Consider the following 57,362-nt stretch of genomic DNA (forward strand, 5'->3'; position numbering starts at 1 on the left):
CTTCCTGGCGGTGCGCGGGGGGCTTGGGGTTCGGGGGGGCGCGGGGGTGGGGGGGGTGGCGGGCGGGGCGGGTAGCCCGCCGCCGCTGTCCGGTGCGGCGCTGGAGCCGGGCGTCGTGCCGCCGGGTGCGGGGGCCGCAAAATGACACGCGGGGCGACGGGCGCCCGCCATGCGCGCGGCGTCGTGTCCCTCGAGTTCGTGCTGATGCTGCCGTTCCTGCTGATGGTGCTGATCGGCATCATCGACACGAGCCTGATCCTGTGCGACAAGGCCGTCATCACGAACGCGAGCCGCGAGGCGGCGCGCGCCGGCGTCATGCTGCGCGTGCCGATGCTGACCACGACGCAGATCGCCGGCATCGCGCAGAACGCGATGCAGAACAGCCTGATCACCGGCGGCACCGCGACGACACCGGCGGTGACCGTGACGCAGGCGAACGGCACGACGTCGGGCACCGCGCTGACGGTGACGGTGACCTACACGTATTCGGGGCTCGTGCTGGGCTCCGCGTTCAGTGCGCTCACCGGCCCGGTGACGGTCTCGGCGACGTCGGTGATGCTCTATGAATGACGTGACCGCCACGCCACCAGTCGACGCCGAACGGCAGCGCGGTTCGGTCGCGTTGTTCTTCCTGCTGTTCCTGATTCCGCTGCTGTCGTTCGGCGCGCTGGCGATCGACATCGCGTGGGTAGTCACGGTGAACAACCAGTTGCAGAACGCGGCCGATGCGGCCGCGCTCGCCGGCGCCGATGCGATGATGTCGCCGAGCGGCGGCGTGCTGAACTGGTCGCAGGCCGCGCCGGCGGCGAATGGCGTGATCGCGCAGAACTCGGCGGCCGGCGCGGCGTTGTCGACCGGCACGGTGACCACCGGATACTGGAACGTGACGCGCAATCCCGCCTCCATGCAGCCGACGACCATCACGCCGGGCCAGTACGACGTGCCGGCGGTGCAGGTCACCGTGTCGCGCGCGCCCGGTGTGAACGGCGGCTCGATTCCGCTGCTGCTCGGCGGGCTGCTGGGCATTCCGGGCGCGTCCGACAGCGCGACCGCCGTGGCGGTGCTGGCGGCGCCGGGCGGGGTGGCGGCAGGCGGGCTGTTTCCGATCGCGATCGACCAGTGCGTGTACAACCTGTACTGGAACGCAGCGACCAACCAGCCGCTGATCAATCCGCTGACGGGCCAGCCGTACGAATTCTCGATCACGAACGGCCAGATCTACGGCCTGCTGTGCATGGGCGGGCAGTGGACGTCGTTCCAGTCGACCGCGACCGACACGACGACGATGGGCGGCCTGATGGTGACCGGCAACCCGACGACGCTCAACATCGGCGACAGCATCAACCTCGCGACCGGTGTGAAGGCGACGCTCTACACGTCGGTGCCGGTCGGCACGACGGTAGTGCTGCCGGTCGTCACGCAGACCGCGACCAGCACCACCGTGCCGATCGTCGCGTTCGCGCCGTTCCATATCGACGTGTCGCTGGGCGGCACCTACAAGTACGTGCAGGGCCACTTCGTCGCCGGCGTGAAGATGACGGGCGTCGCAACCGGCGTCGGGCCGTATTACGGCATATACGTGCCGCCGCGGCTCGCGTTCTGAGCCCCCGGGCCGGCGCGGCGCAGCAGCACGAGGAGCGCGAACAGCGTCACGACCGGGCCGATCTGCGGCCCTTGCAGCCACGGGTTCAGGTATTCGACGGCCGGCAGCAGCCACATGAGCGCGATCGCGGTCTGCTCGCCGCGCAGCCAGCCGTCCTGCCAGCCGATCGCCAGCAGGCACGCGATCGCGATGCCGAGCCAGGCGAGCTCGTAGTGCCACACGTACGGGTTCGCCGCGAGCGTGGCGACCGCCAGCACCGCCGCGCGCAAGCGGACGTCGCGTGACCGCGTCCACACGATGCAGGCGGCGGAGATCGCCAGCGCCGCGAGGCACGCTTGCGCGGCATACGCGGCGCCAGGCGGCAGGCCCGCGAGGCGGAGCGCGGCGAACGGCGTCGGCGACGCGAGCCAGAACACGATGCCTTGCTCGAGGAGGAGCGTGCGCGCGAGCGCCGTGCCGGCGACGAACAGGCGCAGCGACTCGACGCCGCAGATCAGGACGCTCGACGCGGCGAACGCGGTGGTGGCGAGCGCGGCCCACGCGATCGTGCGCCAGGCGCGCGTGGCGACCAGCACGAACGGGAACAGCAGCGCCATCTGCGGTTTTGCCGACAGCAGGCCGATGCAGAGGCCCGCCAACATCGGCCGACGGTCGGCCCAGCAGACGGCCAGCGCCGCGCACGACGCGGTGAGGAACGTGTTCTGCCCGAACAGCCCGGTGACGAACACGCACGGGGCGGCGAGCAGTGCGAACGCGCCGATGCGCCGCAAGCCGGGGATCGCGCCGAGCCCCGATACGCGTGATGCGGCGAATCCGAACACGACCACCCCGAACGCGACGAACAGCGGATAGCCGACTGCGTACGGCAGCAGCGCCAGCGGCGTCACGAGCAGCAGGTTGGTGGGCGGGTACAGCCACGCGACGAGGTCTTCGCGGCGGAACTGCGGGAACAGGTCGGCCGCCAGCCGGGAGAAGGTCGGCAGATCGTACGCTTGCCACGGTGAGCCATGCAGCATCACGTACGACGCCGACCAGAACACCGCGTAGTCGGGGCCCGGGCGCGACGGCGCGGTGGCGGGCGCATGACGGACGACGGCTATCCAGATCGCGACGAACAATGCATAGCACGCGAGCGCGACCGCGCTGTACGCAACGACGCGCCGGGGTGTCAGCCATGCGCGGACGGGAGGGGCCGCCGATCGTATCGATTGCCGGATGAGATCCATGCGTCGTGCGCGCGGTTACTTGACGGACGCTTTCCGCGCGGCGCCGTGGCCGGCTGCTGCGGGCGGAGCCGTCCGCCTGCGGGCTGCATGCGTGCGCTTGAGCGGAAACTGCAGCAGCTTCGACGCCGGATGCGCGGCGGCGTCCCGCTGCGCGCGATAGCGTCGCCGCACGAGATAGACCGGGCGCTGCTTGGATTCGTGATAGATGCGGCCGAGATATTCGCCGATCACGCCGATGCCGATCAGCTGTATGCCGCCGACGAACAGCATCACGGAGATGAGCGACGCATAGCCGTGCACGGGGTTGCCGAACAGCAGCGTGCGCATGACGATGAAGGCGCCGTAGACGAAGGACAGCACGGCGAACGCGAGGCCGATGTAGGTCCACACGCGCAGCGGCACGGTGCTGAAGCTGGTGATGCCTTCGAGCGCGAAGTTCCAGCGGCGCCATCCGGAGAATTTGGAGCGGCCGCCGCTGCGCGGCGCGCGCATGTATTCGATGATCTCGATGCGATAGCCGACCCACGCGAACAGGCCTTTCATGAAGCGCCGCCGCTCGGGCAGCGCGCGCAGCGCGTCGACGACCTGGCGATCCATCAGGCGGAAATCGCCGACGTTCTCGGGCATCTCGACTTCGGAGAGATGGTTGTGCACGCGGTAGTAGAGCGCGGCGGCCACGCGCTGCATCAGCGGGTCGCACCTGCGGTCGGTGCGCTTCGCGGCGACGACCTCGGCGCCGGCGAGCCAGCGTTCGACCATTGCGGGGATCAGCGCGGGCGGGTCCTGCAGGTCGGCGTCGATCAGGATCACGGCGGCGCCGGCGGCTTCGTCGATGCCGGCGGTGAGCGCGGCTTCCTTGCCGAAGCGACGGGTGAGATCGACGATGCGCACGCGCGGGTCGCCGGCGGCGACGTCGATCAGCCTGCCGAGTGTGTCGTCGCGGCTGCCGTCGTTGATGCAGACGATCTCGAAACGGACCGACTCGACCGATTCGAGGATCGGCAGCGTCGTGGCAAAGAACGCGTCGATGGCTTCTTCCTCGTCGTGGAGCGGCACGACGAGCGAGACCAGTGGCTTTCTGGCATGCGCGGACATACGTCCCCCGAGAGATCCGGCCTGCGCTGCGCCGTATGGATCCGGTCGTCGTCCGCGGCGGGCCGGACGACTGGCGTTCTGAACATTGTAGGCAGGAATCGGGGATTCGTAACACGAATTGATGCCGGCGCGGCGATGAGCGCACGGCCGCGAGGTTGACCGGCCGGATGTTCGGGGCGGTGGCGTTGTGTCCGCGCGAGCGCGACCCGGTGTGCGATTTCCAGGCGCGGCCACCGGCATGGGCAGGGGGCCGCTGCGACGCGCGACGATCGGCTCAGAGGGCGCGAACGACCGCGGCGCGCGGGCCGCGGCGTGCAAGCCGGGCGCGCCGCAGCAGCACGAGCAACGCGATCGTCGTCACGAGCGGCCCGATCTGCGGCAGATGCAGCCACGGATTCAGGAACTCGTACAACGGCAGTGCCCACAGGACGGCCACGAGACTTTGCTCGCCGCGCAGCCAGCCGTCCTGCGAGCCGAGGGCGATCATGCAGGCGATCGGGATGCACAGCCAGGATAGTTCGTAATGCCAGATATAGGGATTCACGGCAAGCGTGGCGATGACCAGCATGGCGCCGCGCAGCCGCGCGTCCCGGTGGCGGCGCCAGACGACGCACGCGGCCGCGATCGCGATCGCGGCGATGGCGGCTTGCCCGGCATAGGCGAGCGTCAGCGGCAGGCCGGCGAGACGAAACGCCGCGAACGGCGTCGGCGACGCAAACCAGAACGGAACGCCATGCTCGATGATCAGTGAACGCAGCGCGCCGGTGTTCTGCGTGAAGAGATGGAGCGATTCGATGCCGCCCGTCGCGATGCCCAGCGCGGTGAAGGCCGTTGCGAAGGCCGCGGCCCACGCAAATGCGCGCCACGCGCGCGCGGCAATCAGCACGAACGGGAACAGCAACGCGAGTTGCGGCTTGACCGACAGGAGTCCGATGAAGAAGCCGGCCAGCATCGGCCGCCGGTCGACGAAATGCACGGCGAGCGCCGCGCACGCCGCGGTCAGCATCGCATTCTGCCCGTACGTCGCGGTGACGAGCACGCCCGGGCACGCGACCAGCGCAAGCCAGCCGACGCGTTTCGCGCCGGGCGTCGCCGCAAGCCCCGACACGCGCCAGGCCGCTACCCCGAGCAGCACGATGCCGAGCGCGACGAACAGCGGATAGCCGATTGCATGGGGCAGCAGCGCGAAGGGTGCGACCACCAGCAGATACGTGGGCGGATACAGCCACGGCAGGAACGCATAGTGGGCCGCGGTCGGGAACAGGTCGACGAGCACCCGCGAGAACGCGGGGACGTCGTAGATCTGCCATGGCGAACCGTGGCGCATCAGATGGGACGCGGACCAGAACACCATGAACCCCGAGCCCGGGCGGAACACGCCCGGGTCGGTCGAGAGGAAGCCGATCCGGACCAGGACCGTCATGAACAGCACGCCGACCGTCAGCATGACCGTGCTGTACAGCGCGATGCGTCCGGACGTCAGCCAGACGCGGACAGGGCATTCGTCGGCTGGTATCGATGAGCTGGAAATATCCATGGGTTGCTACTTGACCGACAGATTGCGCGCGACCGCCGCGCTCGCGACGGCCGGCTGCCGTCGCCGGGCCGCGGCGACGCGCCGGACCGGAAACTGCAGCAGCTTCGCGGCGGCGGGCTGTGCGGCGTGCCGCGCCGGGTGCTGGCCCACCAGCGCGTCGGCGCGGTAGCGTCGCCGCACGAGATAGACCGGGCGCTGCTTGGACTCGTGATAGATGCGGCCGAGGTATTCGCCGATCACGCCGATGCCGATCAGCTGGATGCCGCCGACGAACAGCATCACGGAGATGAGCGACGCGTAGCCGTGCACGGGGTTGCCGAACAGCAGCGTGCGCATGACGATGAAGGCGCCGTAGACGAAGGACAGCACGGCGAACGCGAGGCCGATGTAGGTCCACACGCGCAGCGGCACGGTGCTGAAGCTGGTGATGCCTTCGAGCGCGAAGTTCCAGCGGCGCCATCCGGAGAATTTGGAGCGGCCGCCGCTGCGCGGCGCGCGCATGTATTCGATGATCTCGATGCGATAGCCGACCCACGCGAACAGGCCTTTCATGAAGCGCCGCCGCTCGGGCAGCGCGCGCAGCGCGTCGACGACCTGGCGATCCATCAGGCGGAAATCGCCGACGTTCTCGGGCATCTCGACTTCGGAGAGATGGTTGTGCACGCGGTAGTAGAGCGCGGCGGCCACGCGCTGCATCAGCGGGTCGCACCTGCGGTCGGTGCGCTTCGCGGCGACGACCTCGGCGCCGGCGAGCCAGCGTTCGACCATTGCGGGGATCAGCGCGGGCGGGTCCTGCAGGTCGGCGTCGATCAGGATCACGGCGGCGCCGGCGGCTTCGTCGATGCCGGCGGTGAGCGCGGCTTCCTTGCCGAAGCGGCGGGTGAGATCGACGATGCGCACGCGCGGGTCGCCGGCGGCGACGTCGATCAGCCTGCCGAGCGTGTCGTCGCGGCTGCCGTCGTTCACGCAAACGATTTCGAAGCGCGTGGTGCCGATGGATTCGAGGATGGGAAGGGTGGTCGCGAAGAATGCTTCGATCGCTTCCGCCTCGTCGTGAAAGGGTACGACGAGCGATACCAGTGGTTTTCGGGTGTGCCTGGACATATGTCCCCCCGTGAAATCCGGTCTGCGCCGCATTGTCTGGTCCGGTTGTCGCCGACCTTGCGGAAACGGGTCCGGATCGGCGCAATTCTTGTGTGTCTTCTGTTTGTAATGTTCTCGTCCGTTCGCCGCGAACCTCGGCGGCAAGCGGGACAGATCATTGTACGCACGAATGACGTGGCGGTGACGGCGTGCGCGGGTTTGCTCGGGGCAGGGATTTCAGCGATAGGGCAGCGCGCGGCGTCGCCATCGGAGACCGCAACGCACGCACGCGCAACGGTTAGCATGTCGATTCCACGACGACGGTGATGGAGAGGGGCATGCAAGTCCAGGATCTGACAGGTGCGCCGCTGGATTACTGGGTCGCGGTCGCGGAAGGGCACGACGCCCCGCGCGCCGATGCTTCCGGATGTACGTCGATTCGCCCGGCGGGCGGTGTGCCGGCGCCCTTCGCGCCGTCGACGTCGTGGACGGACGGCGGCCCGATCGTCGAGCGCTTGCCGTTTGCCGCGTTCGAGCGCGACGGCGGGTGCGGCGCGTGGCGGGCGGTGCTGCACCGGGCCGTGCCGGCCGCGGGCGAGCGCTGCACGTTCAACCAGTCCGGCCCGACGTTGCTGGTCGCCGCGATGCGCACGCTCGTCGCGTCGACGTTCGGTGACGACGTGCCCGACCTCGATTTGGCGCGGCCACGCTGATCGCAGCCATGCGTGTCATCGTTCAGGCCGATACGTTGCGGATCGCGATCGATGCGACATCGACGCGCCGCGGCAGGATCGCGTCGGCCGCCGCGCGGTCGGCGACACGCTGCAGCACGTCGATGTCCGCGCCGCTGAGGCTGCGCTGCGCGAGCGCGGCCCGGCGCGCGATGTCGGTGGCCGCGTCGGGCGGCAGGCGCGTGAGCGACGCATAGACGCTCGCATAGTCGGCCGGATGCGCGAGCGCCCATTGGCCCGCGCGGGCGAGCCGCTCCAGCACGTCGGCGAGCGCCCCGCGCTTCGCGCGATCGTCGAGGGTTTCGATCGGCGACGTCAGGAATGCCAGCCCGGAATTGATGCCGCTGCCGTCGCGGACGATGCGCGCGCCGCGCCGAATCGCATGCCCGTAGTACGGGTCGAACGTCGCCCAGATGCCGATCCGCTTTGCCTCGAACGCGGCGAACGCATCGACGGGCAGCACGAAGCGCACGTCGACATCACGCGGCGCGAGGCCGTGTTCGCGCAGCGCGCCGTACAACTGGTACTGCGAGATGCTGCCGCGCGCGGACGACACGACGACGGTTTGCCCTTTCAGGTCGGCGACGGTGCGGACCGGCGAATCGGGCTGCACGACGATGCCGAGCGACGCCGGCGAGCCGACGCGCGTCGCGACGATCCGCAACGACGGGTCGCCGAGTGCGGCCGTCAGCACGGGCAGGTCGCCGGCCGGCGCGAGATCGATCGCGCCTGCGCGCTGCGCCTCGAACAGCGGCGCGGCACCCTGGAAGTTGGCCCAGCGGAACCGGTAACGCGTGCCGTCGAGCACGTGCGCGGCTTCCGCGAGCGCGCGCAGGCCGCCGGCCTGGTCGCCCAGCACGAGCGTGACGCCCGACAGGTCGGCGCCGGCCGCATGGGCGGGCCGTGCGATGCCGCCGGCGAGCGGTGCGGCGGCGAGGGCGGCAAGCCGCTGCAGCACGCGGCGGCGCGGCGAGGCGGAGGAGGGATTCATCGGCGGGGTGTCCTCGGTGATCCGCGCGCGGGCGGCGCGGCTGCCGGGCAGGTTACGGAATCGTTTTCCGGCCGACAAACATCGAATCGTGCAATGCATATTCGTGCGGCGACGGCCGGCATGGCAACCATCGCTGCTCGCGGGCTGCAGGCGGGGGCTTACGCGGCGGACGGAACCGTCCGCAGGAACGCGCGTACCGCCGGCGCCTTTTCGAAGCGCCGGTGCGCGAGCGCCAGTTCCGACGTGATCGGCTTGCCGGCGATCGGCCGGTACACGACGCCCGGCAGCGACACGCAGCCGGCGAGCGCATCGGGAATCACCGCGACCCAGCCATTCACGGACACGCACGCGAGCACCGCGAGCAGGCCGCCCGGGCGGGCGGCGATCAGCGGTGCGAAGCGGCCGCGGCGCGCGACTTCGAGCGTGCCGCGCTCCTGTTCGGGTACCGCGAAGCGCGCGTCGGCGAGGTCGGCCGCGCGAATGGCGGCCATCGACGCGTAGCGCGACCCGGCCGGCACGGCCGCGACGAACACGTCGCGCTGCAGCGTGACGACTCGCAGGCCCCCGGGTAGCGGCAGCGGCGGACGCACGTACGCGAGGTCGATCCGGCCGGTGTCGAGCTGGTTCGCGACATCGTCCATCGGCACTTCGCGCAGGTTCAGCTCGATGCGCGGGTGCGCGTCACGAAACGCGCCGACGGTGCGCTGCAGCGTGCCCGAATAAACGGCCGACGACACGTAGCCGATCTCGATCCGGCCGAGTTCGCCGCGCTCGGCCAAGGCGGCGAGTTCGCGGCCGCGCTGCAGATGCTCGACCGCGGCGCGTGCCTCGGCGAGATAGGCCTCGCCGGCCGCGCTCAACGTGACGGCGCGGCGCGACCGGTGAAAGAGGCGCACGCCGAGCACGCGCTCGGCCTCCTGGATCTGCCGCGTGAGCGCGGGCGGCGCCATGTCGAGCGCTTCGGCCGCGCGGGCGAAGTGCAAGTGCTGCGCGACGCTCAGGAACGCGCGTACGTGGCGGAATTCGAGCCGGTCCATGATTGCAATTTTCGTCAATAAAACAGCATCGGCGTGTCAATGACAGGCAATACGGGACAAGCCTAGCATACGGCTCGTCGATCCTGTTCCGGAGTAGCCGATGTCCCAGCCTTCCCCGGCGTCGCGCGCAGGCGCGGCTGCCGCCCCGCGCACGGGCGCCCGCCTGCCCGCCGCCGCGACGCTCGCCGTCGCGTCCGCCACCTGCTCGCTGATCGTGCTCGACACGAACGTCGTGGCCGTGTCGCTGCCGAGCATCGCGCGCAGTTTCCACGCGAGCTTCGCCGATATCGAATGGGTCGTGAGCGCGTACATGACCGCATTCGCCGCATGCCTGCTGCCGGCCGGCGGGCTCGCCGACCGCTTCGGCCGCAAGCGGATGCTCTTCATCGGGCTCGCGCTGTTCTTTCTTGCATCGCTAGGCTGCGGCGTCGCGCCGACTGCCGGCTGGCTGATCGCCGCGCGGGCGGTGAAGGGCGGCGGCGCCGCGCTGCTGCTGACGGCCGCGCTCGCCGTGATCGCGAACCGCTTTCCGGACGGGCGCGAACGGGCGCGCGCATGGGCGATCTGGGGCATGTGCATGGGGATCGCGACGGCCATCGCGCCGCTCGTCGGCGGGGCGATCACGCAATGGATCGGCTGGCGCTGGGTGTTCCTGCTGAACCTGCCCGTCTGCCTGCTGCTCGCGGCCGGTGCGCACGTCGCGATCGACGAGTCGGGCGATCCGCACGCGAAGCGCGTGGACGCGGCCGGCAGCCTGCTGTTCGGCGCGGCGCTCGCGTGCGCGATCGCGGCGCTGATCGGCGCGCCGTTGCACGGATGGCTGTCGGTGGCGACGCTCGGCCGGCTCGCGCTGGCCGCCGCGCTGTTCGCGGCATTCATCGGCGCGGAGCGCTGGCAGGCGCGGCCGATGGTCGATCTCGCGCTGTTTCGCCAGCCGCGCTTCGTCGGCGCCGTACTTGCGATGTTCGGCTATGCGGCGTGCGCGCAGGTGATGATGACGTTCCTGCCGCTGTACCTGCAGAATGCGTTCGGGATGCCGGCGATCGACGCGGGGCTCGGGATGCTGCCGTTCGCGTTCGCGATGATCGCCGGGCCGTCGCTCGGCGCGGCGCTGGCTGCGCGTGTGTCGTCCGGCGGCGTGCTGGCGGGCGGGCTCGCGTTGATCGGGGCGGGCAACCTCGCGACCGCGGCGCTGACGGCCAGCGGCGACTACCGGCTCGTCGCGCTCGGCATGTTCGTGACGGGTTGCGGCGCGGGCATCATGAACGGCGACACGCAGAAGGCAATCATGGCGTGCGTGCCGCCGAACCGCACCGGCATGGCATCGGGCATCAGCACGACGACGCGTTTCTCGGCGATCGTGACGGCCGTCGGCGTGCTCGGCGCGGTGCTGGCGGCGAGCACGCATGCGCGGCTCGACCGGCTGCTGTCCGCCGCGCCCGGCCTGAGCGCATTCGCCGATGCACAGTTCATGTCGAGCCTGCTGGCCGGTGACCTGGCGCGGGCGCTCGAGCGTGTGCCGCCGCCGGCCGCCGGTGCGCTCGCGCAGGCGGCGCCCGTCGCGTTCGCGAGCGGGTTCGCCGATGCGCTGACGGTGAGCGGCGTGCTTGCGTTGGTTGCGGCCGTCGTTGCCTACAAGTTGCTTGCGCAACCAATGCGAGACGGCGCGTGACGCACGGGGCATCTGGCGCGACCCGGCGGAACCATCAAGCTCGCGCGTTCCGGTTTCACGCGGCGTATTCCGGATGTCATCGACGTTCGAGATTCTGCTGCCCGTGTTCGGGCTGATCGAGGCAGGGTTCCTGTGCAGACGGCGCGGGGTGCTTGGGCCGGCATCAGCCCCGGATCTCAACCGATTGATCGGTTGTCGGGCCGTGCGGCGGGTCGACGGAGATTGAAATGCGTATCGGCTGGTTGTCACGCCGATCGATCACGCGCGATCAATGCGACTTCGTCGAGAGGCGATGGATGCGTGCCGCATGGGCGACACGCCGGGGATGCGACGCGTGGCAATGCGTTGCCTGCCTGCGGCGCGTGCGTCGCGCGGGTTCGGGTGTATCGGCCGCGGCCGGCGTGCTGTTCCGCGCGTCCACGTCCACGTCCACGACCGCACCGGCCGCCAGTGCCGCAACCGCCGCAACGGCCGGCTGCATCGCGTCGGCATCAAGCCACGCACGCGTCGCTTCCGCGATCAGCCCGCGCAACCAGCGCACGCCCTCGACGCACTCGCCCGATTCGTTCCAGGTCATCCGGTACACGATGTCCGGCGGTTCGGCCGGCAGCGCGACGGCGGCGAGCGGCAGCAGCTTCGCGTAGTGCCGCGCGAGCCGGTACGTGGTGGTCAGCAGCATGTCGGTGCGCACGAGCGCGTGCGCGGCGAGTTCGAAATGCGGCAGCGTGACGACGATGCGCCGCTGCAGGCCCACGCGTTCGAGCTGCCTGTCGATCGCGCCGGACGCCTCGAGCCATGACGGTGTCGGGCACAGCTGCGGCGCTTCGGCAAACTCGGCCGCCGTCATCGTGCCGCGCCGCGCGAGCGGATGCGTCGCGCGCATCAGGCACACGACGCGATCGTCGAACAGGTCGTCCTGCCGGAACCGCGACGAGCGTGCGGGACGATTGTCGATCACGACGTCGAGTTCGCCGTCGGCCAGTGCGCGCTCGTCGTCGAAGCCGTCGCCGAGCGGGTGAAACACGAGTTGCGCGTCCGGCGCGCGTTCGCGGAACAGCGCGACGAGCTTCGGCACGAACAGCACGTTCAGGTAGTCGGGGCAGCCGATCCGGTAGGTGCGCACCGACGTGCGCGCGTCGAACCTCGGCTGCTGGATGCGGATGAAGTCGATCACGCGCAGCGCGTTGCGCAGCGGTTCGATCAGCCGCGTGCCGAACTCGGTCGGCACCATTCCGTAGCGGCTGCGCACCAGCAGCGGATCACCGAGCAGCGTGCGCAGGCGCTTGAGCGCGGCGCTGGTGGCCGGCTGCGACATGTTCAGGCGCACGGCTGCACGCGACACCGTGCGCTCGGTCAGCAGCACGAGCAGGATGCGCATCAGCCGCGCATCGAGCACGTCGAGCGCGACCGCGGCGTCAGGCGCATCGCCGGGCAGGGCGTTCTGGTCTAGTGGGGCCCGCATGCCGATCCGCCTCCCGGCGACCCGATGCCCGAGTGCGACGCAGCAGCGGGCCGGCGCCGCGTCATTGCGCGAAGGTGCCAGGCCAGCCGACGATCCGCTTCGGGCGCGGCGGCGCGTACGTGCGGACCTTCGACGTCTTCAGCTTCAGGCGCACCAGCGACTCGGCGAGCGCCACCGCGGCCGATACGCCGTCGACGACCGGCACGCCCGTGCATTCCTCGATCTGCCGGTCGAGGCCGGCCATCCCGCCGCAGCCGAGGCAGATCACTTCCGCGTGATCGTCCTTCACCGCGCGCTGCGCCTGGCCGACGATCGACTCGATCGCGCGGGCCGGGTTCTCCTCGAGCTCGAGCACCGCGAGGCCGCTTGCGCGCACCGACGCGCAGCGCGCGTCGAGCCCGGCGAGCTTCAGCCGATCCTCGATCAGCGGCACCGTGCGGTCGAGCGTCGTGACGACCGAGTAGCGGTGGCCGAGCAGCATCGCGACGCTCGCGGCCGCTTCGGTGATGTCGACGACGGGCACCGTCAGCAGTTCCTGCAGGCCTTCGCGGCCGTGTTCGCCGTAGCCGGCCTGGATCACCGCGTCGTACGGCTCGTCGTAGCGCATCACGCGATCCATCACGGCGATCGCCGCGAGGTAGCTCTCGAAGTTGCCTTCGATCGACTCCGCGCCGAAGCGCGGCGTCAGCCCGACGATCTCCGTGCCGGGCGACGCGGCGGCCTGCGCCTGCGCGGCGATCGCGTCGGTGATCGACTCGGTCGTGTTGACGTTGACTACCAGGATCCTCATTGCGACTCCGTATGCAGGTGTTTCAGTGTTGGGCGCAGGCGACCGCGATGGGTTCGCCCGAACGCTCCTCGTAGTGCCGGTTGCGATCGGCCAGCAGCCAGTACACGCTGCCCGCGATGGCCGCGCCGAGCAGCCACGAGAACGGCGTCATCGCGCTGAAGGCCGGCACGACGGCGAGCGTGATCGAGATCAGCGCGGACGGCACGAGCGCCGCGAGCGCCTTGCGGTTCACGCCGCGCGTGTAGAAATAGGCGCCGGTCGGCGCTTCGGTATAGAGGTCGGGCACGTTCACGCGCTGCTTGCGCACGAGCCAGTAGTCGACCGTGATGATTCCGTACAGCGGGCCGAGCAGCGCGCCGAGGCCGGACAGGAAGTAGACGATCACGATCGGGCTGTTGTACAGGTTCCACGGCAGGATCAGCACGGCGACCGTCGCGCTGATCAGGCCCGCGCGGCGGAACGACAGGCGGTGCGGCGCGAGGCTCGTCAGCACGAACGCCGGCGCGACGAAGTTCGCCATGATGTTCACCGCGACCGTCACGATCAGGAACGCGAGGCAGCCGAGCACGAGGAACAGCTTGTTCGGCACCGTCGCGATGATCTCCGTCGGGCTGTGGATGATGTGGCCGTTCAGCTTGAACTGCGCGCCGGCGAGCACGAAGCTGATCGTCGCGAACACGAGGATGTTGACCGGCAGGCCCCAGAAGTTGCCGACGCGCACCGTCTTCGCGCTCGGCGACGAGCGCGCGAAATCGCAGAAGTTGAGCACCAGCGTGCCGTAGATCGCGAGCCACAGCGACCCTCCCGCGAAGATCTCCGTCCACATCCTGAAGCCGGTCAGCGGCTTGCCGATCGACATCGCGAGATGGCCGCCGGTGCGGCTGAACATCCACGCGGCGAGCGACAGCGTGGTGACGAGGATCACCGGGCCGGCGAGCCCCTCGTACTTGCGCACCATTTCCATCCCGTACGTGAGGATGCCGATCTGCACGAGCCAGATCGCGACGAACGTGACCCAGCCGAGCGTCGACAGCCCGAAGATCGCGTTCTGATCGAATGCGGCGAGGCCCGGCCAGATCGCGGTGAGCAGCACGCGCAGCACGACCGACGCGAGATAGGTCTGGATTCCGAACCATGCGATCGCGATCACCGCGCGGATCATCGCGGGCAGCAGTGCGCCGTAGATGCCGAAGCTCATCCGGCTGATCACCGGGAACGGTACGCCGGTCTTCTGGCCCATGTAGCCGGTGAGGTTCATGAAGCAGTACACGAGCACCGCGCCGATCGCGAGCGATGCGAGCATCTGCCAGCCCGACAGGCCGAGCGCGAACAGCCCGATCGCGAACGAGTAGTTCGCGATGTTGTGCACGTCGTTGGTCCACAGCGCAAAGATGCTGTAGCGGCCCCACGTCCGGCCCTCGGCCTTGGTCGGCGCGAGGTCGGGGTTGTGCAGCCGCGGGCTCAGCGCGGGGTCGCGCGCGGCCGAACCGGTTCGATGCGATGCGTCGTCCGCGCCAGGCACGATGCCCGGGCGGTGGGTGGCTTCCAGTTGCACGCCGTTGTCTCCTTCCATGTGCGGGGCGCGAAACCGGCAACGTGGGAACGCTGCGCCGGCCCGGCCGCCGTGGACGTTATGTCTCGGATTTGTTCGCGAGTATGGAAGGCCGGCAACGCGATGGGAAATTAAATATTCGGTTGGCCGTCATTTGAAAAATGAATGGGAGCGGCCAGCCGCGGTGGCTGGGTAAGGCACGCGAATTGCGCGCCTGCGGGTTCCATCCACATCGACATCAGCGGAGGTGTCATGCAGCGATATTCACTTCGTCATGTATCGCGAGCCGTCTTCGCCGGCATCCTGATTGCGGGCCTGGCGGCAGGTGCGGGCTGCCAGAAGAAGAGCGACAACGGTGGCACAAGCTCGGACTCGAGCGCAACGGGCGGCATGTCGGCTGCCCCGTCCACCGCACCGTCGGGTACGCCGAGCAGCGGGGCGGCCGGCAGCAGCGGCGACAGCGGCGCGAGCATGCCGGGCGCGGCTTCCGCGCCGGGCGGCGCGAGCGGCGGCTGACGCGCGGGGCGGACGTCGCGCCGGCTGCGCGCGGGTGCGCCGTCCGTATGAAGGGTGCCGTGCCGGTCTGGCACGTGCGCCCGGAGACGTGCGTGCCCGGCCGCGCACATGAAAGATTTGCAAGGACCGTTGTAGCGATTCCCGGACCGGCGGCGGCAGCCCTGATGCCGGCGCGCGCGGGCCGGACAAGGAGGTGCAATGCAGAACGCGGAATCGACCCCGACCCCTGAAAAGCAGCGGGAACAGATCGAGAAGAGCCCGGTGAAGACGCCGGCGGCCGGCGACATGCCCGACGCGGCGACCCAGGCGGCGCAGGTCGCGCAGCGTCCGCTGACACCCGAGAAGATCGCCGGGAAAATGCCGACCGGCCTGCCGCCGATCGAGCGCGGCACGCAGGCGCCCGACAGCGACGATCCCGTGCGGCGAGCGGCCGCCCGGATCCCGACGCTCGACAACGCGAACATGGCGATGACCGACAACACGGTCGACGTCGACGGCAAGGGCATGGAAGCTGCCGCGGGCGCGTCGAAGTGGCACGACAACGTGATTTATTCGAACGCATCGCTCGACGAAGCGGTCGAGACGCCCGACGAAGGGCTCGGCGGGATCGAGAGCCGGCCGTCCGGCAACATGCCGCAGATCGCGACGCGGCCGGGCTGGCGCGTACGCCATGTCGGCGATGTCGACGTCGAGCACGGCGACGGCACGCGCGCCGAGCATGTGATCGTCCTGGAGCGGAACAACTGAGCGCGTGACGGCAGGATGCGGCGGGCGGCACGATCGCGCCGCCCGCCGCCATCATCGGCGGTCCTTATTGCGGACCGAGTTCCTGCGCGGACGCATCGGCGTCGTTGCCCTGCGCAACCAGCACGTGGATATCGTTCGGCGTCACGTCGCCGACCCCGCCCGACGGGATCGTCAGCAGCAGCCAGTCGGCGTTGTTGTTGATGGTGACCGGCGCGGTCTTGAGGATCGGCGTCTTGCTGCCGGCCGTCGTGACGATCACCTGGTAGCTGCCGCCGTTCAGGTAGATCGAATCCTGCGTCGTTGCCGGCACCGCGTTCTGGTAAGCCGTGCCCGCGAGCGTCGGGCTTTGCGTCGTGATGTCGGTGCCGGGCGGGACGACGTACACGTCGACGTTCTGCGCGTTCGGCGACGCGTTGAAGCTGCGCACGCGCGCCTTGTCCGACAGCAGGCCCTTGTCGTACGGATCGTCGATCACGGAGATCAGCGACGTCGTGCTCGGCAGTGCGATCGTCGTGTAGTGATGGCCGTTCGCCGCGCTGAACGACTGCGCGGCGATGGTCGACGTCGTGCCGGAGATGTCGTAGCTCGCGTTCTGCGTGCCCGAGTCGACGTCGTGATAGCGCGTCACGCCCTTGTACGCGATGTTGCCCTGGTCGAGCTTCGCGTTCAGGTAGTAGTCGAGGTTGGGCCCGGCCGGCACCGCGTTGATGAAGCGCGCCTGCGGCTTCGAGATGCCGAGTTCGGTCCCGGCGTCGTCGCCGCCGCCGCACGCTGCGAGTACGGAAATGACCGAGCACAGGGCCACTATCGTTCGTATTGATTTCATGTCGTCCTCTCGTTCAGGAAACCTGCTTGCGATGCGGGATCGCCGCGCGAAGGATCGCGCGGTGCGCAGCGCCGGTTGGAAGGAAGATGGCTGTCCGCCGGATGGCGGGCGCGGAGAGGACGCAAGCGATGTGCCTGTGCGGAGAAAAAGCCAGCGAACGGCGACCGCGCGGGGGCGCGAAGCGCGCACGCGCCGGGCTGGCGGCGTGCGCGGGATGACACGGGGAACGTTGGGGCGGGCCGCGCGATCGGCGCGGTTGTAAAAAGGCAGCGTCGCGCGGGCGGCGCGCTGTGTCAGCGGTTCACGAGCCGGGCCGGATACGCGAGCGCGAGTGCGCAGCCGACCAGCATGCACGCGGCGAAGCCGTACAGCCCCGCGCTTTGCGAATGGAACGTATCGCGCAGCCAGCCGATGAAGTACGTACTGCCGAACCCGCCAAGGTTGGCGATCGAGCACGCGAACGCGATCCCGCCGGCGGCGGCCGAGCCCTTCAGGAACGTCGAAGGCAAGGCCCAGACGACCGGCATGGCGGCGGCCGCGCCCGCGTTGATCAGCGAGAACAGCAGGACCGTGCCGAACGTGCCGTGCGACGACGATGCCGCGATCGCCAGCGCGACGGCCGATACCACGAACGGTACGACGATATGCCAGCGGCGTTCGCGCGCGCGGTCGGAACTGGCGCCGCAGTACAGCGTGGCGAGCACGGCCGCGGCATTCGGGATCACCATCAGCCAGCCGATGTGATACGCATCCTTCACGCCCGTGTCGCGCAGGATCGTCGGCAGCCAGAAGCTCACCGCATAGAGGCCGAGCAGCACGCACAGGTCGATCAGGCCGAGCGCCCACACCTTCGGATCGGAGAACGCCTTGCCGAGCGCATGGCTCTTGTTGCCGGACGGATCGGCGTCGAGGTTCGCACGCAATGCATGCTTCTCGTCGGCACTGAGCCACTGCGCGGATTCGATGCTGTTGGGCAACCAGCGCAGCACCGCGAAGCCGAGCAGCACCGACGGCAGCGCTTCGAGCAGGAACAGCCACTGCCAGCCGCCGAGCCCGTGCGTGCCGTCGAACGCGCGCATGATCCACCCGGAGATCGGGCTGCCGATCATGCTCGACAGCGGCAGCCCGACCATGAACAGCGCGACGATGCGCGCGCGGCGTGCATCGGGATACCACTGCGTCAGGTACAGCAGCACGCCGGGCAGGAAGCCGGCCTCGGCCGCGCCGAGCAGGAAGCGCACGATATAGAACTGCATCGGCGTGTGCACGAACATCGTCGCACCCGACAGCAGGCCCCACGTGATCATGATCCGCGCGATCCACAGCTTTGCGCCGACGCGTTGGAGCACCAGGTTGCTCGGGACTTCGAACAGGATGTAGCCGGCGAAGAACAGGCCGGCGCCGAGCCCGTACACGGTATCGCTGAACTTCAGCGCGTCGAGCATCTGGAGTTTCGCGAGCCCGATGTTGATGCGGTCGAGATAGGCCGCGAAGTAGCACAGGCAGAAGAGGGTGATCAGGCGCAGCGTGACCTTGCGATAGAGATTGCCGTGCAGCGCGTCGTCGGGGGAAACGGCGGCGCTCGGGTGTGCGGTAGACATGGGATTGCCCCTGTTCGAATGTGACGGATGAATGGGTGGCCGATCGACGCGAGCGGTCATTCCGCTGCGCACTGGAGTCTGTATATCACGGCAATTAAATAGCGTACACACTAGAAAATACCGGGGCGCACAGGCACGATTCCGGCCGCGTGACGGAAAGCGATTTCGTGAGAAATGCCACGTGTTTAACGAGGTTTTTGATGGATTCGTATGCACGTTGAAAGCGGACGGGGAGACGAAGTCACATGCACAAAATTCGTGCGTATGCGCTTAAAAGTGAAGTGTGTGCACGAAAGTCCGCCGATGTGCGCAAGCACGTGCGCGGCAGCAGGGTCGAACGCGCATGGCTCGCCGTCTCGGCGGCGTTCGCGGCCGGCAATGCTCAGCCGTCGGGCGATCGTCAGGCGCGCTGCGCGCCGGCTGCTGCGAATCCTGATGCACCGCAATGAAGCGGCAACCCGGCTGCGGGCCCGGTCGAATTGAGGGTGTACACTGCTTGCCTTTCCATTACACGTGGCGCGGGCCTGCACTTTCATGGCGTCTTCCAAGGATTCCTACGACTTTCACGACCAGGTCGGGCACCTGCTGCGTCGCGCGTATCAGCGGCACGTGTCGATCTTCCAGGAGGCGATCCCCGATTCGGATCTCACGGCCGCGCAGTTCGTCACGCTGTGTGCGGTCAAGGAGCGCCAGGGGTGCTCGCTGAACGACATCGTCAAGGCGACCGCGATCGACCAGGCGACGATTCGCGGCGTGGTCGACCGGCTGAAGGCGCGCGCGCTGATCGAGGTGCTGCCCGATCCGAACGACGGCCGCAAGCTGATCGTGCGCGCAACCGCGACCGGCCTCGCGTTGATCGACCGCACGGTGCCGTTCGCGCGGCAGGTGACGGAGCGCACGTATGGCGCGCTCAATCCGGGCGAGCGGGTCGCGCTGCAGTTCCTGCTGCGCAAGATGATGGAAGAGGACGGCGACGCGTGATGCGCGCCGCTCGCGGGGAGGGGCAGCCGCTCCGCCCGGTTCCTGCGACGCAGCCCGCGGCTTCTAAGCCGTGCCGGTTGCCACCTGTACGCCACCGCCATCGGCCGTCATCAACCGGCCTGCGTCGCGTAACGCCGCCCGGATCGTCTCCGGCGTAAACGGCGGCGCGTAGAACCGCACACCGGTCGCATCGAACAACGCGTTCGCGACGGCGGCCGGGCCCGGCACCGACGCCGATTCTCCCGCGCCGAGCGGCGGCTCGCCTTGTCTCGGCATCAGCACGACGTCGACATCCGGCACTTCCGCGAAGGTCAGGATCGGATAGCTCGCCCATTCGCGCGACGCGACCTTGCCGCCGGCGAAGCGCACGCGCTCCTTCAGCGTGCGGCTCAATACCTGGATCACGTTGCCGTGGATCTGGTGGCGCACGCCATCGGGGTTGATCATCGTGCCCGTGTCCTGGCCGACCGTGACGCGTTCGATGCGGATCTCGCCCGACACGCGATCGACGCTCAGGTCGACGATCCATGCCGACCACGCCGCGCCGAAGCCGGGGAAGCGGCTGTGCACGTAGCGCGCGTAGGCGATCCCGCGGCCGCGCACGAGCCGCGACGTAGCGGGTTCATGCGGCGCGTCTGGCGCGCGCGGCGTCCAGCCCGCGCGGTCGGCCACGGCCTGCAGCAGTTCGGTCGCGCGCGTGTCCTGCAGATGGCGCAGCCGGAACGCGAGCGGGTCGACGCCGGTCAGCGCCGCGCATTCGTCGACGAACGCATCGTGCGCGAACGAGTTCGGCAGCGCCGACACGCCGCGCAGCCACGACGCGCGCACCAGCGGCGCGAGATCCTCGCAGACGAAGCGGCGATGCGGGCTCGCGTACGGCGACACGGCCGTGCGGTCGCCCATCTCGAACACGCGCGGCGCGGGCGCGATCGTGCCGGTCAGCAGCGCCGCGAGCAGCGGCGCGTCGTTCGACGGGTAGCGCGTCGTGAAGTCGTAGCCGAGCAGGCGGCCGTCGCGCGTGACGGTGCCGCTCACCTGCATCGACTGGCCCGCGCCTTTCGGTTCCCACAGATGTTCGTCCGCGCGCGACAGCTGCACGCGCACCGGGCGGCCGACCGCGCGCGACAGCAGCAGCGCGTCGCCGCACACGTCGTCCGCGCCGTTGCGGCCGTAGCAGCCGGCCGCTTCCATCCGCACCACGTCGAAATCGGCTTCGTCGCGCGCAACGAGCGTCGCGAGGTCATGGCGCAGCGACACGGGATTCTGCGTGCCCGACCACACGGTGATCCGGCCGTTGCCCGGTTCGCGATAGTCGGCGAGCGCGCATGACGGGCCGATCGAGCCGTGCATCTGGAACGGCCACGCATAGGTGCGCGACAGCGTGATCGTGTCGGGCTGCGCGCGCGCCGCATCGACGTCGCCTTCGTCGAGCAGCACGCGGCGTTTGGCCGGCGCGGCGGCGATCGCGGCTGCCGGGTCGTCGAGCGGCGGCAGCGCGGGGAGCGGCCGCCATGTCACGCGCAGCTGGCGCGCCGCGCGGATCGCGTGTTCCTCGCGCTCGGCCACCACGCCGACGAAATCGCCGATCGCGACGACGGCCACGAGCCCCGGCACGTCGGCCACCGATGCGCGATCGACGTCGATCAGCGAATCACCGACGAACGAACCGCTGTCATGCCCCGCATAGGGCGGCCGCACGACACGGCCGTGCAGCATGCCCGGCACGCGCATGTCGTGCACGAACGTGAGCTGGCCGGTTGCCTTCGCGGGCAGGTCGACGCGCGGCGACGACTGGCCGACGATCCGGTATAGGGCGGGATCTTTCGTGCGGGTGTTCAGGTCCAGCGTCAGCGCGATCCGGTGCGCGGCGACGAGCGCAGCGAACGTGGCCGTTTGCCCGTTTGCCGAGATCGTCGCGTCGTCGATCTGCAGTTGCGCCGCGTCGACATTGAACCGTTCGGCGGCAAGCGCCAGCAACGCATGGCGCGCCTGCGCGGCCGCACAGCGGAGCGGCGTCGCGGAAATCTGGATCGTCGCGCTCGCGATGGTCGGGCCCTGGTTCGGTGTCGCGGCCGTGTCGCCGAGCACCATCGTCACGCGCGCGGCCGGTACATCGAGTTCCTCGGCGACGATCTGCGCGAGCGACGTGCGGATGCCGGTGCCGAGATCGACGTGGCCGTTGAACGCGAGGATGCGGCCGTCGTCGAGGATCGCGACGAACACTTCCGGCAGCGCCGGCACGTAGGACGACAGGCTGCCCGGCTGGCCGGGCGCCGGCTTGACGGGCGGCGCGGGCGGCTGGATCACGGTGAGGCAGCCGTTGCGCGCGAGCAGGTCGGAGCGATTCACGGATGAAGGGTCCTGTCGAGGGAGGGGCGGCGCGCGGCCGGATGCGGCGTACGCGGAGCGAGGCGGCCGGCGGCCCGGGCGTCCTGCTCGCGGTGTGCGTCGAGCGCCATTACAGTGACCGTCGCGAGCGCACGCGTCCCCAATCTAGGCCGCCAAAAGCGCAGCGTCAATCGCACGGGCGGGCGCCGGCCGGTCACGCCGCCGGCCCGCCGCGACGATTCAGCGTGCGCGTGCCTGCACCGCATCGATCGCCGCGATCGCATCGTCGAGCGGCATTACCGCCGCGTATTTCTGCTGCATGTCGAACAGGTTCGCGTCGTGCGGTGCGATCGCGCGATCGCCGACACAGTCCGCGAGCACGAGCGGGCGGAACCCGTGCGACATCGCGTCGACGACGCTCGCGCGCACGCAGCCGCTCGTCACGGCGCCCGCGACAAGCAGCGTCTGCACCGCGCGCTGCGCGAGCCACGGCGCCAGCTGCGTGCCGAAGAACGCCGACGGCACGGTCTTGCGCACGACGAGTTCGCCCGGCGCGGGCGTGAGTTCGGGCACGATCGCGCTGTTCGGGTGGTGCTCGGTCAGCGTCGCCATGCCGGGCACCTTCAGCGAGAACACGTTGTCGTCGCTGCCGTCGTCCGCATACACGATGCGGCTGTGCGCGACGGGCCAGCCGCGTTCGCGCGCCAGCGCGAGTGCGTGCGTCGTGCGCGCGATTGCCGGCGCGATGTTGCCGCCGCCGAACGTCGCGGGATCGGCAAAGCCGACCACGAAATCGACGATCAGCAGGCCGATGTTGCCGTGCGGCGGCAGCGGCGTGCCGAAACCCTGCTGGCGGTAGACGTTCGCTTCGGCGTGGCGGGAAAGGTCGTTCATGATGTCGGTCGCTCGTCGGTCAGGCGGGTTGGTCGGTCACGCGGCCGTCGCGCACGACGGTCGCGCCGTCGAGTTCGACCGTGCAGCGGCGCAGCGGAATGTCGATGTGGCAGGTGGTCGTGCGGTTGCCGCCGCCTTCGTTGTTCGGGCCGAGCGAGAACAGGAAGTTGCCCTCGAACGCGCGCGCGTCCATCCCGATCGTCGCCTCTCGGTCGTACAGCCCGAGCGTCGACCAGCGCGCGCGCGGCTGCAACCCCCAGCCGATATGCGAGATCGCATAGCCTTCCGGGTCGGCGAAGGTCTCCATGTAGTCGCGCAGCAGATCGGCGTCGACGCCGCCTTCGATGCGCGTCGCATAGCCGGCTTCGACCGTCAGCGCGATCGGCTCGCGCACGTAGTGCTTCTGAGGCAGCAGGATGTCGCCGCGATCGATCACGATCGTGCCGCGCGCGGTGCGGTCGTTCGGGTAGGTCAGCGCGAAGCCGCTCGGCCAGTGGTCCCAGCGGCCCGGCGCGTCGACGAAGCCGTATTCGGCCGTTGGCGGGAACTCGCCGAGCGGGCACACGAGCGCGGTGCCGGCCGCCGACGTCACGCGCATCTCGCGGGCGGCGGCGATCCGTTTCGCCGCGGCGAGCACGCGCGTGCGGTCGGCCAGCGTCGGCACCATCCGCACGAGCACTTCGGGCGGCTCGACCGCGAGCAGGATTTTCGTGCCGGACTTCAGGATCTCGTGCTGCTCGGGCGAGAACAGCAGCGTCATCAGGTCGAGCACGAGGTCGCTCTCGCGCAGCGCGGCGATCGCGGCCTTGTTGCCGGTCAGCGGCGTCGTGCCGAGATACGCGAGCGGATCGCGGCTGAACGCCTTGTCGCCGTTCACCGGCGGCAGGTCGAGGCGGTTGACGGTCGCGCCCATCGCTTGCGTCGCGATCAGCGCGCACGACAGCGTCTGCGGATGGGTGGCCGCGCTCGTCAGGATCGTGACGGTCTGGCCCGGTTCGAGGCGCGACAGCGTGAGGACCTGCTTCCACGCGTCGATCAGTTGGGAATCGCTGACTGGCATCGTCGGCTCCGGTAAAGGCGTGAAGGAAAGGGGCGGGCGCCGCGCGATCAGGCTGCGAGCGGCGCGCCGAGGAAGTCGCCGAACGCCGCGTAGAAGCCCGGTGCGTTGTCCCACGGAATCATGTGGCCGGCGCCGGGCACGCGCACGTGCCGCATCGACGGTGTCGCGCGCTGCAGTTCGGCGACGTCGTCGTCGCGCACCACGTCGCCGCGTTCGGCCGTGATCAGCAGCGACGGCACGGCCAGTTGCGCGGCGTCCGCGTGGAAATCGTCGGCATGAAAGCCTTCGTACGACGCGCGCACCGCGCGCTCGTCGCAGGTATGCAGCCATTCGGCGCGCAACTGCAGCTCGGCGTCCGTCCAGGTCGGGCAGAACGCGCGCATGCCTTCGGCGTCGGTGCCGGCGCGCGCGAGCGCCATCGAGTCGATGTACCACGGCAGCTTGCCCGGATAGTCGCGGCGGTTCGGGCCCGACACGGGCGGATCGACGAGCACGACCGATTCGAGCCCGTGGATGCCGCGACGCGCGGCGCGCGCGGCGATCCGCGCGCCCATCGAATGGCCGACGAGGCTGGTGCGCGGCAGGCCGAGCGCGGCGACGAGCGCCGCGATGTCGTCGGCCTGCGCATCGAGGCTGTAGTCGAGCGACGGCGACGCGTCGGACAGCCCGCGGCCGCGCACGTCGAGCACGTAGGTATCGAACGCCGCGCCGAATGTTTCGCCGACGAAACCCCACGTGATCGCGGGGCTCGTGATGCCGGGAATCAGCATGATCGCCGGGCGCGACGCGCGTTCGCCGGTCGCGCCGCCGTAGCGCAGGTAGTGCTGGCGGATGCCGTTCGCGCGGATGTTCGCGCCATACAGGAAAGTCGAGGGCATGAAGGGACTCCGTCGAAAGGGCCGCGCTCAGTACGCGCCGGACAGCAGCGCGCCGGCGCCGGGCACGATCGGCTCGAGGTCGAGCTCGCGCAGCATTGCGTAGGTCGTCGCGATCGCGGCCGTGATCACGGGCTTGCCCGTGATCGCCTCGACCTTCGCGACGGCCGGCAGCGACGGCATCTGCACGCAGGCGGACAGCACGATCGCATCGGCGTCCTGGTAAGGCAGCGTCTTCACGATGTCGGGCAGGCGCGCCGGATCGTGGCGGCCGACGTCGAGGTTGTCGGGGATCTCCAGCGCGCGGTATGCGAGCACGTCGAAGCCTTCGTTGCGGATGTAGTCGACCACGAGTTCGGTCAGCGGCAGCATGTACGGCGCGACGACGACGATCCGCTTCGCGCCGATCACCTTCAGTGCGTCGACGAGCGCGCCCGCACTCGTCAGCACGGGCGCCTGCGCGCCGTTGTCCGCCGTGTGCTTCGTCAGGCGTGCCTGCGACACACGGTGGTAGCCGTGCCCCATCGCCATGATCGCGACGAGGCACGCGTAGCCGAGCACGTCGACGCGTGCATCGCTCAGTTCCACTGCGCAGCGGTCGGATTCGGCATCCATTGCCGCGAGTTCCTCCTTGACGACCTTCTTCATCCGCATCCGGCTCGAGTGGTACGTGAAGCGCTCGGGGCGGATCGTTTCGCGCAGCCGCAGCATCGCGGGAATCTCGGTTTCCATCGTCGTGTTGGAACTCGGCACGATCTGGCCGATGCGGTAGGTCTTGCTCATGATGGGGAGGCTCCGTGTCGGTAAGAGTGGGCGGCACGCTGGCGCGGGATCGCCGGATGTCGAGCAAAGTCTAGTGTGTACATTTGAAAATGGCAATGGATCAAAATGATGTCAATCGAGCGGTTGCTGCTTTGTTGCGCGTGTATTCGAGGATTTATTGGTGTTTTCCCGAATGTCTGTGCGGCTGACAACAATCCGCTTGTCCTGAATAAATTGAGTGTGTACGCTACATAAACGCCATTCAATCCGCCCGTTCTCGTGCCGTATTCGGTGACGGGCCCACGATCAGGAGATCCGCATGAGCACACCCCGTATCGCAATCATCGGCGCCGGTCTCGGCGGCACGGCCGCCGCGGCGCTGCTCCAGCGCGGCGGCTACGACGTCGCGCTGTACGAGCAGGCGCCGGCGTTCTCGCGCCTCGGCGCGGGCATCCACCTCGGCCCGAACGTGATGAAGATCATGCGGCGCATCGGCTGCGAGGACGCGCTGGAGACGATGGGTTCGCATCCGGATTACTGGTACAGCCGCGACTGGCAGACGGCCGACGTGCTCGCGCAGATCCCGCTCGGCGACTACGCGCGCAAGGCCTACGGCGCGCGCTACCTGACCGTGCATCGCGGCGATTTCCATGCGTTGATGACGCAGGCGGTGACGCCCGGCACGATCCGCTTCGGCAAGCGGCTCGCGGCGGTGGAGGACACCGGCGACGCGGTGCGCCTGACGTTCACCGACGGCAGCGTCGAGACGGCCGACATCGTGATCGGCGCGGACGGCGTGAATTCGCGGATCCGCGAGCACCTGCTCGGCGCGGAACCGCCGCGCTACACGGGCTACGTCGCGCACCGCGCGGTGTTCCCGGCGTCGCTGCTCGGCCACAAGCCGTACGACATGTGCGTGAAGTGGTGGTCGGAGGATCGCCACATGATGGTCTACTACGTGACCGAGAAGCGCGACGAGTATTACTACGTGACCGGCGTGCCGCAGGCCGAATGGCCCGAAGGCGTGTCGATGGTCGACAGCAGCCGCGATGAAATGCGCGAGGCGTTCGCGGGTTTCCATGCCGACATCCAGCACCTGATCGACGTGTCGCCGTCGATCACCAAGTGGCCGCTGCTCGAACGCGATCCGCTGCCGTTGTGGAGCCGCGGCCGCCTCGTGCTGCTCGGTGACGCGTGCCATCCGATGAAGCCGCACATGGCGCAGGGCGCGGCGATGGCGATCGAGGATGCCGCGATGCTCGCACGCTGCCTCGATGAAGTCGGCGTCGGCGACTACGCGGGCGCATTCGCGTTGTACGAGGCGAATCGCGCGGCGCGCGCGTCGAAGGTGCAGCTCGTGTCGCACAACAACACGTGGCTGCGCACGAACGAGGATCCGGCGTGGGTGTTCGGCTACGACGTGTTCGACGTGCCGCTCGTCTCGCCGTCGCGCGACAGTGTCGCGGCCGTGGCCTGACGCGTACGCGGCGCCCGCGCCGTCCGGCGCTTCGCCGTCGCGTTCGCCGCTGCGTCGGTACGCGTGTTTTCGGCGTGTTATATGTCAGGCGCGCGCCGGCGGCAGTGCCCGCTGCCGGTCGCTCGCCGCATTCCGGATCCATTCATGTCCCATCCCGCTTCTCCGTCGCGGCCGCTGGCGTTTCGCGTGAACGGCACGCCGCACACCTTCGCCGAGGCCGCGCCCGACGCGCCGCTGCTGCTGGTCCTGCGCAACGACTGCGCGCTCAACGGCCCAAAGTACGGCTGCGGGCTCGGGCAGTGCGGCGCATGCACGGTGCTGGTCGACGGGCAGGCGACGCGTTCGTGTGTCGTGCCGGCCGCCGCCGCGAGCGGGCGCGACGTCACGACGCTGGAAGGGCTCGGGTCGCGCGACGCGCCGCATCCGATCCAGCGCGCGTTCATCGACGAGCAGGCCGCGCAATGCGGCTATTGCCTGAACGGGATGATCATGAGCACGAAGGCGCTGCTCGACCGCCATCCCGCGCCGGACGACGCAGCGATCCGCGACGCGTTGCGCTTCAATCTTTGCCGCTGCGGCACGCACCTGGAGATCATCCGGGCCGTGCATCGCGCGGCACGCTACCTGCGAGGCGGCGATGAAGCCTGACACAGGCTTGCCCGTTGCGCCGGAGCGCGCGGCGCGCCCCGAGCCGCGCGATGAAGTCGGCACCGATGCATTGCGAGCACACCACGCGTGCTACACCTGGCCGATCGGCGATGCGCCCGCAGATGCGCAGGCGTCGCTCGACGTCGAAACGCGGACTGCGTCCGACGGGCGGATGACGACGTGGCGCTATCGCGCGCGGACGATCACGGACGATCGTCCCGCGCCGCACGTTGCGAAGACGGAACGTGCGGATACCGGCCCGACCGAGCCGTTCGTCTACCGGCACGCGCAGACGTCGATCGAACTCGCCGAATCCGGCCACACGATTCCTGGACACGCGCACGTGTTCGCGCGCGAATCCTTCGTCGACGAACTCGCGGGCGCGTTGCGGCGCGATCCGGTTGCGTTGCGCCTGCAGCATCTCGATGCGGCGCGGGACGCCGGGCCGCGCGAGATTATCCGGATGGTCAGTGAGCGCGCTGCGTGGGGCGCGCCGGCCGCGGTCGACCCGGATGCCCATGCGCGCCTGAGCGGGCGCGGCTTTGCTTTCGATGGCGCCGCGGCGTCTTCCGGCCACCCGCCGCCGGCTGCCGACGCGATGCGCGACGGCGATGCGCGCTGGTCCGCATGGGTCGTCGATCTGGACGTCGACCGCGCGACGGGCGACGTCGCGGTGCGGCGCGTCGTGGCCGGGCAGGGTGCCGGCGCACCGGGCGACGCGTCGATGGCCGGCTTGCCCGCATGGCAGATCGAGGCGGCGATTTCGCGCGTGATGGGCGCGCGCCTGTCCGCGCGGCCCGCGCACGACGAAACCGGCAGGGGGGCGCAGCCGGATGCGATCGCTCACGAACTGATTGCGTTCGACGACACGGCCCATCGCGCGCACGGCGAGCTGTCGGTGCACGACGCGCGCCGGATCGAGCAGGCGGCGGCGCCTGCGGCGGCGGCGATCGCGAACGCACTGTACGACGCGACGGGCGTGCGGTTTCGCGCACCGCCGTTCGACGCCGGGCGCATTCGCGCGGCGCTCGCGCAACCGGTGCCGGCCGATTTCGCCGAAGCGGGGCGCGGCGACCCGCGTCGCGCATCGCGCTGGCGCCGCTGGCTGGCCGGCGGCGGCGTGGGCGGGGTGGTCGGCGGGCTGATCGGCCTCGCCTGCGCGATCCTGCCGGGCTTCGCGCCGATCGCACCCGTTGCGCCCGGCGGCGCGGACGGCGCGATGTGGAGCGCGGCGACGCTCGAGCGCGGCCGCTTGGTCGCCCTCGCCGGCGACTGCGCGGTGTGCCACACGGCGCCCGGCGGCGCGGCCAACGCGGGCGGGCTCGCGCTCGATACGCCGTTCGGCACGATCCATACGACGAACCTCACGCCCGATCCGGAAACCGGCATCGGCACGTGGTCGTATCCGGCATTTGCGCGCGCGATGCGCGAAGGCATCTCGCGCGACGGCACGCACCTGTACCCGGCGTTCCCGTACACGGCGTTCGCGAAGCTGAGCGAGCCCGACCTGCTCGCGCTCTATGCGTACCTGATGTCGCAGCCGCCGGTGAAACACGTGCCGCCGAAGACGAAGCTGCCGTTCCCGCTCGACCAGCGGCGCCTCGTCGCCGGCTGGAACTGGCTGTTTCACGATGCGCGGCCCTTCGCGCCGGACCCGGCGCGCTCCGCGATGTGGAATCGCGGCAAGTATCTGGTCGACGGCGCCGGGCATTGCGGCGCGTGCCATACGCCGCGCAACGCGCTGGGGGCGGAGAAGGGCGGGTTGGCGTACCTGTCGGGCGGCGAGGCCGAGGGGTGGGTCGCGCCGCCGCTCGTCGCGTCGCCGGCTTCGCCGGTGCCGTGGACCGAGGGCGCGCTGTTCGATTACCTGCGCACGGGCTTCTCCGCGCAGCATGGCGTCGCGGCCGGGCCGATGGCGCCCGTCGTCGCGGGGCTCGCGTCGCTGCCCGAGGCCGACGTCCAGGCGATCGCGCACTATCTCGCGTCGCTGTCGCCGCCCGTCGACGCAGCGGTCGCCGCCGACGCGGCCGCCCGGCAGGCGCGCGGCGCGGAAGCCGTTGCGACGCTCGGCCTCGAAAACGGCCGCCGGGCGTTCGACGCCGCGTGTGCGGTCTGTCACGCGGAATCGGGCGGCGTCGGGCATTTCGGCGTACGCCCGCTGATGGGGCTCAACACGAGCGTCAGCCAGGCCGCGCCGGACAACCTGCTGCGCGTGCTGCATCACGGGATCGACCAGCCGGCGACCGGCGAACTCGGCTACATGCCGGGCTTCGGCGACGCATTCGACGACCGGCAGATGGCCGAGCTGGCCGCGTATATCCGCGCGCGCTACGCGCCGGGGCAGCCGGCGTGGCGGAACCTGGCGGAAGCGTCGGCCAGGATCCGGCAGGCAGCCGCGCACTGATCGGCCGCCAGGCAAAGGGCTGCGAGAGGTGGCCGACGGGCGATCGGCGACCGGGCAAAACTACCCGTTGGCGCGATCTGGCCCGGAATGGGGCGGAAATATTGCCCCATTTTCATCATCGTTTAACCATTCGAAACAATGTGTTCACCGAAAGGGGCATGATCTCCGGCGATCGAGCGGGCATAATGGCGCCTATGTTGCTCAATGCGCGTCGAACGGCGCGCGCCTGCCCCCATGTCCACTCCAGTTTCCTTTCGAACCTTTCGATGGTTGACCGTCGCGGCTGCCGTATGCTTGCTCGCCGCGTGTTCGACCGCTTCCGACGTGACCGCGACGTCGAACCCGAACGTGTATACCGTGACGACGCGCACGGTCGGCGTGTCGACGACGTGGGCCGATGCCCATACGAAGGCCGTCGACGAGGCCACCAACTACTGCACGCAGCGCGGCATGCGCGCGAGCATGAAGCAGGAATCGCTGACCAGCGGCAGCCGTGTCGGCGCGCGCTCCGAACTCGCGTTCGAGTGCCATCCGACCTTCGAGACGGCGTCGAACCCGCGCGGTTGAGCGACGGGCGGCGTTGACGCACCGCCTCTGCCGCGCGTTTTCCTTCCCCCGCATGCAAAACGACCCGCGATGCCGTTCAGGCGCATCGCGGGTCGGCGCACGTCCGGTGCAGGCGGCGGTTACGCCGGCTGCGCCTCGTACAGTTTCACGCACGCGGAGAAGTCGAGCGTGCCGAGCCCCTGCTGGCTCATCGACTGATAGAGCTGCTGAGCGAGCGCGCCCATCCACACCGGCTGGTGGGCGCTGCGCGCCGCTTCGGTCGCGAGCCCGAGATCCTTCAGCATCAGGTTCGCCGCGAACCCGCCCGCGTAGCCGCGCGCGGCCGGCGCGGTGTCGCTCACGCCCGGATACGGGTTGTAAGTGTCCGAGCTCCAGCAGCGGCCGGTCGACGTATTGATGATGCCGGCCAGCACGGCCGGATCGATCCCGAGCGCCGCGCCGAGCGCCATCGCTTCCGATACGCCCATCATCGAGATCCCGAGCAGCAGGTTGTTGCAGATCTTCGCGATTTGCCCGGTGCCCGTGCCGCCGCACTGCACGACGTTCTTGCCCATGTCGAGCAGCACGGGGCGGATGCGCTCGAACAGCGCGGTGTCCGCGCCGACCATGAAGGTCAGCGTGCCGGCCTGCGCACCGCCGGTGCCGCCCGACACGGGCGCGTCGGCGAGCGGGAAGCCGCGTTGCGCGGCGGCGTCGGCCACCGCGCGCACGGTGCACGGATCGATCGTGCTGCAGTCGATCAGCGCAGCGCCGGCGCGTGTGCCGGCCAGCACGCCATCATCGCCGAGATAGACCGCGCGCACGTGCTGCGCGGCCGGCAGCATCGTGATCACGATGGCGCCGCGTGCGGCCGCTTCGCGCGGTGAGCCGGCGGCCGTCGCGCCGGCGCGCACTGCGACGTCGACCGCGTGCGCGTCGAGGTCGAACACCGTCAGTGCGTGGCCGGCTTTCAGCAGGTTGGCGGCCATCGGGCCGCCCATGTTGCCGAGTCCGATGAATGCAATTTCCATGGTCAGGCTCCGTGGGTCAGCGCAGCGCGATCGTCGTGTTCACGCCACCGGCCGTCGCGTCGTCGTCGAACCAGCGCGCGGTGACCGTCTTGGTCTGCGTATAGAACTGCACGACCTGCTTGCCGTACGGGCCGAGATCGCCGAGCTTCGAGCCGCGCGAGCCGGTGAAGCTGAAGTAGGGCACCGGCACCGGGATCGGGATGTTGATGCCGACCTGGCCGATGTCGATCTCGCTCTGGAACTTGCGTGCGGCCGCGCCGCTCTGCGTGAACAGGCCGACGCCGTTGCCCATCGGGTTGCGGTTGACGAGCGCGATCGCTTCATCGAGCGTGTCGGCTTCGAGCACGACCACCACCGGCCCGAAGATTTCTTCCGTGTAGATCGACATGTCGGTCGTCACGCCCGAGAAGATCGTCGGGCCGACGAAGTTGCCCTGCTCGTAGCCGGGCACCTTCACGTTGCGGCCGTCGAGTTCGAGCTTCGCGCCGGCATTCACGCCTTCGTCGATCAGCGCGGTGATGCGCGCATGCGCGGCCTTCGACACGACCGGGCCGACATCGGTACCCGGCTCGTGGCCCGCGTTGATCTTCAGCGCCTTCGCCTTCTCGACGAGTTCGGGCAGCCAGTCGCGCGCCTTGCCGACCAGCACGACGACCGACGTCGCCATGCAGCGCTGGCCGGCCGCGCCGAAGCCCGCGCCGACGAGCGCGTTGATCGACTGCTCGCGGTGCGCATCGGGCAGCACGACCGCGTGGTTCTTCGCGCCCATCATCGACTGCACGCGCTTGCCGTGCTGGCTGCCGAGGTTGTACACGTGCGTGCCGACGCGCGTCGAGCCGACGAACGAGATCGCCTTGATGTCCGGGTGCGTGCAGAGCCGGTCGACCACCGTCTTGCCGCCGTGCACGACGTTCAGCACGCCTTGCGGCACGCCGGCCTCGATCGCGAGTTCGACGAGCTGCATCGTCGACAGCGGGTCCTGCTCCGACGGCTTCAGCACGAACGTGTTGCCGCACACGATCGCCATCGGGAACATCCACAGCGGGATCATGCCGGGGAAGTTGAACGGCGTGATGCCCGCGCACACGCCGATCGGCTGGCGCAGCGTGTAGGTATCGACGCCGCCCGCGACGTTCTCCGCGAATTCGCCTTGCTGCAGCGTGCCGATCGAGCATGCGTGCTCGACCACTTCGAGGCCGCGGAAAATGTCGCCCTGCGCGTCGGGCAGCGTCTTGCCTTGCTCGGCCGTCAACGTGTGCGCGATCCGTTCGAGGTTGCGGCGCACGAGATCCTGGAATTTCAGCATGATGCGCAGCCGCGCGCCGATCGGCGTCGTCTTCCACGTCTGGAACGCGCGCTGCGCGGACGCGATCGCGGCATCGACCTCGTCGAGCGTCGCAAACGGCACGCGGCCGATCACTTCCTGCGTCGCCGGGTTGACGATGTCGCCCCATTCGGCGCTTTGCGATTCGACGAACGCGCCGTCGATCAGCAGCTTGGCGGTGGGCAGGGCGAGGGTGGTCTGGGGAACTGCGGCGTTCATGGATGTCTCCGTAAAGCGGTGTGACGATGAAAAGGGTGTCTGCTTCCGCCGCGCATGGATGCGCGGCGGGTAGCAGGCCGAACTGAAATCGATCGAATGTAGGCCGGCGTGCTCAGGTGCGTGCCGGTCGCATCAACGCGGTGCACATGAGCGCGAACACGCCGAAGCCGACGAGGTACGCGATCACGTAGTGCGGCTGGCCGCCGCCGGCCTTGAGCAGCGACGTCGCGATCATCGGCGCGAAGCCGCCGCCGATCACGCCGGCCAGCTGCACCGACAGCGAGATGCCGCTGTAGCGGATTTCCGCGGGGAACTGCTGCGCGAACAGCAGCGATTCCGGTGCGTAAAGGATCGGGAACACGACGCCGAGGCCGAGCACGATCGCCCACCACGCGTACGACGTCTGCTGCGTGCCGAGCATCATGAAGAACGGCGCGGCGAACGCGCACATCAGCACGAGGCCGATCGCGAACATCCGGCGCTGGCCGATGCGGTCGCTCAGATGGCCGCACAGCGGCATCGTGACGAGCGACAGCGCCGCGCCGGCCGTGATCGCGTGCAGCATCTCGGCCTTCGGCAGGTGCAGCTGCTGCGTCGCGTAAGCGAGCGCGAACGTGACGACCATGTAGAACCAGGTGTTCTCGGCGGCGCGCGCGCCGACGATCGTCAGCACCTCGCGCGGATGACGGCGCAGCGCGGCCGTCACCGGCGATTTCTCGGCCTTGCCCTGGCGCTGCATCTTCTCGAAGTCGGGCGATTCGGGCACCTTCGCGCGGATGAACCAGCCGAGGCCGACGAGCGCGATGCTCGCGAGGAACGGCACGCGCCAGCCCCACGACAGCATGTCGGCTTCCGGCAGCGCGGCCACCGCGGCCATCGCGACCGACGACAGGATCAGGCCGAGCCCGACGCCCGTCTGCGGCAGGCTGCCGAACAGTCCCTTGCGGCCCTTCGGCGCGTGCTCGACGGCCATCAGCACCGCGCCGCCCCATTCGCCGCCGACGGCCATCCCCTGCAGGAAGCGCATTGCGATCAGCAGCGCGGCGGCCCAGTAGCCGATGCTGTCGTACGACGGGATCAGCCCGATGATCATGCTCGGCACGCCCATCAGCAGCAGCGTGATCATCAGCATCGACTTGCGGCCGATGCGGTCGCCGAAGTGGCCGAACACGATGCCGCCCATCGGCCGCCCGATGAAGCCGACCGCGAACGTGCCGAACGCGGCGAGCGTGCCGACGACCGGGTCCAGCGACGGGAAGAAGATGCGATTGAAGACGAGGGCGGCGGCGGTGCCGTAGAGGAAGAAGTCGTACCACTCGATCGTGGTGCCGGCCATGCTGGCCCAGCCGGCCAGCAGGTAGTGCTTCGCGGTGCGCTCGGGCGCCGGCGCCGCGATGGTCGCATGCTCATCGAGGGTGGATCGGGTCTGCATGGTGTCTCCGTGGTGGTGCCGCGGCTCGTGGTCCGCAGGTCACGGTCGAGTATAGTTATGCGCAGATTCATGATGTACCGATAAAGAAACCGGTTGGATGTGCATTTATGCATATCGACGGCCGGCCCGGAGACTCCAGCCCTTTTTTCCCATCGCCGATGCGACACGCCACCGAGCCGGTTTCCGGCAACCTGAACTGGGACGACCTGCGCTTTTTCCTCGAAGTCGCGCGCACGCAGCGCGCGAGCGGCGCCGCGAAGCGGCTGGGCGTCGACTACACGACCGTCGCGCGGCGCATTCGCGCGCTCGAGGCCGCGATGGGCACGCTGCTGTTCGACAAGTCGCGTTCCGGCGGCTTCACGCTGACGGCCGAAGGGCAGCGGCTCGTCGCGTATGCGGACGCGATGGAGACGACCGTGCAGTCCGCGTGCGACCAGGTCGCGAATACGGGCGAGGCGCTGTCGGGCCATGTGCGGATCGGGTCGACGGAAGGGTTCGGCTGCTTTTTTCTCGCGCCGCAGCTCGCGCAGTTTCGCGCCGAGCATCCGCACGTGACGGTCGACCTGCTGCCGGTGCCGCATTTCGTCAACCTGCCCAAGCGCGAGGCGGACCTGGCGATCACGCTCGAGCGGCCCGAGCGCGGGCCTTACGTGGTCACCAAGCTGTGCGACTACCAGTTGCGGCTCTACGCGACGCGCGACTATCTCGCGAACCACGCGCCGATTACGTGCACGGACGATCTCGCGCAGCACGCGTTCATCAGCTACGTCGACGATCTCGCATTCAGCAACGAATTGCTGTACCTGGACCGCGCGGTGCCGGGCGCGACGGCCGGGCTGCGCACGACGAGCGTGATCGCGCAGTATTTCGCGGCGCTGCAGGGCGGCGGGCTGGCGATCCTGCCGTGCTTCATGGCGGCCACGCAGCCGGCGCTGGTGCCGGTGTTGCCGGACGACGTGGTCGTCACGCGGTGCTTCTGGCTGACGTGCCGCGAGGATCTGCGCAAGCTGCGGCGCGTGACCGCGCTGTGGGATTACCTGCGTGCGGCGGCGGATGCGAACCGCGCACTGCTGTCGGGGGAGTCGGGGAAGCTGAGATTCGTCGGCGAGCCGGAATAGCGGAGCGAGGGGGGGGCTGTTGCGGTGGCGACGGCGACGATGTGATCGATCTGGACGAAAAAACGGCCGACGAAGATCCGGCCGGTTATCGGGGAAACGCAGATCTGGGCGCGCGGGAATCCGCAGCAGTGGCCGGTGTGGGTGCTGGCGCACCGCGTTCAGTGCACGCGGCCTTTTCAAGCCGGTCCGGCAGATCGGGTTGTGGCTCGCGTTGCAGCAGGCGCACCGGTATGCGGTCCGCAACTGGCGGCATCTCGCGATGGCGGCGCAGGGGCAGGCGGGCGAGATGGCGCCGGCGCGCTAGGCCCTGGGCGCGGGTGCGTAATAGATTTGCCCGATATCTGTGTCGCGCATCTGGCCGTTGCGTTCGGCCTCGGTGCGCGTATCGAGGAAATCGAGCGTGCACAGATCCGGCCGGCCCAGCGCCTTCAAGATGCTCGACGTGCGCCACGCCGGCAGCCAGTCGGACCACGACAGCCGCACGCCCAGGATCAGCGCGAGCAGGACGCCCACCGCGAGCGGGCCACCCAGCAGCATGGCCAGATCGATACCCAGGTCGGAAAAGCCGCCGTTGCTGGTCCACAGCACCAGGATCATGATCGGGATCAGCAGGCAGTTCATGCCGATGAACATCCATTTCCACGCCAGCCACAGGCTGTGCGTGAGGCCGGCCAGCCCCGTGTCGCTGCACGCGTGATCCAGGACCATGCGGTGCCGGTCGGGAGACGACAGCGCGAACAGGCGGCCGTGGCGATCGACCACGGCAACCACGTCATCGCCGACGTCGAAACACTGCCCGCCCAGGAACCCGCGGTACGACTCGCCGCCGATTTCGATTTCCGCCGGAAGCTTCGCGAACAGGATCTTGCCGTTTTTCCCGACGGTCACGAATGCGTTTTCCGAGACGAAGGTTTTGGTCTCGCGCAGGTTCGCGTATGACCACGTCGCCGGATGCTCGACCTTGTCGGCCGCGGCGTTCAACCGGGCCAGGATGAGGTCTTCGTCGGTTTGCTGAAACACCAGCGCGTTGGCCGCGGCCCCGTTGCCGGTGAGTGCTGCCATGATCGGCACCACGTTGTGCGTGAACCAGTAGCCGAGCGATTTCTTGCGGGCTTCGGGGTCGACGGGCTGCACCTGGCGGCTGCCGGCCGTACCTTGGTCGGGGCGCTCGAGAAAGCGCATCGCGGTCAGTTTGCCTTCGACAAGACGCAGGGGTGACGACATAGGGGTAGGCGGCCGCGACGGGACAGGGTTTGCGGAGTCTACCAGTGGCGCGCCCGACGCGGTCAGCGCTTCGTTCTGCCGACCCTGCATCGCGGCCGGCAGTGCCGCGATCGCGCACCGGAACCCGGTATTCAACCCGGGCAGCCTAGCCGGTCCGCGAGTTCGTTCAGGTCCCTGACGTCGAAGTCCCACGCATCGTCGGCTTTCAGGTCGGTCGTCTGGCCGGGTCCGTGTTCGGTCGGACGCAGCACGAACGCGGTCGACAGTCCCTGCCGGCGTGCGGCCGCGAGATCGCCGTTGTGCGCGGCGACCAGGCACAGCTCGGCCGGTTCGACCCCGAGAATCTCGACGGTGTCGCTTTACACCTGCGGCGACGGCTTGTACGCGCGGACGACTTCCGCACCGAGAATCGCATCCCACGGCAGCCCCGCGCGTTTCGCGACGTCGACCATCAGCCGGATGTTGCCGTTCGACAGCGGCGCGATGATGTAGCGTCGCTTCAGCCGTTGCAGCGCCGCGACGGCGTCGGGCCACGGGTCGAGGCTGTGCCACGCGAGGTTGAGCGCATCGATGTCGGCGTCGGGCACGTCGTCGATCCCGTAGCGGTCGAGCGTGCGGACCAGGTTCTCGCGGTGCAGGACGTCGAGCCGCACGTAGCGGCGGCGCCCGCTGCGGATTTCTTCCATCGACGGCGAATATTCGGCCCGCCACGCATCGGCGAATTCGAGCGGGTCGAGCGCGGGGGCATAGCGGTCGAGGAACGCGGCGGCGCCGCGTGCGACGCCGCTTCTCCAGTCGACGATCGTTCCGAAGACATCGAAAACGAGCGCCTTGATTTCGGCAGGGTTCGTCATGGTGATCCAGTGAGGGTCGATCGATGAGGTGGCGAATCGCCGTGCCGCCGGAATGCGCGACGCCGGTTCGATCGTCATTGAATCACGGATACGAAAAGACGGTCTGGACGGTCGCCATGTCGAACGGCCAGGCAACGTCGCGCGTGAACTGTCCCCTGGACGTTGGCGGCCTGCGAGATTCGCGGGTGACGCATCCGGAATCCTTCGCGCCCCCCGTCCGACCGCCCTGGCTCGGGTTACTCCGGACGCAATTTTCCGACAACCCGCAATAAGCCGATATCGCTGCACCGGACCGCTCTCTACCATTCGTCGAACGGCTGAGCGCCGCGCGGATGGCCGGCCTGCGGGCACGAAGCGTCGGCGCGGCGTGCCGATGCCGGTTCCGGAAGACGGCCGGCCGCGTTCAATGCCACTTGCGGATCTGCACCTGCACCTTGCCGTCGCGGATCGGCATGACGTCGGGTCTGTCGTCGCCGACTTCGCTCGCGATCAGGTCGTTCAGGCGGTCGTTCATCGCGAGCAGCCGCTCGCCATGCCGCTTCCGGTCCATCGCGAGATTGCGCATCTCGCCCGGATCGCTCGCGATATCGAACAGCTCGACGTCGTTGCGCGCGAACAGGCCCTCCATCGTCGTCGGCCGGTTGAATTCGAGCGGCGAGAAATAGCGCGTGAACCGGTAGCGGCCGTCGAACACGCTGCGGATCGTGCCGCGCAACCGGAAATCGGGCTGCTGCGCGAGCGCGCGGCGCAGCAGCTCGTCCTCCGGCACGCCTTTCTGGCGCATCGTGCCGAGCTCCTTCAGCATCCATTCGCTGTCGTAGTAGAGCAGCATCGCGTAGTTGAACAGCGTGGCGTCACGGGCCGCGTGCAGCTTCGCTTCGGTGGGCTTCGCGAGCCAGCGCGTGAGGTCGTGCCCCTTCAGCGCGCTGCCGCGAATCGATGCGAGGCGTGCATCGTCGAGACCGGTGAGCCCGAGCAGCGTCGGCGCGATGTCGATGTGCGACGTCAGTGCATCGCACTGCATGCCGCCCGGATAGGCGGGATGGCGGATCACGAGCGGCACGTGGTTCTGCGGCTGGTACGCGGTTGCACCCTTGCCGACGAGCTGGTGCGCGCCGACGTGGTCGCCGTGGTCGGCCGTCATCACGACGATCGTGCGTTCGTCGAGGCCGAGCGACTGCAGCGACTGCAACAGGCGCACGACGTGCGTGTCGCAGTCGCGCACGCAGTTGAAGTAGTTGTCCTGATAGATGCGCAGGCGTTCGTCGGTGAACGGATAGCGCCCGACGAGGTTCGCATGCGCGGCGTTGAACATCCCGTGCGCCGGCGGCCGCCCCGGTTCGTCGTACGGCTGACGCCGCGATGCCGCGAGCGGCACGTCGTGCCAAGACGTGCGATACAGCGCGTCATTCGGCGGGGGCGCGTTGCCGAGCATCGGGTGGTTCGCGTCCTGCACCGTCGAGCCGTTCGTGTCGGTGTTCACGAACATCGCATCGTGCGGGTTCACCAGGTTCACCGCGAGGAACCACGGCTTGCCTTCCTTCGCGAGACGCGGCGCGTGGTTGCGCATCCAGCTCACCGCCGCCTCGGCCGTGATCCCGTCGTACTGGTAGCCGCCGCGCACCATCCCGATCAGGTCGCCCACGCCGAAATAGTCGTCGAAGCCGTACGACCGGATCGTGCGGTTGTAGTCGGCCACGGGTGCCGTGTACGGGCTCGCGGTTTCGTGCATCGATGCGCTCAGGTGCCACTTGCCGAGATACGCGGCGTAGTAGCCGGCGTCGCGCAGCATGTGGCCGACGGTGCGCACGTCCGGCGACATGTCCTTCTGCCAGGGCACGCCCGCGTTGTCGAGCACGCCGGTGTGCTGGATGTGCTGCCCCGTGTAGACCGTCGAGCGCGACGGCGAGCACACGCACGCGGCGATCTGGTGGTGCATGAACGTGATGCCGTCGCGGCGCAGCGCTTCGCGGCCGGGCACCGGGAACGGCCAGCGGTCGAAGTGGCGTTCCTGGTCGGTCAGGATGAACAGGATGTTGTAGCCGGCGGGCGGAGCTGCAGGTGCGCTCGTCGCGCCGTGGAACGCGGGCGCGGGATCGACGCCCGTGTTGGCGGCAAGCGGTGCGGCGGGCGGCGTGTTCGCGGCCAGCGCATCGGCGCCGAAGCCGGCCGCCGCGACCGCCGCGCCGGCCAGCTTGAGGAACTGGCGCCGCGGGGTGGGTTCGGCGGCGGGGGTGTCCTGATCGTCTTTCACGTCGGCTGTCTCCTGGTCATGCCGGCTCGCGCCGGGGGTTTTCATGCGGACGACTATGCGGCAGGATCGCGTATCGATCGATGAAAGATCAGGGTCGATCGATAACCTGACGAACATGAATGCCGGAGGCGCCCATGACCTACGACCCACGTGGCCCGGCCCGCCGCACGCGGCCGGAACCGCTCGCGCCGCCCGGCGCGCCGGCCCACGAGCAGCGCATCGCGCAGGCGCTGCGCCGGCTGCGCGTGCGCGACATGGAAACGCTGGACTCGCTCGGGCGCACGCGCAGCTTCGCGCGCACGGCCGAGGCCGCGTCGATCACGCAGCCCGCGCTGTCGAAATGGCTGCGCGAGCTCGAGGAGTCACTCGGCCTGCCGCTGTTCGAACGCACGTCGCGGCGCGTCGCGCCGACCGCGTACGGCGATGCGCTGCTCGAATGCATCGGCCGCGTGCTGACCGACATGCGCGGCGTCGCGCCCGCGTTCGACGCGTTGCGTACCGGCACCGGCCGCCCGGTGTCGATCGGCCTGCTGCCGAACATGGCGCCGCAACTGATTCCGGGCGCGCTGGCGTGGCTGCGGGAAGCCGGCCGCCCCGTGCAGCTCAACGTGCGCGAGGACACGCTCGACCGGATGCTCGCGCAGGCGCAGCGCCACGAGCTCGACCTGCTCGTGTGCCGGCTCGACGCATCGGCGCTGAACGCAGGGCTCGACGTCGCGCCGCTGTACCGCGACGACATGATCGTCGTGTGCGGGCCGCGCCATCCGCTGCTCAGGCGTGCGCGGATCAACTGGCGCGACGCGGCCGCGTTTCCGTGGATCGCGCCCCCGCTCGGGTCGCCCGCGCGCACGGCGCTGGACGCCGAGTTCGCGAATGCGGGCTTGCCGCCACCGCCCGTGCTGATGGAATCGGTGTCATGGCAGACCAACCGCGCGGTGGCCGAGCAGTCGCCTTGCCTGTTCGTGCAGTCGGCCCGCGCGTTCGAGCTGGCCCTGCGCTCAGGGGAGCGGGTCGGCCGGCTGCCGCTGAAGCTGTCGACGATGCCGGAAACGGTCGGCGCGCTGTATGCGGCGCCCGCGGGCGTGTCGGTCACGGCTGCGATCGATGCATTGAAGGCCGTGACGCGCACGGAGCCCGGCGCGATGGCATGAATGCGGACGGAGCCGGGCGCCGCCGCACTCTGACGAACGGTTTGCATGCTCGCCGCGCACCACCCTCGGCGTTGCCGTGGGCCGTCGCGCCGCGCGCAAGTCTTTCGGCGGGCTGACTGCCTGCTGCAACCGCCGTGCGGACCACGCGTAACCCCTGATGCAAGTGGATGCGCCGATTGGCACGGATTGGTGTTAAATGTATTTCGGCGCGCGTTGGCACCGCGCGCAATACGGGGCGCACCGGGCATCGGCGTAAACCCGGAGCGAAATTCGGCACGAAGGATCGAAAACGAATCGGGCGCATCAGACCCGATCGGACAGACGGCAGGATTCATCTTGAATACCGAACCGCAAAGTTCTCGTTACAGTCTCGGGCTCGCGGCGGAAGTGCTCGCGTCCGAGCAAAGCGTGCTGAGGCTGATCACGCGCAACACACCGCTGCCGGAGCTGCTCGTCGAGGTCTGCCGGCGCGCTGAAGCTTTGCTCGGCGAAGGTGCATCGTGCACGATCCTGCTGCTCGATAGCGACGGCACGCATGTGCACGTCGGCGCAGCGCCATCGCTGCCCGTGCAGTACAGCACGGCGATCGAAGGCGCGTCGATCGGGCCTGCGGCCGGCTCGTGCGGCACGGCGATGTACCTGCGCCGGATGGTCGTCGTCGAAGACATCGAAACCGATCCCCTGTGGGCCGACTACCGTGCGGTCGCACTGCCGCTGGGCTTGCGCGCGTGCTGGTCGGTGCCGTTCCTCGACGAGGCGGGCGTCGTGCTCGGCGCGTTCGCCGTCTATCACCGCGCGCCACGCCGGCCGGGCGACGAGGAAACCGCACTGCTGCGCGATATCGGCAACAGCGTCGGCCTCGCGGTGCACCAGGACCGGATCGCGCGACAGCTCGCGCGCAGCGAGGAACATCACCGGCTCGTGGTCAACAGCCTGAACGAAGGGATCCTCGTGGTGTCGCGCGACGGCGTCGTGGTCGCGAGCAACCCGAGTGCGAACCGGATGATGCGCGTGAAGGGCGACCTCGTCGGCCGCCGGCTGTCGACGGTGATCCTGCGCAAGCTGCACGAGGACGGCACGCCGATCGCACCCGACGACTGGCCGAGCCGGCGCGCGCTCGAGACGGCCACGCCGCAGCTCGACTACACGGTCGGCTTCGGCCTCGCGGACGGCGACATCATCTGGGTGCGCGGCAACGCGGTGCCGATCGTGAGGCCCGGCGAGAAGCAGGCCGACTCGGTGCTCGTGTCGTTCAACGACATCGGCCCCGTGCGCGAAGCGCAGCAGCAGTTGCGCTACCTGGCGACGCGCGATGCGCTGACGGGCCTCTACAACCGCCGCTGGCTCGGCGACCGCATGCGCGAGCTGTTCGGCGGACACGATGCGGCGGCCGGCGGGCCCGCGCGCGTCGCGATCCTGTTCATCGATCTCGTCGGTTTCAAGAAGGTCAACGACACGGCCGGTCACGACGTGGGCGACGCGCTGCTGCGCAGCGTGGCGGCGCGGCTCGCGGCGTGCGGCGGCGGCCAGTACGCGCTGACGCGGGTCGGCGGTGACGAGTTCGTGATCCTCGTCGACGATTGCGACGATCCCGACCGGCTCGCGGTGCTCGCGCGCGAGGTGATCGACGCGATCGCCAAGCCGTTTGCCATCGCGGACAACGAATACTGGCTCGGCGTGTCGATCGGGATCAGCGTTGCGCCGCGCGACGGCGACGATGCCGTCACGCTGATGCGCAATGCCGATTCGGCGATGTACGATGCGAAGCAGCGCGGCCGCAACCACTTCACGTTCTTCACCGCGCAACTCAACCTGCGGCTGCAGCGCCGCTTCGCGATCGAGCAATCGCTGCGGCGCGCGCTTTCGTCGGACATGCTGCGGCTCGCATACCAGCCCGTCGTCGATGCGCGCAGCGGCCGCACGGTCGGCGCCGAGGCGCTTTTGCGCTGGACGAGCCCCGAGCTCGGGCCGATATCGCCGGCGGAGTTCATTCCGGTCGCGGAAGATACGGGGCTGATCGTCGCGATCGGCCAGTGGGTGCTCGAAACCGCGTGCCGGCAGGCGGCCGAATGGCGCCGCACGATCGCGCCCGACATGATGCTGGCCGTCAACCTGTCGCCGCGGCAGTTCCACGAAGGGCTCGTCGAATCGGTCGATCGCTGCCTCGCGCAGACTCGGCTCGATCCGTCCGCGCTCGAACTCGAGATTACCGAAGGACTGCTGATGAACGACACGGACACCGTGCTGCCGATGCTCGAGGCGCTCACGGACATGAACGTGCGGATCTCGGTCGACGATTTCGGCACCGGCTATTCATCGCTCGCGTACCTGAAGCGCTTTCCGCTGCACAACCTGAAGGTCGACCGCTCGTTCGTGTCAGGCGTGCCCGATCATCATGACTCGGTGGCGATCACGCAGGCCGTGGTCGCGATGGCGCATTCGCTCGGGATGAAGGTCACGGCCGAAGGCGTCGAGACGCAGGCGCAATCGTGGTACCTGCAGCAGATCGGCTGCGACATGCAGCAGGGCTATCTGTTCAGCCGCCCGCTGGACCCGAGCGACTACGCGCGCCGGCTCGGCGCCGTGTGAGCGGGTACGCGTTCGGCGTTCAGTCGACGCGTGGCCCGCCGAAACCGCCGGGGACCGGCGTCGTCGGCGTCGCATCGATCTCGACGCGGTTCTTGCCTTCGTGCTTCGCGCGATAGAGCGCGCGGTCGGCGGCTTCGATCAGCACGGTCGTCGGCAGGCCCGGCATCGGCACGATGCTCGCGCCGCCGATGCTGATCGTCACGGTGTTGCCGGTCGACGAATGCGCGTGCCGCAGTCGCAGCGCCTCGACCGCGAGGCGGATCTTCTCGCCGAGCAGCCGCGCGGCACCGGGTGACGTGGCCGGCATCACGACCGCGAATTCCTCGCCGCCGAAACGCGCGGCGAGATCGCCCGACTGGCCGAGGCAGCGCTCGATGGTCGACGCGATCTGCTTGAGCACGCTGTCGCCCGACACGTGGCCGTACGTGTCGTTGTACAGCTTGAAGTTGTCGACGTCGATCATCAGCAGCGACAGCTCGCTGCGCTCGCGCGTGCCGCGCCGCCATTCGGCGGCGAGGTATTCGTCGAGATAGCGCCGGTTCGACAGCCCGGTCAGGCCATCGGAATGCGTGAGGCGCCGCAGCTCGAGATTGGCTTCGAGCAACTGCTGCTGCGATTGCCGCAGCGCGCGATAGGCCTCGTCGCGCTGCAGCAGGTTCATGTACGAGCGCGAGTGGTAGCGCACCCGCGCGACGAGTTCGATGCGGTCGGGCAGCTTCACGAGGTAGTCGTTCGCGCCGGCCGCGAACGCGGCGCTCTTGATCACGGGCTCTTCCTGCGTCGACAGCACGATGATCGGCACGTCACGCGTCGCCGGATTCGTGCGGTACGCCTTCACGAGGCTCAGCCCGTCGGTGCCGGGCATCACGAGGTCCTGCAGGATCACGGTCGGCCGCGTCTCGATCGCGGTGGCCATCGCGTCGTCCGAACGCGGGCAGTAGTGGAAATCGATGCCTTCCTCGTCGACGAGCGCGCGTCGCACGGCTTCCGCGACGATCGTCTGGTCATCGACCAGCAGCACCATCGCCGGCACGTCGACGGGCGGCGTGTAGGGGCCGCCTGGCGGGCGAGTCGGGTCAATGGTCATGGTCGATGCGGGTTGTTGCGGTTGTTGCAGGGGCAAGCATGGGTGTTGCGCGTGTTCATCGTCGGGCTCAGATTCTCGCGAGCGCCGCCAGCTCGCCCGCGATGCGTCCGAGCGGCAGGATCGCGCGCGCCGCGCCGAGTGTCGCGGCCGCTTTCGGCATGCCGTACACGGCGCTCGTCGCCTCGTCCTGCGCAATCGTATGGTAGCCCTTCATCCGCAGCGCCTTCAGGCCGATCGCGCCGTCGCGGCCCATCCCGGTGAGCAGCACGCCGATCACGCGGCCGGGCCAGTGCTCGGTCAGGCTGTTGAAGAACACGTCGACCGACGGGCGATACGGCGTGGCGGCCGGCTCGCGCGTGTATTCGAGCGTGCCGGCACGTGTGATGCGCAGGTGGTCGTCGGTCGCGGCGAGCAGCGCGACGCCCGGCTGCGGGCGGTCGCCTTCGTGCGCGACGCGCACGGCGAGCGGGGTCTGGCCGTCGAGCCATTGCGCCATGCCCTCGGCGAACGCGCGGTCGACGTGCTGGACGATCACGATCGGTGCACCGAAATCGGCCGGCAGGCCGCCGAGAATCGACGCGAGCGCACCGGGGCCGCCGGCCGATGCGCCGATCGCGACCAGCGGGCCGCCGCCGGCGCGGGAGGCCGTGCCGGCGAGGCGCGTGCCGCCGGGCGCGTCGAGCAGGCGGCCGATCTGGTCGATCTTCGCGAGCAGCAGGCGGGTCGTGTCGCCGGCCGCGCCGTCGCCGAGCCGCGGCGTATCGACCGCGTCGAGCGCGCCGGCGCCCATCGCCTCGAACACGCGCCATGCATTCGCGCCGATGCAGCTCGTCACGATCAGGATCGCGCACGGTCGTTCGGATCGCATGATCCGCCGCGTTGCTTCGATCCCGTCGAATTTCGGCATGATCAGGTCCATCAGCACGACATCGGGCGGCTGCGCGGCGCACAGCTCGACGGCTTGCGCGCCGTCGGTCGCGACCCACAGCACGCGGTGCTCGGGCCGGCGCGCGATCGCGCGGCGCATCGCCTCGACGGCAAGCGGGAGGTCGTTGACGATGCCGATGTTCACAAGCGGAATTCTCCGGTCGGTTCGTAATGTTGGAGGTGGGCCGGGTTCATGGAAGGGGCTGCCTGTTCGGCGCCGCCGGGCGGCATCGGCGGCCGGACGGCACGGCATTCTTTTGGTTGGCGACGCCCGAATGCTGTCATGCGGCGCGGGCGGCGGCAATCGAAAAATTCGCGCATTGTGCCGTTTCAGTGCGTTTCCTCTATGACCGTGGAGTGTTTGCCGAGCGCCGTGGAGCGGGGGCGGCCCGCGCGTGCGTGTCCGGCGGTTTCCGCGCGACCGGCAGCGGAAGCAGGCATGTTACCGTGGCGGCTTCGATAAAAAAGACGGGGAGCATGCCGGATGAGCGCGCCCGACATCGTACTGGTCAGCCGCGATCCGTACGCGCCGATCGTGACCGAGCACGACGGCCGGTTGCTGTACAGGATCCATATCGAGAGCGGGCACGCGTCGTTCCACCGCGATTTTCCGGTCGATCCGGACGCGGTGCGCGTGCTGCGCGACGACGCCGAGCGCTTCTACTTCCTGTTCGCGGCGCTTCACCATCCGTATCAACTGAGCGCAACGAACCTGTCCGACGCGCAGCGCGAACGCTACTTTCGCACGATCCTGTTTGCCGGCCGCGACGAAGTCGAAGCGTTCATGACGGAACTCGACCGCGCCAGCAACGGCGCGGTCGCGAACCTGCTGAGGATCTTCACGCAGGCCGACTACCGGCACCTGCGCGCGGGCCGATGGTTCGACACGGGCGCCGGCACGCCGGCCGCGTAGCGCCCACGCCCGCCCGTCATCCGCTTCGACGGGCGCAGCCGCGCCGTCAATGGCTGCGCGCGTACCCCTGGATCAGCGCGCGCATCATGCCTTCGACCGTCGCGTCGAGCAGGTCGGCTTCCTGCTCGGACTCCTCGACGAGCGCGGCATACGCGGTCGCGAGCGTCACGCGATCGACCTCATGGCGTTGCTCCATCAGCGTCACCATCCCGTCCTTCGCCAGATGAGCGGAGAACGCGCGGCTGCCGATGGTCTGGAATACGTCAATCATGGCGGCTCTCCCGTCCGTTGCCGATGCTTTCCAGTGTAGTCGGCGCACCGGGGCTCCGCCATGCGCGGCGGCCCGCTGCACGCCGCCTGCGGGGCGGTAACACGCGTGCCGCGACCGGCGCGTTCGCGCCGTCCGGCCGTCCTCCGATTCCTCCGACGAAACACCACCGACACATGGCCCGGGCACGGTGTTCGCACGCTTCAACGTTTACCCGAAGCGGTAAATTGTCGACTTTTTGTCGATAAAGTCTCGTGTTAGATTGCGCCGTCAGAGCCCGGTCCAAACCGGGCAGGCGGCGCAGGCCAAGGCGCCGCGCGTCCGATCCAAGGAGGAGCAATGCTGGTGCTGATTGGGGTGCCGATCGTCGTGATCGGCTTTGCGCTGCGCTTCAATGCGCTGCTGGTGGTCACGATCGCGGGGCTTGCGACGGGGCTGGCGGGCGGGCTGAATCTCGTCGACATCGTCAGCGCGTTCGGCAAGGCGTTCACCGAAAACCGCTACATGGGGCTCATCTGGCTGACGCTGCCGGTAATCGCGCTGCTCGAGCGCAACGGGCTCAAGGAGCAGGCGAAGCGGATGATCTCGCGCGTGCAGGCGGCCACCACGGGCCGCGTGCTGATGCTGTACTTCGTGCTGCGCCAGGCGACGGCCGCGCTCGGTCTCACGTCGCTCGGCGGCCATGCGCAGATGGTGCGGCCGCTGATCGCGCCGATGGCCGAGGCCGCCGCGGTCAACCGGCATGGCGAACTGCCCGATTCGGTGCGCCAGCAGATCCGCGCGCATGCATCGGGCGCCGACAACGTCGCCGTGTTCTTCGGCGAGGACATCTTCATCGCGATCCAGTCGATCCTGCTGATCAAGGGCTTTCTCGAACAGAACGGCATCTCCATCGAGCCGCTGCACCTGTCGGTGTGGGCGATCCCGACCGCGATCGCCGCGCTCCTGATCCACTGCACGCGCCTCGCGCTGCTCGACCGCCGGCTCACGCGCGGCTTCGGCCTGGTGGGCCAGGGGGGCGCGCGATGATCGGGCTCGAATCGCTGTACACGCTCGCGGGGCTGATGTTCGCCGCGTTCGCATTCTTCAACCTGACCGATCGCACGAACCCGCGCCGCGTCGTCAATTTCGCGTTCTGGGCGATCTACGCGGTCACGTTCCTGCTCGGCGCGTTGCTGCCGCATTTCGTGACGGGCTGCCTCGCGATCGCGCTCGCGGTGATCGCCGGCTCGGGCAAGCTCGGGCGCGGCAAGTCCGACGAAGCCGGGGAAGCGGCGGCCACGAGGCGCGAGACGCTCGCGCAGCGTTTCGGCAACAGGCTGTTCCTGCCCGCGCTGCTGATTCCGGTCGTCACGCTGATCGGCACGTTCGCGTTGAAGCTCGTGCCGTTCGTCGACCAGAAGAGCGTGACGCTGATCTCGCTCGTGCTCGGCACGATCGTCGCGTTCGTCGTCGCGCTCGCGATGCTGCGCGATTCGCCCGTGCATGCGGTGAGGGAGGCACGTCACACGATGGACGCGGTCGGCTGGGCCGCGATCCTGCCGCAGATGCTCGCGGCGCTCGGCGCGCTGTTCGCGGTCGCGGGTGTCGGCGGCGTGGTGTCGGGGCTCGTGAGGGAGTGGGTGCCGATCGATTCGCCGTTCGCGGTGGTCGCGGCCTACACGGTCGGCATGGCGCTGTTCACGATGATCATGGGCAACGGCTTCGCCGCGTTCCCCGTGATGACGGCCGGCATCGGCCTGCCGCTGATCGTCCACCAGTTCCACGGCAACCCGGCGATCGTCGGCGCGATCGGGATGCTGAGCGGCTTCTGCGGTACGCTGATGACGCCGATGGCCGCGAACTTCAACATCGTGCCGGCGGCGCTGCTCGAACTGAAGGACAAGAATGGCGTGATCAAGGTGCAGTGGCCGACGGCCTTGCTGCTGCTCGCCGTGAACACGCTGCTGATGTATGCGTTCGCATTCCGCTTCTGACGAGATCCCCATGACCGACCGACTGACCCCCGAACTCGCCTCGAAATTCGCGTCGCTCGCGCTCGCGCACCTGACCCGCGAATATCCGAACAAGCTCACGCATTCGCTCGAAGGTTCGCACGACGTGCAGGGGCCGCGCGCGCTGCACCCGATCTTCTACGGCAGCTACGACTGGCACTCGTGCGTGCACGGCTACTGGCTCGTGTTGCGCGTGCTCGAACGCTACCCGGCATTGCCGGAGGCCGAGCGCATCGTCGCGATCGTCGATGCGCACTTCACCGATGCGAACGTCGCCGGCGAGCGCGCATATCTCGCGCTGCCGCACAACAGCGGCTTCGAGCGGCCGTACGGCTGGGCGTGGCTGCTTGCGCTGTCGGCGCAGCTGGAGCGGCTCGCGCTGAAGGGGGCGATGCCGCAGGCCGCGCGCTGGGCGAAGACGATGGCGCCGCTGACCGACCTGTTCGTGTCGCGCTTCGAGACCTTCCTGCCGAAAGCGACCTATCCGCTGCGGGTCGGCACGCACTTCAACACCGCGTTCGCGCTGGCGCTCACGCTCGATTTCGCGCGCGACACGCAGCGGGACGGGCTCGCGGCGCTGATCGTCGATACCGCGAAGCGCTGGCACCTGAACGATGTCGCGTGCCAGGCGTGGGAGCCGTCGGGCGACGAATTCCTGTCGCCCGCGCTGATGGAGGCGGAGCTGATGCGGCGCGTGCTGTCCGCTGCCGAATTCGACGGCTGGTTCGCGCGCTTCCTGCCCGATCTCGCGCGCGGCGAGCCGGCGACGCTGTTCGAGCCGGCGACGGTCAGCGATCGCAGCGACGGAAAGATCGCGCACCTCGACGGGCTGAACCTGAGCCGCGCATGGTGCCAGCGCGCGCTCGCCGGTGCGCTGCCGGAAGGCGATGCGCGACGCGCGAAGCTGCTCGAGGCGGCCGACCGGCATCTTGCGAGCGCGCTCGCTCACGTGGCCGGCGACTACATGGGCGAGCACTGGCTCGCGACGTTCGCGTTGCTCGCGCTGGAGGCGTAGCGCGCGAAACCCCGCCGGCGGCAAGGTCTTCGGCACGCGGCTATACTCGCCGCTCGGGTTGCATCGCGCCGCATGCGTTGCGCGATGCGGCCATCTGTCTCCTTGCCGCCTCGACATGGACAAGCTCATTTCCTACGTTGCCGCGATCCACGGACTCTCGGGGCCGGTGTCGATCGTGTCGCACACGACGTCGCACGATCGCTGGACCGACGACGATGTCGAGGTCACCCGCGACGAAACCGAATACCGCTTCGACAACGGCGCGATCGTGCGCCGCTCGGTCGAGCAGGACCGCGCGCCGTCCGACCTGCTGTGCGCGGAATGCTGGATCGACTACGACGTGCTCCGCCATCCCGATGCACAGCCGATCGGCCCGACGCGGATCACGTTCGACAACGCCTGCCGCGAGACTTTCTGGTTGCGTTATCACCTGGCTTGAACGTTTCGACGCGTTAGCGCGTAACGGCAATCAACCCGGCGGCGCACCTTCGGCCGCATGCAGCAGCGGCGCGAGCCGCGTAGCCGCTTCCCGCATCTTCGGCACGTTCTCCAGCAGATCGTTGAGCGTCGCGCGCGCGGTCGGCGCATGCACGGCGAGCGCCGCGAGCACGCGGCCGCTTGCTGCCTCCTTCACCGGCACCGCAACCGCCACCATCCCGCGCACGAACTCCTCGTTGTCGATCCCGACGCCGCGCGCGGCGAGCCGGTCGAGCTCGGCCGCGAGCAACTGCGCATCGGTCAGCGTCCGGTAGGTCATCTTCTTCAGCGTGAGCCGCGCGAGCATCGCGTTGCGCTCCAGCGCATTCAGCTGCGACAGGAACAGCTTGCCGCTCGCCGTGCAATGCAGCGGCACGCGCATGCCGGGCCGCATCTCGAGCCGCAACGGCTCGGTCGTCTCGACGCGTTCGACGTACAGCACCGTGTCGCCGTCGAGCGCGGTGAGGTTGCAGGTTTCGCCGAGCACGTCGACGAGCGCACGCAGCACCGAGCGGCAGCCGCGCGTGAAGGTGTTGTTCGACAGTGCCGCGAGCGCGAACTGCGCGGCGCGCGGGCCAAGCGCGATGCCGCGGTCGTGGCCGCGCGAGTCGGGCATGTGGATCACGTAGCCGCGCGTTTCGAGCGATTCGATCAGGCGCAGCAGCGTCGCCTTCGGAATGTGCAGCCGTGCGGCGAGCTGCGACAGCGTGTACGGCTGGCCGGCCGACGCGAGCGCTTCGAGCACCGCGAGGGCGCGCAGGACGCGCGCGTCGTCGGCGGGCGCGCCCTCGGGCGGCGCGGGGGCGGTGTCGCGCATGTGTCTCCTCCGTCGGGATCGGCGTGCGTCCCGGGATGGTGTGTGCGATGGAAATGAAACGAATTGAACGGTTTTTGTACCACATTCGCGGCGTGGACAATAAATCGGCTTGTATGCGCTCCGTGTGCTCAATAAATTTGGACGAAACATACCGGATTCTTCAAATACCCCGGAACGGAGACACGGAATGACACGCAGCTTCGACTATGTCGTGGTCGGCGCGGGATCGGCCGGTTGCGTCCTCGCCAACCGGCTGTCCGACGGCGGCCGCCATACGGTGTGCCTGCTGGAAGCCGGCCCCGCCGACAAATACATGTGGATCCACGTGCCGATCGGGTACGGCAAGACGATGTTCCATCCCGTGTACAACTGGGGCTTCCACACCGATCCCGATCCGAACATGCACAACCGCCGCCTGTACTGGCCGCGCGGCCGCACGCTCGGCGGCTGCAGTTCGATCAACGGGCTGATCTACGTGCGCGGGCAGCAGCAGGACTACGACCACTGGGCCGCGCTCGGCAATCGCGGCTGGAGCTGGCGCGAGTGCCTGCCGTATTTCCGCAAGCTCGAACACAACACGCTCGGAGAAGGGCCCACGCGCGGCACCGGCGGCCCGCTGTGGGCGTCCGCGATCCGGCAGCGGCACGAACTCGTCGATGCGTTCGTGGCCGCGTCGAACCGGCTCGGCGTGCGCACGGTCGACGATTTCAACACGGGCGACCAGGAGGGCGTGGGCTACTACCAGCTCACCACGCGCAACGGGCTGCGTTGCTCGACGGCGGTGGCCTACCTGAAGCCCGCGCGCGGGCGGCCGAACCTGCATGTCGAAACCGATGCGCAGGCGCTGAAGGTGCTGTTCGACGGCGCGCAGGCGTCCGGCGTGCGTTACGTCCAGCACGGCAAGGTGCATGAGGTGCGCGCGTTGCGCGAGGTGATTCTCGCGGCCGGCGCGCTGCAGTCGCCGCAACTGCTGCAGGTGTCGGGCGTCGGGCCGGCCGCGCTGCTGAACCGGCACGGGATTCCGGTTGTCGCCGATCGTGCGGGCGTTGGCGAGAACCTGCAGGATCACCTGCAGATTCGTCTGATCTACGAAGTGACGAAGCCGATCACCACCAACGACGAACTGCAGTCGTGGGCCGGCCGCGCGAAGATGGGGCTGCAGTGGGCGTTGTTCCGCGGCGGCCCGCTCGCGATCGGCATCAACCAGGGCGGGATGTTCTGCCGTGCGCTGCCGGACGAATCGGCGACGCCGGACATCCAGTTCCATTTCTCGACGCTGTCGGCCGATTCGGCGGGCGGCAGCGTGCATCCGTTTCCGGGCTGCACGTATTCGATCTGCCAGCTGCGGCCCGAGTCGCGCGGCACCGTGCGCATCCGCACCGACGATGCGCGCGACGCGCCGTCGATCCAGCCGAACTATCTCGACACCGAGCGCGACCGCCGCACGACGGTGGCCGGCGTGCGCTTCGCGCGACGCGTCGCGGCGACCGAGCCGATGGCGCCGCTGATGAAGCGCGAGGTGCGGCCGGGCGCGGACGCGCAGACCGACGACGAGCTGCTCGAGTTCTGCCGGGAATACGGACAGACTATCTTCCATCCGTCCGGCACCGCGAAAATGGGCGTCGCGAGCGATTCGCTCGCGGTGGTCGACGAGCGGCTGCGCGTGTACGGCACGCGCGGGTTGCGCGTGGTCGACTGCTCGATCATGCCGACCCTCGTATCGGGCAATACCAACGTGCCGATCGTGATGGTCGCCGAGAAGGCGTCCGACATGATCCTCGAGGACGCGCGCGCGGCCGATCGCGGCCGCAGCGTCGCGCCGGCCGCCGAGGCTCTCGCGTAGCGCGTCGCCACGCATCACCCGCGTGGCCCGTGCGCCTGCGCCCGGACGGCCGCCGCGCGTTCATCGATGCCCCCGCCGGCAAGGCGCCGGGGCAGGTTGCGGCGCATCCTTACCTGGAGAAGCTCGCATGGCAATCGATTCCCGGGTCGTCCGACGCGTGGCCGCGGCCAGCGTGATCGGCGCGACCGTCGAGTGGTACGACTTTTTCCTGTACGGCGTGGTCGCCGGCATCGTGTTCGACAAGCAGTACTTTCCGGCCGGCGACGCGTTCGTGTCGACGATGCTCGCGTATGCGACGTTCGCGGTCGGCTTCGTCACGCGGCCGCTCGGCGGCTTGCTGTTCGGCCATCTCGGCGACCGCGTCGGGCGCAAGTCCGCGCTGATCCTGACGATGCTGATCATGGGCGTGTCGACGGCCGGCGTCGCATTCCTGCCGACCTACGCGCAGATCGGCATGTGGGCGCCGGTGCTGCTGCTGACGCTGCGCGTGCTGCAGGGCATCGGCCTCGGCGGCGAGTGGGGCGGCGCGGTGCTGATGGCGTACGAATACGCGCCGCCGCACCGGCGCGGGCTGTATGCGAGCCTGCCGCAGATCGGGCTCGCGATCGGGCTGTGCCTCGCGGCCGGCGTGGTCGCGGCGCTGTCGCGTGCGCTGCCGGACGCCGCGTTCCTCGCGTGGGGCTGGCGCGTCGCGTTCGCGGCGTCGCTGCTGCTGGTCGCGGTCGGCTTCTACATCCGCACGCGGGTGGCCGATACGCCCGAGTTCGTCGCGCTCAAGCGGCGGCGGCGTGATACGAAGCTGCCGGTCGTCGAGCTGCTCGCCAACTATCGTCAGGCGATCCTGCTCGGGATGGGCGCGCGCTATATCGACGGCGTGTTCTTCAACGTGTTCGCGGTGTTCTCGATCGGCTACATGACGCGCAACCTGTCGATCTCGCGCGGCGACGCGCTGCTCGGCGTGATGAGCGCGGCGGTCGTGATGTGCGTGTTCATTCCGGTGTTCGGCGGCCTGTCGGACCGGCTCGGCCGCGCACGTGTGTACCGGTGGGGCGCGACGCTGTGCGGGCTGTCGGTGCTGCCCGCGTTCTGGCTGCTGCAGACGCAGTCGACCCACCTGCTCGCCGTGTGGCTCGCGCTGGTGATCCCGTTCGGGATCTTCTATGCGATGGCGTACGGGCCGGAGGCCGCGCTGTTCGCTGAGCTGTTCGACGCGAACGTGCGTTACACGGGCATCTCGTTCGTCTACCAGGTGTCGGGCATCTTCGCGAGCGGCCTGACGCCGATCGTCGCGACCGCGTTGCTGCGCGTGAACGGCGGGGCGCCATGGCTCGTCGGGGTTTACGTGATGTTGTCTGCACTCCTGTCGATCGTGTCCGCGCGGGCGATCGAGAAGCGGGGCGGCATTGACGGTGTCGCGGTGCGCGCGATGTGACGGCGGGTGGGGTGGGGCGCGGGGTCGTATCGGCGGGGCGGTTGTCGGTCAGCGCGCGGCCGTGCCCGAGCCTCGTGCCGCTAACCGTTGCCGTCTGCCGGTCGTCCGATGCTGCCGGCTGTTCGATATCCCGGTGGTGTCGGGCACGCACCGTGCCACCTGCCACCTGCCACCGGCCGCCCGCCATTCGGCCGCCCACACGCTGGTCCAAGCGAATCCGGTCCACTGGCCCTACCTGCGAAAAATCGGCCTGCCTACACTTTCCTCGACAGATCGCCGCATTGAAGCATCTGCACACGATCGACCCGAAGAGAACGATCAGGAGACAGGCATGACCAACAGGCAGTCGGCAGCATTCGCCCGTGCGGCGAGCGCGCGCCCCGCATCAGTCAGTCGAATCGCCTCGAGCGCCCGTTGCGGCGCGGCAGGCCAGCCCGCATCGGAGGTCTGAGCATGTCGACCCCTTCCATCGAACGGTCCGCGAGCGGCTTCGCCGGCGGCCGGCCGAACGATACGCGTTACGACCCGACCTACGATCCGCTCGTGTCGCCGGGGCCCGGGTGCGGCAGGCAGTACGCGCCGACCTACTGGGTCGCGACGGCCGGCACCCCGCCGCCCGACGACGGCCCCGTGACGCGCGATCTCGACGTCGACGTCGCGATCATCGGCGCCGGCTACACGGGCCTCGCCACCGCGCTGTGCCTCGCGCGGGATCACGGCATCAAGGCCGTCGTGCTGGAAGCCAATCGCACGAGCTGGGGCTGCAGCAGCCGCAACGGCGGGCAGGGGCAGAACGCATCGGGCCGGCTGTCGCGCTCGCAGTGGATCGAGCGCTGGGGCAAGGACGTCGCGCTGAAGATGCACGACGAGATCCTCGAAGGCTTCGACAACTTCAAATCGCTCGTGTCGGAAATCGACTGCGACCCGCAGCCGGGCGGCCATTTCCTGATCGCGCATCGCCCGCGCATCATGGCGAAGCTCGCGGCCGAGGCGAAGGTGTGGAGGGACGTGTTCGGCTATCCGTCCGAGCTGCTGAGCGCCGAAACCTTCCGCCGCGAATTCATCAATGATCACGAGGCGGCCGGTGCATTGCACGAGCCGGAAGGCATCGGCATCCACGCACTGAAGCTCGCATTCGGCTACCTGCGCCTCGCGCGCGAGGCCGGCGCGAAGGTGCATACGAGCAGCCCGGTGCTCGGCTTCGAGACGATCGACGGCGTGCATCATCTGCGCACGCCCGGCGGCGTGGTGCGGGCCCGTGCGGTCGGCATCGCGACCGGCGCGTACACCGCGCAGACGCTGCATCCGTCGCTGCGCAGCAAGGTGATGCCGATCCTGTCGAACTCGATGGTCACGCGCCCGCTCACCGATGCGGAGATCGACGCGTGCAATTTCCGCACGACGCAGGTGCTGACCGATACGCGCACGCTGCGCTTCTACTACCGTTTCCTGCCCGATCGCCGTCTGCAGATCGGCAGCCGCAGCGCGATCACCGGTGACGATGCGCCGAACCCGCGTCACTTCGAATTGCTGAAGGAAGGAATGGCGCGCAAGTTTCCCGCGCTGCGTGGCGTGGAGATCGACTATTCGTGGTGGGGCTGGGTCGACGTGAGCCACGACATGATGCCGCGCGTGTGCCAGCCGGACCCGCGGCAGTCGGTGTACTACGCGCTCGGCTACGGCGGCAACGGCGTGTCGTATTCGCAGCAGGCCGGCCGCCGGCTCGCCGAGCAGATCGCGGGGAAGGGCGCACGCCAGACGCTGCCGATCTTCACGTCGCCGTTGCCCGGCCACCCGTTCGCGCCGTTCCGGCGCCTCGGGCAACGGATGCTCTACCTGTCTTACTTCAGGAACGACGAAAAGCCCTGAACGTAGTGCATATCGCCCGGCGTGACGCAACGCGCGCCGGGCTGTCGAACACAATAAAAGCAACAGCAATCCGTGCGGCCGGGGCTGCAGGCGCCCCGGCACGCGCCGTCGCCGGCGACGCCTGCGCTCACCCGATGGTGGCGTGCGGGCGGCGTCCGGACAACTGGATATGGAGAAGACATGCAACCCTCGAATCAGAGTGACCTGAAGTGTGGGCTCAAGCAGCGCCACATGACGATGATCGCGCTTGGCGGCGTGATCGGTGCCGGGCTGTTCGTCGGCAGCGGCGTGGTGATTCAGCAGACCGGGCCGGCCGCGATCCTGTCGTTCCTGATCACGGGCGGGCTCGTCGTGCTCGTGATGCGGATGCTCGGCGAGATGGCATGTGCGATGCCTGCCGTCGGTTCTTTCTACGAGTACGCGCGGCTCGCGTTCGGCAACTGGCGCGGGCCCGGCAAGATGGCGGGCTTCCTGACCGGCTGGATGTACTGGTATTTCTGGGTGATCGTCGTTGCGCTCGAAGCGGTGGCCGGCGCGAAGCTGATCCAGTTCTGGCTGCCCGATACGCCCGCGTGGATCATCAGCCTGGCGCTGCTGGTCGTGCTGACGCTCACGAACCTGATCTCGGTCGGCAGCTACGGCGAGTTCGAGTTCTGGTTCTCGTCGATCAAGGTCGGTGCGATCATCGTGTTCCTGTTCCTCGGCGGCCTCTACGTGCTCGGCCTGTGGCCCGCGTCGATGCACACGACGTCGGTGCTGCCGACGCTGCTCGGCCACGGCGGCTTCATGCCGCTCGGCATCGGGCCGGTGATGAGCGGGGCGGTCGCGGCGACGGGCTTCTACTTCGGCGCTGAAATCGTCACGATCGCGGCGGCCGAGGCCAGGGAGCCGGCGAAAGCGGTCGCCAAGGCCACCAATTCGGTGATCACGCGCGTGCTGGTGTTCTACGTCGGCTCGGTGGCGCTCGTCGTCGCGCTGGTGCCGTGGAACTCGCATCAGATGGCCACACCGTACGTGAGCGCGCTCGAAGTGATGGGCCTGCCGGCTGCCGCCAACGTGATGAACGCGATCGTGCTGACG

The 57,362-nt window shown here is 69.1% G+C and carries 48 protein-coding genes and 2 pseudogenes (1 of these 50 running past the window's edge); 23 read left to right on the forward strand and 27 right to left on the reverse strand.

What is annotated here, in order from left to right; translation table 11 throughout:
- Positions 1–141: 141 nt before the first annotated feature.
- Both C5O79_RS33470 and C5O79_RS33475 read left to right on the forward strand, forming a co-directional pair.
- Positions 142–570 carry a TadE/TadG family type IV pilus assembly protein gene (locus C5O79_RS33470; protein WP_046549839.1) on the forward strand — a complete coding sequence of 143 codons (429 nt, stop codon included), beginning with the start codon at positions 142–144 and terminating at the stop codon, positions 568–570.
- Positions 563–1,603 carry a TadG family pilus assembly protein gene (locus tag C5O79_RS33475; RefSeq protein ID WP_124474528.1) on the forward strand — a complete coding sequence of 347 codons (1,041 nt, stop codon included), beginning with the start codon at positions 563–565 and terminating at the stop codon, positions 1,601–1,603. Before C5O79_RS33470 ends, C5O79_RS33475 begins: the two co-directional genes overlap by 8 nt.
- On the opposite strand, the gene C5O79_RS33480 is transcribed toward C5O79_RS33475, so the two are convergent.
- The 4 genes from C5O79_RS33480 to C5O79_RS33495 all read right to left on the reverse strand — a co-directional run bounded on the left by C5O79_RS33480 (position 1,567) and on the right by C5O79_RS33495 (position 6,565).
- Positions 1,567–2,829 carry a glycosyltransferase family 87 protein gene (locus C5O79_RS33480; protein ID WP_122475409.1) on the reverse strand — a complete coding sequence of 421 codons (1,263 nt, stop codon included), beginning with the start codon at positions 2,827–2,829 and terminating at the stop codon, positions 1,567–1,569. The two genes, C5O79_RS33475 and C5O79_RS33480, sit on opposite strands and share 37 nt — an antisense overlap.
- A gap of 15 nt (positions 2,830–2,844) precedes the next feature.
- On the reverse strand, positions 2,845–3,924 hold the full coding sequence (locus C5O79_RS33485; RefSeq protein WP_124493107.1) for a glycosyltransferase family 2 protein: 1,080 nt from the start codon (positions 3,922–3,924) through the stop codon (positions 2,845–2,847).
- 274 nt (positions 3,925–4,198) lie between these two features.
- Positions 4,199–5,461 (reverse strand): glycosyltransferase family 87 protein, encoded by a 1,263-nt coding sequence (locus tag C5O79_RS33490; RefSeq protein WP_124619988.1) that lies wholly within the window; start codon positions 5,459–5,461, stop codon positions 4,199–4,201.
- Between the two features lie 6 nt (positions 5,462–5,467).
- Positions 5,468–6,565, reverse strand: a complete 1,098-nt coding sequence (locus C5O79_RS33495; protein WP_131932110.1) for a glycosyltransferase family 2 protein — start codon at positions 6,563–6,565, stop codon at positions 5,468–5,470.
- Positions 6,566–6,882: 317 nt separating this feature from the next.
- Between C5O79_RS33495 and C5O79_RS33505 the strand changes: the two genes are divergently transcribed.
- Positions 6,883–7,257: a phage protein NinX family protein gene (locus C5O79_RS33505; protein WP_131932114.1), complete on the forward strand. Its 375-nt coding sequence runs from the start codon at positions 6,883–6,885 to the stop codon at positions 7,255–7,257.
- A gap of 22 nt (positions 7,258–7,279) precedes the next feature.
- Here the strand turns inward: C5O79_RS33505 and C5O79_RS33510 are convergent, their stop codons facing one another.
- Entirely contained in the window at positions 7,280–8,266 is a 987-nt protein-coding gene (locus C5O79_RS33510; RefSeq protein WP_047850225.1) for an ABC transporter substrate-binding protein, read from the reverse strand.
- 158 nt (positions 8,267–8,424) lie between these two features.
- Positions 8,425–9,303 (reverse strand): LysR family transcriptional regulator, encoded by an 879-nt coding sequence (locus C5O79_RS33515; protein ID WP_047850224.1) that lies wholly within the window; start codon positions 9,301–9,303, stop codon positions 8,425–8,427.
- Between the two features lie 100 nt (positions 9,304–9,403).
- On the opposite strand from C5O79_RS33515, the gene C5O79_RS33520 reads away from it, so the two are divergent.
- Positions 9,404–10,975: an MFS transporter gene (locus C5O79_RS33520; RefSeq protein ID WP_047850223.1), complete on the forward strand. Its 1,572-nt coding sequence runs from the start codon at positions 9,404–9,406 to the stop codon at positions 10,973–10,975.
- Positions 10,947–11,165 (forward strand): annotated as a pseudogene (locus C5O79_RS38710) (AEC family transporter); the annotation flags it as partial. The gene C5O79_RS33520 and the pseudogene C5O79_RS38710, both read left to right, overlap by 29 nt.
- Positions 11,166–11,243: 78 nt before the next feature.
- On the opposite strand, the gene C5O79_RS33530 reads toward C5O79_RS38710, so the two are convergent.
- The 4 genes from C5O79_RS33530 to C5O79_RS38715 form a co-directional block, all read right to left on the reverse strand.
- Positions 11,244–12,437 (reverse strand): LysR family transcriptional regulator, encoded by a 1,194-nt coding sequence (locus C5O79_RS33530; protein ID WP_131932116.1) that lies wholly within the window; start codon positions 12,435–12,437, stop codon positions 11,244–11,246.
- Positions 12,438–12,498: 61 nt separating this feature from the next.
- On the reverse strand, positions 12,499–13,227 hold the full coding sequence (locus tag C5O79_RS33535; protein ID WP_011355637.1) for an aspartate/glutamate racemase family protein: 729 nt from the start codon (positions 13,225–13,227) through the stop codon (positions 12,499–12,501).
- A gap of 22 nt (positions 13,228–13,249) precedes the next feature.
- Positions 13,250–14,800: an NCS1 family nucleobase:cation symporter-1 gene (locus C5O79_RS33540; protein ID WP_081421067.1), complete on the reverse strand. Its 1,551-nt coding sequence runs from the start codon at positions 14,798–14,800 to the stop codon at positions 13,250–13,252.
- A gap of 251 nt (positions 14,801–15,051) precedes the next feature.
- Positions 15,052–15,369 carry a hypothetical protein gene (locus C5O79_RS38715; RefSeq protein WP_226148299.1) on the reverse strand — a complete coding sequence of 106 codons (318 nt, stop codon included), beginning with the start codon at positions 15,367–15,369 and terminating at the stop codon, positions 15,052–15,054.
- A 124-nt stretch (positions 15,370–15,493) separates the two neighbouring features.
- Between C5O79_RS38715 and C5O79_RS33555 the strand changes: the two genes are divergently transcribed.
- A complete protein-coding gene (locus C5O79_RS33555) occupies positions 15,494–16,042 on the forward strand; it encodes a DUF3005 domain-containing protein (protein WP_131932118.1) in 549 nt (182 codons plus the stop codon).
- A gap of 64 nt (positions 16,043–16,106) precedes the next feature.
- Here C5O79_RS33555 and C5O79_RS33560 read toward each other — a convergent pair whose 3' ends face one another.
- Together C5O79_RS33560 and C5O79_RS33570 are read right to left on the reverse strand one after the other, a co-directional pair.
- A complete protein-coding gene (locus C5O79_RS33560) occupies positions 16,107–16,868 on the reverse strand; it encodes a DUF4397 domain-containing protein (RefSeq protein ID WP_046549827.1) in 762 nt (253 codons plus the stop codon).
- A gap of 293 nt (positions 16,869–17,161) precedes the next feature.
- Complete coding sequence (locus C5O79_RS33570; RefSeq protein ID WP_046549826.1) at positions 17,162–18,469, reverse strand: MFS transporter; 1,308 nt, start codon at positions 18,467–18,469, stop codon at positions 17,162–17,164.
- Positions 18,470–19,003: 534 nt separating this feature from the next.
- Here C5O79_RS33570 and C5O79_RS33575 point away from each other — a divergent pair.
- Positions 19,004–19,450 (forward strand): MarR family winged helix-turn-helix transcriptional regulator, encoded by a 447-nt coding sequence (locus tag C5O79_RS33575; protein WP_046549825.1) that lies wholly within the window; start codon positions 19,004–19,006, stop codon positions 19,448–19,450.
- A gap of 63 nt (positions 19,451–19,513) precedes the next feature.
- Here C5O79_RS33575 and C5O79_RS33580 read toward each other — a convergent pair whose 3' ends face one another.
- The 5 genes from C5O79_RS33580 to C5O79_RS33600 form a co-directional block, all read right to left on the reverse strand.
- Complete coding sequence (locus C5O79_RS33580) at positions 19,514–21,799, reverse strand: molybdopterin cofactor-binding domain-containing protein (protein ID WP_131932120.1); 2,286 nt, start codon at positions 21,797–21,799, stop codon at positions 19,514–19,516.
- Positions 21,800–22,018: 219 nt separating this feature from the next.
- Entirely contained in the window at positions 22,019–22,672 is a 654-nt protein-coding gene (locus C5O79_RS33585) for an isochorismatase family protein (RefSeq protein ID WP_039370139.1), read from the reverse strand.
- Between the two features lie 19 nt (positions 22,673–22,691).
- Positions 22,692–23,732 carry a 2,5-dihydroxypyridine 5,6-dioxygenase gene (locus C5O79_RS33590; protein ID WP_046549823.1) on the reverse strand — a complete coding sequence of 347 codons (1,041 nt, stop codon included), beginning with the start codon at positions 23,730–23,732 and terminating at the stop codon, positions 22,692–22,694.
- 47 nt (positions 23,733–23,779) lie between these two features.
- Positions 23,780–24,610: an alpha/beta hydrolase gene (locus C5O79_RS33595; RefSeq protein WP_122475429.1), complete on the reverse strand. Its 831-nt coding sequence runs from the start codon at positions 24,608–24,610 to the stop codon at positions 23,780–23,782.
- Positions 24,611–24,637: 27 nt separating this feature from the next.
- Positions 24,638–25,390: an Asp/Glu racemase gene (locus C5O79_RS33600; RefSeq protein ID WP_047850217.1), complete on the reverse strand. Its 753-nt coding sequence runs from the start codon at positions 25,388–25,390 to the stop codon at positions 24,638–24,640.
- Positions 25,391–25,688: 298 nt separating this feature from the next.
- Between C5O79_RS33600 and C5O79_RS33605 the strand changes: the two genes are divergently transcribed.
- From C5O79_RS33605 to C5O79_RS33620, 4 genes are all read left to right on the forward strand, one after another.
- Positions 25,689–26,846 (forward strand): FAD-dependent monooxygenase, encoded by a 1,158-nt coding sequence (locus tag C5O79_RS33605; RefSeq protein WP_122475430.1) that lies wholly within the window; start codon positions 25,689–25,691, stop codon positions 26,844–26,846.
- A gap of 144 nt (positions 26,847–26,990) precedes the next feature.
- Positions 26,991–27,494 (forward strand): (2Fe-2S)-binding protein, encoded by a 504-nt coding sequence (locus C5O79_RS33610; RefSeq protein ID WP_039370125.1) that lies wholly within the window; start codon positions 26,991–26,993, stop codon positions 27,492–27,494.
- Entirely contained in the window at positions 27,484–29,898 is a 2,415-nt protein-coding gene (locus C5O79_RS33615; RefSeq protein WP_122475431.1) for a c-type cytochrome, read from the forward strand. The genes C5O79_RS33610 and C5O79_RS33615 overlap by 11 nt, the downstream gene beginning before the upstream one ends.
- Positions 29,899–30,132: 234 nt before the next feature.
- On the forward strand, positions 30,133–30,465 hold the full coding sequence (locus tag C5O79_RS33620; RefSeq protein WP_046550008.1) for a hypothetical protein: 333 nt from the start codon (positions 30,133–30,135) through the stop codon (positions 30,463–30,465).
- A 119-nt stretch (positions 30,466–30,584) separates the two neighbouring features.
- Here the strand turns inward: C5O79_RS33620 and mmsB are convergent, their stop codons facing one another.
- The 3 genes from mmsB to C5O79_RS33635 all read right to left on the reverse strand — a co-directional run bounded on the left by mmsB (position 30,585) and on the right by C5O79_RS33635 (position 34,450).
- A complete protein-coding gene (gene mmsB / locus C5O79_RS33625) occupies positions 30,585–31,475 on the reverse strand; it encodes a 3-hydroxyisobutyrate dehydrogenase (RefSeq protein WP_131932122.1) in 891 nt (296 codons plus the stop codon).
- A 16-nt stretch (positions 31,476–31,491) separates the two neighbouring features.
- Complete coding sequence (locus C5O79_RS33630) at positions 31,492–33,018, reverse strand: CoA-acylating methylmalonate-semialdehyde dehydrogenase (RefSeq protein ID WP_131932124.1); 1,527 nt, start codon at positions 33,016–33,018, stop codon at positions 31,492–31,494.
- 112 nt (positions 33,019–33,130) lie between these two features.
- Positions 33,131–34,450: an MFS transporter gene (locus tag C5O79_RS33635; RefSeq protein ID WP_131932126.1), complete on the reverse strand. Its 1,320-nt coding sequence runs from the start codon at positions 34,448–34,450 to the stop codon at positions 33,131–33,133.
- 158 nt (positions 34,451–34,608) lie between these two features.
- Between C5O79_RS33635 and C5O79_RS33640 the strand changes: the two genes are divergently transcribed.
- Positions 34,609–35,568 carry a LysR family transcriptional regulator gene (locus C5O79_RS33640; RefSeq protein WP_039357318.1) on the forward strand — a complete coding sequence of 320 codons (960 nt, stop codon included), beginning with the start codon at positions 34,609–34,611 and terminating at the stop codon, positions 35,566–35,568.
- 300 nt (positions 35,569–35,868) lie between these two features.
- Here the strand turns inward: C5O79_RS33640 and C5O79_RS33650 are convergent, their stop codons facing one another.
- The 3 genes and pseudogenes from C5O79_RS33650 to C5O79_RS33660 form a co-directional block, all read right to left on the reverse strand.
- Positions 35,869–36,984 (reverse strand): hypothetical protein, encoded by a 1,116-nt coding sequence (locus tag C5O79_RS33650; protein ID WP_240687934.1) that lies wholly within the window; start codon positions 36,982–36,984, stop codon positions 35,869–35,871.
- Positions 36,924–37,646: pseudogene (locus C5O79_RS33655) on the reverse strand (haloacid dehalogenase type II). The gene C5O79_RS33650 and the pseudogene C5O79_RS33655 overlap by 61 nt, the downstream one beginning before the upstream one ends.
- A 403-nt stretch (positions 37,647–38,049) precedes the next feature.
- Entirely contained in the window at positions 38,050–39,900 is a 1,851-nt protein-coding gene (locus C5O79_RS33660; RefSeq protein ID WP_124474452.1) for a sulfatase-like hydrolase/transferase, read from the reverse strand.
- Positions 39,901–40,034: 134 nt separating this feature from the next.
- Here C5O79_RS33660 and C5O79_RS33665 point away from each other — a divergent pair, with 134 nt between their 5' ends.
- Both C5O79_RS33665 and C5O79_RS33670 read left to right on the forward strand, forming a co-directional pair.
- On the forward strand, positions 40,035–41,051 hold the full coding sequence (locus C5O79_RS33665; RefSeq protein ID WP_046549816.1) for a LysR substrate-binding domain-containing protein: 1,017 nt from the start codon (positions 40,035–40,037) through the stop codon (positions 41,049–41,051).
- 336 nt (positions 41,052–41,387) lie between these two features.
- A complete protein-coding gene (locus C5O79_RS33670) occupies positions 41,388–43,640 on the forward strand; it encodes an EAL domain-containing protein (RefSeq protein ID WP_046549815.1) in 2,253 nt (750 codons plus the stop codon).
- A gap of 19 nt (positions 43,641–43,659) precedes the next feature.
- Here the strand turns inward: C5O79_RS33670 and C5O79_RS33675 are convergent, their stop codons facing one another.
- A complete protein-coding gene (locus C5O79_RS33675; protein ID WP_046549814.1) occupies positions 43,660–44,727 on the reverse strand; it encodes a PleD family two-component system response regulator in 1,068 nt (355 codons plus the stop codon).
- 67 nt (positions 44,728–44,794) lie between these two features.
- Positions 44,795–45,799, reverse strand: a complete 1,005-nt coding sequence (locus tag C5O79_RS33680) for a chemotaxis response regulator protein-glutamate methylesterase (protein WP_046549813.1) — start codon at positions 45,797–45,799, stop codon at positions 44,795–44,797.
- 339 nt (positions 45,800–46,138) lie between these two features.
- On the opposite strand from C5O79_RS33680, the gene C5O79_RS33685 reads away from it, so the two are divergent.
- On the forward strand, positions 46,139–46,567 hold the full coding sequence (locus C5O79_RS33685; RefSeq protein WP_131932128.1) for a hypothetical protein: 429 nt from the start codon (positions 46,139–46,141) through the stop codon (positions 46,565–46,567).
- A 46-nt stretch (positions 46,568–46,613) separates the two neighbouring features.
- On the opposite strand, the gene C5O79_RS33690 is transcribed toward C5O79_RS33685, so the two are convergent.
- The gene (locus C5O79_RS33690) at positions 46,614–46,838 is read right to left on the reverse strand and encodes a hypothetical protein (protein WP_039357299.1); all 225 of its coding nucleotides are present in this window, start codon (positions 46,836–46,838) and stop codon (positions 46,614–46,616) included.
- A gap of 336 nt (positions 46,839–47,174) precedes the next feature.
- Between C5O79_RS33690 and C5O79_RS33695 the strand changes: the two genes are divergently transcribed.
- The 4 genes from C5O79_RS33695 to C5O79_RS33710 all read left to right on the forward strand — a co-directional run bounded on the left by C5O79_RS33695 (position 47,175) and on the right by C5O79_RS33710 (position 50,283).
- Positions 47,175–47,864, forward strand: a complete 690-nt coding sequence (locus C5O79_RS33695; RefSeq protein ID WP_046549811.1) for a DUF969 domain-containing protein — start codon at positions 47,175–47,177, stop codon at positions 47,862–47,864.
- Positions 47,861–48,811: a DUF979 domain-containing protein gene (locus tag C5O79_RS33700; RefSeq protein ID WP_046549810.1), complete on the forward strand. Its 951-nt coding sequence runs from the start codon at positions 47,861–47,863 to the stop codon at positions 48,809–48,811. Before C5O79_RS33695 ends, C5O79_RS33700 begins: the two co-directional genes overlap by 4 nt.
- A gap of 10 nt (positions 48,812–48,821) precedes the next feature.
- Positions 48,822–49,844 carry a DUF2891 domain-containing protein gene (locus tag C5O79_RS33705; protein ID WP_122475445.1) on the forward strand — a complete coding sequence of 341 codons (1,023 nt, stop codon included), beginning with the start codon at positions 48,822–48,824 and terminating at the stop codon, positions 49,842–49,844.
- Positions 49,845–49,959: 115 nt separating this feature from the next.
- Positions 49,960–50,283, forward strand: coding sequence for a hypothetical protein (locus tag C5O79_RS33710; protein WP_011355604.1), 324 nt, complete (start codon positions 49,960–49,962; stop codon positions 50,281–50,283).
- A 30-nt stretch (positions 50,284–50,313) separates the two neighbouring features.
- Here C5O79_RS33710 and C5O79_RS33715 read toward each other — a convergent pair whose 3' ends face one another.
- Positions 50,314–51,138 carry an IclR family transcriptional regulator gene (locus C5O79_RS33715; protein WP_046549808.1) on the reverse strand — a complete coding sequence of 275 codons (825 nt, stop codon included), beginning with the start codon at positions 51,136–51,138 and terminating at the stop codon, positions 50,314–50,316.
- Positions 51,139–51,325: 187 nt separating this feature from the next.
- On the opposite strand from C5O79_RS33715, the gene C5O79_RS33720 reads away from it, so the two are divergent.
- The 4 genes from C5O79_RS33720 to C5O79_RS33745 form a co-directional block, all read left to right on the forward strand.
- Positions 51,326–52,981, forward strand: coding sequence for a choline dehydrogenase (locus tag C5O79_RS33720; RefSeq protein WP_047850202.1), 1,656 nt, complete (start codon positions 51,326–51,328; stop codon positions 52,979–52,981).
- A 127-nt stretch (positions 52,982–53,108) separates the two neighbouring features.
- Positions 53,109–54,413 carry an MFS transporter gene (locus C5O79_RS33725; protein ID WP_046549806.1) on the forward strand — a complete coding sequence of 435 codons (1,305 nt, stop codon included), beginning with the start codon at positions 53,109–53,111 and terminating at the stop codon, positions 54,411–54,413.
- A gap of 453 nt (positions 54,414–54,866) precedes the next feature.
- A complete protein-coding gene (locus C5O79_RS33735; protein WP_046549805.1) occupies positions 54,867–56,282 on the forward strand; it encodes an FAD-binding oxidoreductase in 1,416 nt (471 codons plus the stop codon).
- Positions 56,283–56,462: 180 nt separating this feature from the next.
- Positions 56,463–57,362, forward strand: partial view of an amino acid permease gene (locus tag C5O79_RS33745; protein ID WP_122475449.1) — the 5' portion only. It continues 522 nt past the right edge of the window; the window shows 900 of its 1,422 coding nt (coding positions 1–900); the start codon lies at positions 56,463–56,465; its stop codon lies beyond the right edge, outside the window.

Source organism: Burkholderia sp. SRS-25 (assembly GCF_004343765.1).
Taxonomy (GTDB): Bacteria; Pseudomonadota; Gammaproteobacteria; order Burkholderiales; family Burkholderiaceae; genus Burkholderia; species Burkholderia contaminans.

Bases quoted from the DNA above. Each gene is read 5' to 3' on its own strand.
- C5O79_RS33470 (WP_046549839.1), top strand. From the start codon at position 142: ATGACACGCGGGGCGACGGGCGCCCGCCATGCGCGCGGCGTCGTGTCC.
- C5O79_RS33475 (WP_124474528.1), top strand. From the start codon at position 563: ATGAATGACGTGACCGCCACGCCACCAGTCGACGCCGAACGGCAGCGC.
- C5O79_RS33480 (WP_122475409.1), bottom strand. From the start codon at position 2,829: ATGGATCTCATCCGGCAATCGATACGATCGGCGGCCCCTCCCGTCCGC.
- C5O79_RS33485 (WP_124493107.1), bottom strand. From the start codon at position 3,924: ATGTCCGCGCATGCCAGAAAGCCACTGGTCTCGCTCGTCGTGCCGCTC.
- C5O79_RS33490 (WP_124619988.1), bottom strand. From the start codon at position 5,461: ATGGATATTTCCAGCTCATCGATACCAGCCGACGAATGCCCTGTCCGC.
- C5O79_RS33495 (WP_131932110.1), bottom strand. From the start codon at position 6,565: ATGTCCAGGCACACCCGAAAACCACTGGTATCGCTCGTCGTACCCTTT.
- C5O79_RS33505 (WP_131932114.1), top strand. From the start codon at position 6,883: ATGCAAGTCCAGGATCTGACAGGTGCGCCGCTGGATTACTGGGTCGCG.
- C5O79_RS33510 (WP_047850225.1), bottom strand. From the start codon at position 8,266: ATGAATCCCTCCTCCGCCTCGCCGCGCCGCCGCGTGCTGCAGCGGCTT.
- C5O79_RS33515 (WP_047850224.1), bottom strand. From the start codon at position 9,303: ATGGACCGGCTCGAATTCCGCCACGTACGCGCGTTCCTGAGCGTCGCG.
- C5O79_RS33520 (WP_047850223.1), top strand. From the start codon at position 9,404: ATGTCCCAGCCTTCCCCGGCGTCGCGCGCAGGCGCGGCTGCCGCCCCG.
- C5O79_RS33530 (WP_131932116.1), bottom strand. From the start codon at position 12,437: ATGCGGGCCCCACTAGACCAGAACGCCCTGCCCGGCGATGCGCCTGAC.
- C5O79_RS33535 (WP_011355637.1), bottom strand. From the start codon at position 13,227: ATGAGGATCCTGGTAGTCAACGTCAACACGACCGAGTCGATCACCGAC.
- C5O79_RS33540 (WP_081421067.1), bottom strand. From the start codon at position 14,800: ATGGAAGGAGACAACGGCGTGCAACTGGAAGCCACCCACCGCCCGGGC.
- C5O79_RS33555 (WP_131932118.1), top strand. From the start codon at position 15,494: ATGCAGAACGCGGAATCGACCCCGACCCCTGAAAAGCAGCGGGAACAG.
- C5O79_RS33560 (WP_046549827.1), bottom strand. From the start codon at position 16,868: ATGAAATCAATACGAACGATAGTGGCCCTGTGCTCGGTCATTTCCGTA.
- C5O79_RS33570 (WP_046549826.1), bottom strand. From the start codon at position 18,469: ATGTCTACCGCACACCCGAGCGCCGCCGTTTCCCCCGACGACGCGCTG.
- C5O79_RS33575 (WP_046549825.1), top strand. From the start codon at position 19,004: ATGGCGTCTTCCAAGGATTCCTACGACTTTCACGACCAGGTCGGGCAC.
- C5O79_RS33585 (WP_039370139.1), bottom strand. From the start codon at position 22,672: ATGAACGACCTTTCCCGCCACGCCGAAGCGAACGTCTACCGCCAGCAG.
- C5O79_RS33590 (WP_046549823.1), bottom strand. From the start codon at position 23,732: ATGCCAGTCAGCGATTCCCAACTGATCGACGCGTGGAAGCAGGTCCTC.
- C5O79_RS33595 (WP_122475429.1), bottom strand. From the start codon at position 24,610: ATGCCCTCGACTTTCCTGTATGGCGCGAACATCCGCGCGAACGGCATC.
- C5O79_RS33600 (WP_047850217.1), bottom strand. From the start codon at position 25,390: ATGAGCAAGACCTACCGCATCGGCCAGATCGTGCCGAGTTCCAACACG.
- C5O79_RS33605 (WP_122475430.1), top strand. From the start codon at position 25,689: ATGAGCACACCCCGTATCGCAATCATCGGCGCCGGTCTCGGCGGCACG.
- C5O79_RS33610 (WP_039370125.1), top strand. From the start codon at position 26,991: ATGTCCCATCCCGCTTCTCCGTCGCGGCCGCTGGCGTTTCGCGTGAAC.
- C5O79_RS33615 (WP_122475431.1), top strand. From the start codon at position 27,484: ATGAAGCCTGACACAGGCTTGCCCGTTGCGCCGGAGCGCGCGGCGCGC.
- C5O79_RS33620 (WP_046550008.1), top strand. From the start codon at position 30,133: ATGTCCACTCCAGTTTCCTTTCGAACCTTTCGATGGTTGACCGTCGCG.
- mmsB (WP_131932122.1), bottom strand. From the start codon at position 31,475: ATGGAAATTGCATTCATCGGACTCGGCAACATGGGCGGCCCGATGGCC.
- C5O79_RS33630 (WP_131932124.1), bottom strand. From the start codon at position 33,018: ATGAACGCCGCAGTTCCCCAGACCACCCTCGCCCTGCCCACCGCCAAG.
- C5O79_RS33635 (WP_131932126.1), bottom strand. From the start codon at position 34,450: ATGCAGACCCGATCCACCCTCGATGAGCATGCGACCATCGCGGCGCCG.
- C5O79_RS33640 (WP_039357318.1), top strand. From the start codon at position 34,609: ATGCGACACGCCACCGAGCCGGTTTCCGGCAACCTGAACTGGGACGAC.
- C5O79_RS33665 (WP_046549816.1), top strand. From the start codon at position 40,035: ATGACCTACGACCCACGTGGCCCGGCCCGCCGCACGCGGCCGGAACCG.
- C5O79_RS33675 (WP_046549814.1), bottom strand. From the start codon at position 44,727: ATGACCATTGACCCGACTCGCCCGCCAGGCGGCCCCTACACGCCGCCC.
- C5O79_RS33685 (WP_131932128.1), top strand. From the start codon at position 46,139: ATGAGCGCGCCCGACATCGTACTGGTCAGCCGCGATCCGTACGCGCCG.
- C5O79_RS33690 (WP_039357299.1), bottom strand. From the start codon at position 46,838: ATGATTGACGTATTCCAGACCATCGGCAGCCGCGCGTTCTCCGCTCAT.
- C5O79_RS33695 (WP_046549811.1), top strand. From the start codon at position 47,175: ATGCTGGTGCTGATTGGGGTGCCGATCGTCGTGATCGGCTTTGCGCTG.
- C5O79_RS33700 (WP_046549810.1), top strand. From the start codon at position 47,861: ATGATCGGGCTCGAATCGCTGTACACGCTCGCGGGGCTGATGTTCGCC.
- C5O79_RS33705 (WP_122475445.1), top strand. From the start codon at position 48,822: ATGACCGACCGACTGACCCCCGAACTCGCCTCGAAATTCGCGTCGCTC.
- C5O79_RS33710 (WP_011355604.1), top strand. From the start codon at position 49,960: ATGGACAAGCTCATTTCCTACGTTGCCGCGATCCACGGACTCTCGGGG.
- C5O79_RS33715 (WP_046549808.1), bottom strand. From the start codon at position 51,138: ATGCGCGACACCGCCCCCGCGCCGCCCGAGGGCGCGCCCGCCGACGAC.
- C5O79_RS33720 (WP_047850202.1), top strand. From the start codon at position 51,326: ATGACACGCAGCTTCGACTATGTCGTGGTCGGCGCGGGATCGGCCGGT.
- C5O79_RS33725 (WP_046549806.1), top strand. From the start codon at position 53,109: ATGGCAATCGATTCCCGGGTCGTCCGACGCGTGGCCGCGGCCAGCGTG.
- C5O79_RS33735 (WP_046549805.1), top strand. From the start codon at position 54,867: ATGTCGACCCCTTCCATCGAACGGTCCGCGAGCGGCTTCGCCGGCGGC.